Raw genomic sequence first — 57,671 nt, 5'->3', positions numbered from 1 at the left:
CCGTAAGCACGTCTTAAATGACTACGAATTTTCGCCATTACAACTTCGTAATGGAATGGCTTTGAAATAAAATCATCGCCGCCGTTTTCTAGCGCCATAACTTGATCCATCGTGCCTTCACGAGCCGAAATAAATAATATCGGACATGTAGAAACTCCGCGAATTTGACGACACCAATAGTAGCCATCAAAACTTGGTAAATTAATATCTAATAAAACTAACTCTGGTTGTTCTTCTAAAAAAATGTTTAATACATTTTGAAAATCCGATACAATAATTCCTTCATACCCGTATTTCGCGACATGTGTTGATAATAGTTCAGCAATTTTCATATCGTCTTCTACAATCATAATTTTAACCATGTGTTTACTCCTTTTTTGATCCACAATCTTATATTCAATTATATAAAATAAATACTACCTTTTTTTATATAATCCGTAAATCAAAAAAGGATACTTTTATACAACAACATCCTTCTTCTATTATTTCTTATTTAATATGAAATTTACTAAAGTCAAAACCTAACTTCTCCACATAGTCCATACGAAGTTCCATTCGTGCTGTTTTAAGCGGGTCCACAACTTGACAAACTCTTAAATCACCGGCAGCTGATAATAAAAGCGTTGCATCAGCTTTAGATATTTCTAATTCTTTATGTAAAAATGTAACCATATTACGTACAGCGCGATTCGCTGCATCATCTAGCAATTTTTCTGAAGCAATCGTCATTACTTTTTCTTTTTGGATAGCCATTGGTAGTGGCCATTTCTTTCCTTTTATAATCTGAACAGTTACCGTCACCTCACCAGCAACTTCTACTCCACTAACACCAATTTCACCATCACCCATCGCTGCGTGTAAATCGCCTAATGCTAATAGAGCACCAGGAACATTTACAGGTAATAATAACGTTGTCCCTTCTTTTATCTCTTTACAATCCATATTCCCGCCGTGATCATGCGGTGTGCCACATGAAATGCTCTCTTCTTTCGGCGCAGTACCAATTACACCGATCATTGGATGAATCGGAATTTGTAGTTCATTTGAAAATAAAACATGTTCATTATGTATCGGAGCAATTTTCACTGTATTTTCGTTTAGCTCTTCACCCATTACACCAAGATTCGCCCCTGTAGTTAAAACGCCTTGCTCTGCAATTTTAATCTTTTCAATCGTTACGACTAAAATATCACCAGGTTCTGCACCTTTAATATATACTGGTCCAGTCGCCGGATTAATTCGGTTCCAATCTAATTCTTGAAATGCAACATCTTCAGAGTCAATTTGATTTTCAAAGCAATCATATGTTTCAAATACAAGACGACTCCCTATTTCTACTTCGATACAAGGCTTATTATCTGGTGACATTGCGTATATGATATGTTCTTTATGGATGCGATGCATTTTATCTCTCCCCTTTTATATTGGTCTACAATTATTAATTAGCGTTTTTTATAAAAGCTCCTTTTAAAAATTTATGAATTTACATATAGAAAAGCACATGGCTTATTTTCATACATACACTCTTTACTATATCAGATAAAGAAAGGTGGTAGCACTATGCCCCTTATTCCATATAACGAAAGTGATGTTGATTTACTAGCTCGTTTAATTCGTGCTGAAGCTGAAGGAGAAGGTCGACAGGGTGAACAACTTGTTGGTTGCGTAGTAGTAAATCGTGTATTTTGTGATTGCTTAGATTTTAAACAACTTCGAACTGTACGTGATGCAGTATATCAAAGTCCCGGCGGATTTGAAGCAGTGCAATACGGATATTTTTATCAACGCGCACGTGAATCAGAAAAAGACATCGCAAGAAAAGTTTTACAAGGTGAGTGGCGCTGGCCAGCAAGGTGGGCTCTTTGGTATTTCCGTCCAGTTGGTGCTTGTCCACCTGAATGGTATAACCAGCCGTTTGTAGGACAGTTTAAAAGCCATTGTTTTTATGAACCTAGTGGTGATGAATGTCCGAAAATGTATTCACGGTAGTAAAATGTGAAACGCAAGTACTTAGCTGAGTACTTGCGTTCCCTTTATTTTTTAGAAATCTAATAATGTGATAAACTTTTCGATGCCTACTACATGTATTAATAACGGTATTCGAGGGCCACTGGACTGATTCATAATGAGCTTATATATAATAATAAATAATTGTTTTTGATTTTCTTTCATTATTTTTTTATTTTCATCATGACAAATCGAATACAATTGCTCCATTAAGTGAGCGTAATCTTTGTTAAAACGAAGTATATTGCAAACTTCTACTACCCATTCTTTCTGTCTTTCATCTAATGTATTGTAAAACTCTATATTTCTCTCTTGATTTACAGCAATTAATTTTTCAGTTTGAAAGTTTCTAACCCAATACTCTGCACGTTTGCTTATCGCTATCATATTCTCTAATGCATAATTCCTATCTGTTTTTTCTAATATACCTTGTAAAATAGATGAATCAAAATTTAATAGCGGTAACGTTCCTGCTACTTGATTAAATTTCGGATATTCTTTAATTCTGCTATCAACTCTAGAAAGTTTAATTGCCTCAAATAAATCTTCATTTTTGAGCGTTTTATTCTCATAACTATCTTTCAATCGTTCATATTCTGTATAATTGCGAATTACATCTTCATCAAGACCGATATGAAAAGCTGCGTTTGGTCTATATTTAGCAAACATAAAAAGAATCACTTCTGGTAAATACACTTTTAACAAATCACTAGGTATAATGCTATTCCCTGAAGAACTTGACATTTTTTCATGATTCCCTTTAATACCAATGAAATCATAAGCAATATAATGAGGAGCTTCACGATTGAATATTTTCATTGCAATTTCCTTTGATACATTAAAACTACCCGTTTCCGAGGAATGATCTCTTCCGCCCGGTTCAAAAATAACATCCTCTATCATCCATCTCATCGGCCAATCGACTTTCCAATTCAGTTTCATTTTATTTGTATTTAATACCGATAATTCAGTTTGATTTCCGCATTCACATTTATATCGTACTGTTTTTAATACTTCATCAAAATGTGTAATCGTTGTTGCATCTTTCCCACATTTCTCACAATATAATGTAACCGGATAAAAGCCCTCTCGCTCTTCTTCACTACATTCTCCTGTTTTAAAACTCATTAAAATATCATATATTTCTTTTCTTTTACATAAAGCCTCCAATATGTTTTTGTTATATCTTCCACTTCTATATTCAACATGTTGATATATAAATTCCACTTCAATCCCAAATACTCGAAGCGATTCCTCAAACTCTTTTTCAAAATGCTCTGCATAGGAGTTATGACAACCATATGGATCTGGAATATCACAGTATGGCATACCAATATATTTTACAAAAGATGGATCAATATTTTTAGGAACTTTTCTAAACCTATCATAATCATCCCACGAAAATATAAAACGAGTCTTTTTTCCTAAATCTTGAAGGGCTCTTACAACGAAATAAGTCGTTATTATTTCGCGAAAGTTCCCGATATGAACAGAACCAGATGGACTGATTCCAGATGCGCAAACAAAAGTTTCTTTGTTTGGATGTTTCCTTATTAATTCATGTGCTACTTCATACGCCCAATGCATATATTACTCACCTCAATTGATTTTTTGTTTTCACACTTTCAGTTTTATGCAATAAAAAAACTCCCACCCCCAAGATTATTCATCTTGAGGACGAGAGTTGTTAACTTCGCGGTACCACCTCAGTTTGTTAATATGTTGCCATATTAACCTCTTCAGGTACGGCAAAATTTGCGTATACCCTATCTCTATAACGGGAGAACCCGTCGCACCATCCCTAAACAAATTAGTTCCTTGCGCAGCTCCAAGTCTTTTTTCGTCAAGATGTATACCGCTCTTTCTCAGCTACCAGAGCTCTCTGTACGTATCCTTTTCTTAACTACTCTTCTCTTCCATGCTATTTTATATATTAGTTTTTTCATATGATAATTTATAATACCTTTATTGTCAAACTTTTCCGAACGAAATAACTATCTAAAAAAATGTTTTATCGCTTCTAATTGAATTTTGTGACTACACTCATCACAACAATATACCCCTTTTGGTTTCTCTTTAAATCGCTTATATTTTTCACTACCTTCGTAAACACGAAATATATTTTTACAAGAAAAGCAAACAATTTCATAAAACATCATATGCATTTTCCTCTCCATGTTTATACATTTTTTTAATCACTTGAGAAAATCAGTTTTCTATAGTGCAAATCTTAATATCTTCTGATTAAAAGGTTTACCTCTATTCATATCGAATTATAGAAATATCTTATAAAGTGAGGTGAAAATCTTGATAAGTAATATAGAATTAGTTTTAGATGCGAAAGCTAGTTTAGCTGAAGGGCCTTGTTGGACTGAAAAAAAGCAACTTTTATACTGGGTTGATATTGTGGAGAAACAATTATGCATATTTAATCCTACTGCTAATACAAACCGAGTAATTGCTCTCAATCAACAAATTGGCTGTGTTGTTCCATATTTAGATGACGTACTACTCCTAGCTATGGAAAACGGCTTTTATTCTATTAATGTAAAAACAGAAAAACTAACACATATTTTTGATCCTGAACCACATTTATTTGAAAATCGTTTTAATGATGGAAAATGCGATCCAGCAGGACGTTTTTGGGCAGGTACTACAGATATATAAGGTATAAATGCTGCTGGTTCCTTGTATTGTTTAAATAATAATTTAAAGGTAGAGAAAAAAGTTTCACATGTAAATACATCAAATGGCATAGCTTGGTCACCTGACCATACATACCTTTACTATATTGATACACCTACTAAAAAAGTAGTTCGTTTTCATTATGATATATGCTCTGGAGTAATTTGTAATCCAAGTGATGTAATCATTTTTCCTGAAAATGAAGGTCTACCTGATGGTATGACAATTGACGAGGAAGGTTGTTTATGGATTGCTCATTGGGGAGGTTCAAAGATTACTAGATGGAATCCTTCAACTGGAGAACGAATATTAAGCATCCCAATTCCAGCGCTATATGTAACGTCTTGTACATTTGGAGGACCTAATTTAACAGACCTATATGTTACAACAGCCAGAACAAGAATGACGGATGACGAATTGAAAAAATATCCACATGCTGGTGGTATTTTTCGAATTCAAACAAATACAAAAGGTTGTCCTACCCATTCATTTCGCAATAATAATATTGGAGCTGAAACTATATGAACCGTATCGATTACATAAGAACCGAAGAAATGAAATATCACGATCTTTGTTATGAACAATATAAACTATTTGAAACCGGCTCTTGGCTATACAAACCGGTTAAAACAGTTATGGACTTACTGGATTACTTTGAAGGAAGAAACAACTTGCAAGTACTTGACCTCGGCTCTGGTGTTGGAAGAAATAGCATTCCAATCGCACAAAAGATACAAAATGGTAGCGGCACTGTTACTTGTGTGGACTTACTGGATTCCGCTTTAACAAAATTACAAACTTATAGCAAAGAACAGGATGTATTTGAAGTTATAAAAACAGAACAAGCAGCTATTGAAAACTACTATTTTGCCCCTAACACTTATGATTATATCGTTGCAGTATCAAGTTTAGAGCATATTGAATCAGAAGAAGATTTAAAAAACGTGCTCCATTCTATGAAAAAAGGTACAAAGATTGGTGGTATCAATTGTTTAATTATTAACTCAAACATACAAGAAATTGACTTACATACGAATGAAGAATTAGATGCTTTAATTGAAATTAACCTTCCTACTGATAAAATGATACATCTATTAAAAAATATTTATAAAGACTGGCAAGAAATGAAAGTTGAAACAAAAGAATTAGCTTATGATATAGTCCGAAACGAAAGACACATCCTATTAAAAACAAATGCTATTACTTTTGTTGTTCAGAAATAACAACATAAAATATTAATTAAACAGAAGTATAAAAACCATGCTTCGACATCATTAGAAGCATGGTTTTTATTAGAAATCACATACAAAACGACTTAACTATTTAGCAAATTCATTAGGTGGAAGAAATGTTCCGGTTCATATGTCTTATTTAATTCATACCATGAATGGAGTGTATCCGGCGCAAAGACATCTAATTTTTTTAGAACTTCCATCGCAAATTCCAAAGGAGCTACTCCAGATGCAGTAATAAGATTTTCACCAGACGCTACATAGAAATAAGCTTTTCTTGTTTGCATTCAATAACACTCCATTCACAACTTAATCTCATCCTATCTTTTTTAAAAGATAACCTATCTACTATTTTTAATTGCTTGTCGAGCAATTTCTTTATCATCAAAATGAATAGTTGAATCTTTTAATATTTGATACGTTTCATGCCCTTTTCCCGCAATCAAAACAATATCATTAGAAGATGCCATTTGTATCGCATGATTTATAGCTAGTTCACGATCAACTTCTACTTTATAATTCAAATAATTATTCTGTAAAAATCCTTTTTCAATATCTTTCATTATTGCCTGCGGGTCCTCCGAACGTGGATTATCAGAAGTTATATAAACAAAATCGCTATAACCTCCAGCAATTTCACCCATTATAGGTCGTTTTTTTGCGTCTCTATCTCCACCGCAGCCGAACATAGTGATAATTTTACCTTTTGAAAACTCGCTAATTGTTGAAAGAACATTTTCTAACGCGTCAGGTGTGTGTGCATAGTCCACTATTACAAGGAAGTCTTGGTTTTCATCTATGATTTCCATCCTACCTTCAATGTTCTTTAAGTTAGATAGGCTGTCACTAATGTTAGTAAGTGGAATACCTTCAACCATTGCAGCTGCTATTGCTGCTAATGCATTATATATATTAAAACGGCCTACTAGATTTAGATTAATTTCTATTTCTCCATTAAAGGAAGAAACTAAAAACTGTATTCCTTTTGAACTTAAAGTTATGCTCTTGGCTTGAACATCTGCACCATTATTTATCCCATATGTAATCACTTCAGCAGAAGTAATTTTTTTAAAGTATTCTACCGATGGATCGTCTGCATTCAAAATAGCAGTTTTTTGATCTATAGCAGAAAAATCATTTCCTAATCTTGAAAAAAGAAGACCTTTTACGTGCTTATATTCCTCAAATGTTCCGTGATAATCCAAATGATCTTGCGTTAAATTTGTGAAAACAGCAGTTTTAAAGTCACATCCTTTAACTCTCTCCATATGTAACCCTTGTGAGGTAACTTCCATAACACAATAATCTACATTTTGATTTTTCATCATTTGCAAATTCCGTTGAAGTATCGGAGGTTCTTGCGTATTAATATCAGTAGGATACCATTTCGAACCCACTTTCACTCCGTTATTCCCCATTAGCCCTGTTTGAAATCCATAATCATTTAAAATTTTTTCAATCAAATAGGAAGTCGTTGTTTTACCATTTGTTCCTGTAATTCCAATTAGCTTCATTTTATTGGATGGGTAACCATAGAAATGTGATGCAATAACTGCCATAGCATACCTAGCATCTTTAACAATTATTTTAGGTATTTCAATGTTTACATCTCTTTCTACTATTAGCGCCACCGCGCCATTTTTTACTGCATCTTCAACAAATTGATGTCTATCTTCAAGAAAACCATCAATACCTGATACACATATAAAAAGATTTCCGCTAGTGATCTTTCTAGAATCCATTTCTAATCCCGTAATTTCTACATTCATATCCCCAATGGTTTCTTTAATTAATAACAAATTCGCCAGCTCTTTTAATTTCAAATCCACCGCCCCCTTACACATTTCCCTATTTATCTTACCACTTTATATAAAATAATGGTTTAAAATTCCATGTTAGTCGAACAAAATTAATCACATTTAATAAACAAAAAATAAAAGAGCACTTGTTTCCGCAAGTGCTCTTTTTAGGGATTTTGAGATACCCTATTAACGAAAGTTAAGGTTACTTAAAGTTAATAGGTAATTCTATTATATGCTTGTCCTTTTTATTTGTGCATAATCAATATATAAACATCTTTAATAATTGTTAATAACTTTTAGTTATAGTTCTTTCTTGCATTTTATCATTAAAAAATTGATTGAAGGTTTATTTGTCATGTTCTTGTTTGGTTCATCAATTTCCGAAACTTGTACTAATCCATATTTATTAAAATCTTGTTTTACAGATTCAGAATCATAGAAGAACATTTTTACACCTTCCATTATCTCATAATAATCTTTATCCAACTGTTTTCCTTTTCCGTACATGGGAGCTTTTTTAGAAACAGTTGTAAAAACCATATATCCTCCTGGTTTTAACTGATTATAACAATCTTTAATACATTTCTCTCTTTCCTGTTCATTCAACAAATGAAGAAGTGCATAACTAAATATCCCATCATACAGTTTATTATCAAAAGGCATTTCGTTTACCGAACCGTGATACATACTAACATCTTCTAATCCGTTTTCTCTTGCTAAATCGATCGCTGTTTTCGAAATTTCAATACCTGTTACATTTATACCATTTTCGATAAATACCTTTGCATTTCTCCCATATCCAATACCCGGAACTAACATGTCTTTAACATTGTTTTCCACAAAAAAATCTTTTGTCAAAAGTGCAGATTCTGTAGGTTCAAACCCCCACATCGTCTGTTTCTCAATAAAGCTTGATTCCCAAAATTCCATTATATTTCTATCTCCTTATTTTCATCTCATATTTAATATCACATGAAAGACCTATTCATTTTAACGCTGCTTTTTTCACCACAGTCACTATAGCTCTATTGAATATAGCATATTAATAAGCCTATATCTATTTTAAAGATTGGTGTAAAACTCACTCTTTTTATCACCCCATATGTTTTTGTAGAAAAATAAAAAAAGCCAATACTTTCGTTGTGGTATTAGCTTTTCTCAAGAGAAATTATCTTTTTGTATTGTACTGATCTAATATTTTTTCTAACATTTCTAAAGTTATCGGTTGAGCTTTCTCTATTAATTGATAACCAATACGCCCATTCGGCTCAGCTGTAACTTGCTGCAAAATCTTTAAATCATGTATTCCTTTTTCTCTTAATTGCATATAAAGTTGTTGTTCAGACATTTTTGCCTTCATCAAGTTCGCTTTTATAATCTCTCCATTTTCAACAATTACAAAGCTACTGCCATTTAGGAATTGTTCCGCCTTCCTTGATTTCAGTTCAAAGAAATGAATGATAAGAAGTACGCTTGCAAATATTACAGCTGCAAATATAGATGGGACTACTTTCCTACTTAATACAGGCTCTACAATAATACGCGCAATTGATACTACTATAATGATTTCAGCTCTTGTCATTTGGCTAACAGATTTACTACCTGTCATTTTTAATGCAAGAATCCCAGTGAGAATTAAAATAATGCTTTCAACAATAATATGCATAATAGCCCAATCCTTTAATGGTAAATGTTATTAGCATTCTAGATGCACTTTAAACTTTTTGGTGAAAATTAAAACTTACATGTATAGAAAATGGATCTATTTAGAGATCCATCTTTTTTCAATAAGGATTTGATGATCTATTTTCTATTGTCAAAAAAACAAAAGCATCCAAATGGATGCGTATAGATTAAACTTATTCATTATTACTTTCTCCACTTTTATCATCAACTGATTTCAAGTCTAACATGCTGCCTATATCAGGCGGTAAAGCTAACTCTATACCAGCTACTGGTTGATTATCTTCATTAAACCATTGTTTCTTAAATTTAATCAATTCTTCATCTTTCTTATTTTCATCCATATTACCCCGCCTTTTATGTACATGATATTAAACACTTTACTTAATATGTACATTGAGAAAGATAATATACTATTTGTACATAATAAAAGCGCAAAACACCAGCCCGGTTTACATACCCAATGTACCTATAAAAAATTCTCGTACATGTTACTCCGCGCCCTGTTATTATATTAGTGTCGAAACATATGTAGGCTATGTGACAAGTATCTGTTCGTTTTGCTCATTATTCATATAAGACAAATACTTTTAAAGGAGTAATTATTCTTTGACTTAATTCCTCTATATAAATGTTGAAAATGAAGAGTTATCTAACGAAAATCTTCTAAGCTTATTTTGTGTACGGTATCACTTTGAAAAATTCTCAAAATTACTACAAGAAGAAGTCCTAAGCGATGCTGTCATTGATTTAGATACAGACTATATTTATATCCCTAATAGATAACAATACACTAGATTAAATGAATAGAAATTACGATTCAGCTAAGTGTTTAATAAAATAAGTGAATGCCCAAATTAATGTCGCAAATTAAGTGACATAATACATTGTCCATTCAAAACCAGTCAATTTCCTCTCTCATCTTACCTTTTTTAAATATTTGTAAAATATACATGTACTTAAAAACATTAGTAATAACGATAATTGCTGTAAATCATCGACTATACGTACCCCCATAGACTCCATCACCCTCCCATTCAAAATAAATGCTATACTTTAAAGATATCATCTATTGGTAGGTTTTTCCATTTAAAACAATTATGTCCTAAACAAAAAGAGCACTCAACAATTGGGTGCTCTAAAAAGTATTAATGTAACACTTTTCTTCTACTTTTTATAACTCAGTTCCATCACTTCCGGTATATGATTGTTATCATATTTCCTTTTATAGAGGTAACGTCAGGAAAATACGAATATACAACGTTAAGGAATTTTCATTACTTTATAACCATTATTAAGTTATATTCAATAACCATGCTTTGACATTGTTTAGAGCATGGTTATTTTTTAAACAAATATAAAACTGCTTAGTTGATTTTTTAGTTCAGCAATTTATTGAATTCATTAACTGGAAGAAGTATTCAGGTTTGTGAGTTTTATTTAGGTTATACCATGAATGTAATGTATCTGGTGCAAATACATCTAATTTTTTCAGTACTTCCATCGCAAATTCCAGAGGAGCTATTCCTGTTGCAGTAACTAAATTCGCATCAGATACCGCAGATCCCAACTCATAGAACTTTTCTCCTTTATAGTTAGGACATACCATTTTAGTGTATTCTAAATTATTAGTTGTATGCTTTCTAGTATCTAAGTATCCCCTATTTGCAAGGGCCTCAGTTGCACCACAAATTGCAGCAACAATAGTACCAAAATTTAAAGCTTGGCCAACTCTTTCCAAGATAGGTTGATGAATCTCTTCACTCCAAGTAGTCCCTCCTGGTAAAATTAAAAGATCTTTACTCTCAAAAGTACATTCATCAAGGGAAATATCTGGTTTTATGCTCAGTCCCCCCATAGTAGTAATCATTTCTTTATTAGCTCCTACTGTAATTACTTTTAAAGGTACTAAATCTTTTTTAAAATATCTTCCTGAATTTAGTTCGGTAATTAAATATCCATATTCCCAGTCCGACATTGTATTAAATACATATAGAAAAACTTTTTTTGTTTGCATCCCATATCACTCCAATCACAATTGATATGGATATTATAATATAACTTCCCTGACAGTTAACGTCAGGGAAGTTATCATACTTCATGAAATTTTATTAATTCCGACAGAACTTCAATAAGTCTTTTCTTAAGACTTATTGGCTCAATAACTTTAATAGATTTATTGTACGGTAAAAGTAAATAAGGTACATATGTATGTATCATATCTTTTTCAAGAAGAAAAACTGCTTGATTTGAAGTCCGCACTTGTAAATAATGTCCTAAAAACCAATGTTGGCAAATATCCGCCAATACACTTTTATCCCCACTAATAACCAAAGAAATAATCCCTTCCTTATCTTCTATAGTTGGAAGAAGGTTTTTTATAAAAAAGTCACGTGCTGAAAAATTTTCTGGCCGGTTAAACTTATTTTCGGTTAGCATTAAATTTTCAATTCGATCTACCCTAAAACTACGGATATCATTCCTAAGATGACAAAATCCAATCACATACCACTTATTATTCCAATAGATAATTCTGTACGGATCGACCAATCTATAATTTAATTGCTTTTTCCCACTTTTATAATAAAGAATTTTTACTGAATACCCATCAGTTACGGCCTGCTCCAACTCCTTCAAAAAATGTTCCATAGAGGATGAACTAAATCGACTTATTACTTCTAAACTACTTAAATGTCGGTTTATCTTTGCTTCCTGCTCTTGATTTGAGTATTTACTTAGTTTTGAAATGGCCCTATTTAATGCTTCACCTCCATAATATCCGGCTTCTTCTGCAAAAACAGCAGCGTGAAATAGTGAAGTTTGCTCTTCAAAATCAAAAAAAAGAGGAGCCTCAATAAAATTGTTTAATAACGTGTATCCACCGTTATGTCCTGGTTCTGAAATTATAGGTACACCACTTGTTGAAATTGTATCAATATAACGATACACAGTCCTTATATTCATCTCTAACTTTTCTGAAATTTGTTTTGCAGTAATTTTTTTACCTGAGCGAAGCATCCATAGAATCGCTAACATATTATCAATTTTAGGCATGTAATTCCACCTCTCTATGGAATTTATCCCTTATTATATATTTCTGATTTTTAGTATAACTCATCAACTGTTCCTTTCCGATAGCTTTCTAAATAATGAGGCCCTAGACATATTTGTAATTTCACAAATTTGATTTACATTCATATCTACCTCTTCATAAAGCTTTACTGCATAATTCATTCCTGCATGATTTTTATGATATTTCTTTAACCACCCTTTTTATTTTCCTTCTTTCTTATTCAGTTCAATCTCTTTATGTTTCCACCTACGGATCAGATCACGTTCTAATTGTTTTACACCCGCCATAACCTTTATTAAGCATTGGCTTTAGAAATTATCTTCTAATAAATCGAGCCATGTATCTTTGAAGGATTATAATTATCATCCTTATTATAATATTTAGTTACAACAATATCTTCAATTATTATAGCGATACATACAAACAAAAAAATTATTTTGCGTCTCACAACAAAGCTACTTATTCATTTTTTTCTTTTTTAAATTGGAAGGTTATATGTTCCAATTGTTTGATTTCCTCCATTATTTTACGAATTCCTTCTTCCATCCTATCTTCCTTTACATTCGATACGTTTAACTTTAATAGTCTTTCTTTCGGAAAACCTCTCACATAATTTTTATCAATTGTATCAATACTTATTTGTTTTTCACTTAGTCTTTGGAAAAACATTTCTGAAATACTCGTTTTATGTAATTTTAAACAGGTATGAATTCCAATTGTATTATGCTTTTTATATGTGAATAAAAGTGGGTTTTCACTATGAGTTCTTTCTAGTGTTTCTGCTAATTTTTTAGATCTATCGTGATAGGAAGATTTAATTTTATTTTTATGACGTTCAAACATGCCACTCTTTATATAAATTTCTAAAGCAGCTTGAGATATCATTGGGCTATCAATATCTAAAATCTTTTTATATGTATAAAAAGCATTCGCAATAATCGGTGGAATAACTGCTACACCAACTCGTAAACCTGGAAAAATAATCTTCGAATAACTTTTCAAATATATGACATGATTATCATGATTCAAGCTATATAACGGATCAGCTTTTGAATCCGTTTCTAAATCTGCTAAGTAATCATCTTCCACTATAAATACATTATATTTCTTAGCCAATAATACGATTTTTTCTTTCTCATCTTTAGAATAAGAAGTTCCAAGCGGATGATGATATCTTGGTATTGTATAAAAGAATTTTATTTTACCTATTCGAAAAATACGTTCCAACTCATTTAAGTCAATCCCTTCATTCGTACGTTTAATACCGATTACAGGGATTTGGTTTATTTCTAGATATTCAATATATAGATGATATGTTGGTTGTTCAATTAATATCGTTTCATTTTCATTTGGAAATGGTATAGAAGTTAATACTGCTAGCGCCTGCTGTACACCTGACGTTATAAAAATATTTTCTTCTTTAGTGAAGACTTGATAGTTTGCTAATTGTTTTTGAATGACCGGAATTAAAGACGGTAAACCTTTTGGCGTCCCATATACGAACAAGTCATTTTTATATGTATCAATGGCTTTATTAATACAATGTTGAAAATCTAAATATGGAAAAACATCTGGATCTGGTGCTGAGGAGGCAAAATTAATTATCTCATCATTCTCTACAAAACTCGCTGACTTTCGAACAACGTAGTATCCACTTTGAGGGACGGAATAAATAATATGACGCTTTTCTAATTCATGTAGTGCCCGTATAACTGTCGCCTTATTGCATTCATATTGCGTAACAAGCGATCGTATAGACGGTAATTTCTTTCCTTCTTTTATTTCTCCATGTTGAATCATGTTTTCTATATCATTAAAAATATGTAAATACTTATACATTATTTCACCCCTTATGCAAGGACTTAAAAATATTCCTCATTCTTAAGCAAACAGAAATACATCCCTTCTACCACTTTAAAGTTTAACATTATTTCACATTTTCTTCTCTTAACAAGGAAATTACAATTAATAAATAGAATATCTCCATGAATAAATAAAAAGTGAGGGATATATAATGCAACGTGTAAATACAATTGATATTAGTAATGTACTTCATTTAGAAAAAACTCTTTCGACTTTATTAAATAAAATGATTTCTTCAAAACTAGACCTTGAAAACTGGTTAAAAGAGCAGTCAAAAGTAATTTGGGAAATCGAAGAACAATTAAGATCACACTATATCGCCTTTCAATGTAATACGGATAATAAAGAAATAAAAGATACTTTTGAATATGATCAACAATTTGTAAGGCCTCTTTTGAAACGTTATCAAAATTCATTTGATAATAAATATTTAGAGTCTCCTTTTCGAATGGAATTAGATTCTAATGTATATGGTTTGTTAGATGTAAAAATAAAAAATGCTCAAAAGTTATTTTGTGAGGAAAATATCGAATTAGAAATAAAGGAAGACAAATTAGTCACAGAGTACTTTGAAATTACTGGAGGATTAAGTGGAGTTTGGGACGGAGAAGAAAAAACGATAACAGAATTACAATCCTATTTACAAGATTCGAATCGTGATATCCGTAAAAAAGCAAAAACCATTATTTCTGAACAATTTTTATCTGTTGAAAAAGAACTCCAAAACATATTAAATCATTTAATTGAAATCCGCCAACAAAAAGCAAAAAATATTCAACTAGAGAATTATCGTGATTATATGTTCAAGAAATACGAGCGTTTTGATTATTCAGCGAAAGATTGCTATGAACTAGCTGAATCTATACGTAAATATGTTGTGCCGCTTAAAGATAAAATATTGCTAGAGAAAAAAGAGAAACTACAAGTGAATACTTTTCGCCCATGGGATGTATCAGCTGTAACTCCAGGTCAAAAAGTGCTTAAACCTATTGCAAATGAAAATGATTTAATTGAAAAGAGCACTCATATCTTTAATAAACTAGATGTTGAATTTTCAGCCCTTTTAAACCGAATGTATAAACACGATTGTCTTGATTTAACAAGCCGCAAAGGAAAAGCAGCTGGTGGTTTTTGTGAATACTTACCAGCTTCACAATTATCTTTTATTTTTATGAACTTAAATTATACACAAGATGATATTATCACTTTTATACACGAAATGGGTCATAGTATTCATAACGAACTCATAAAGCCATTAGAATTACAACAGTATATAGAAATTCCAGCTGAAACAGCTGAACTAGCCAGTATGACAATGGAGTTATTCTCGCTTAATTATTGGGATACCTTCTATACAGACAAAAAAGATTTAAAACAAGCAAAAATTAACTTCTTTAAAGATGTTATTTCATATTTACCTATTATGCTTATTGTAGATCAATTTCAACACTGGTTGTATGAAAATCCAATCCATACTTCTAAAGAAAGAAATGAAAAATACTTACAACTGCAAAAACATTATCAATCTAGCGTCATACATATTGATGGCTACGAAAACTGGATAGCAACGAGTTGGTTACCTGTACTCCATATTTTTGAAGTACCATTTTATTATATTGAATACGCGATTGCCCAACTTGGGGCATTACAAATGTATAAACAATATAAAGAGGATCCTAAGCAAGCACTAGAAAATTATAAAAAGGCATTATCACTAGGAAGCTCGCAATCTATAAAAGAAGTATATGATGCAGCCGGTATTCGCTTTGATTTCTCTGGTGAAACCATTAAAGAACTAATGCTATTTGTAGAAAAAGAATTAGAATTACTTGAACAAATATAGGAAGAAAACTACATCTATATTTTAGGTGTAGTTTTCTTCTTTATTTTATTAATCAGTTCTATGTACTGAGAATCACCATATCCGATTGTTGGAAAAAGATGAAACAACTTTGTTAATAATTCTTGAGTTGATAAATCTTTATTTTTAGAGATGAATTTCATTACGATATTATCTTCTTTTAACATTTCTAAATATAAGTCTATAGCCTGATACATTACAGGTGGTACCTTATGAGAAGTCTTTTTATGGTTTACTAATACTTCATTGTATATAGTAGAATACTTCCCCAATTTAAGTTCAATTTGATTTACTTTAAATTCATCCTCCCTGAAACTATTTAAGTATACTTTCCCTTCATAACAAGATTGTTCTAAGTATGAAAGTATAGTAAGTAAGTTCATTTGGCAGAACATATCTTCACCAAACCATAAAACAATGCATTTATACTTTTTCGCAAAAAGATTTTCTAACGGATCTATAACCTTTTTTGTATAACTTTCTACTGAACTGTTATGTCCTTCTGCTCTTGTTTTAATAAACTCATCATTAAAAACTTGTGTAGTAGCCAGGTTCACACACATTGCCTCATTAAATGGTGCATAATCAGACTCACCCATTAGCTTTTCAGTTTTAAATTCTTCATACATCATTTGACCGTTCAATATGTTAAGTACATCTTTATCAAATAGCTCACTATTCTTATTACGTAACTGTTCAACCTCTATTTTTCTAGAAATATTCATCTTAAACTCCCCTTCTTTATTTATATTGAGTTTAACAAATGATTGAATAGGCATGTTGTTACGTTGGTATTCTCTTGGATTCATTCCAAAAACAGTCTTGAAAGCTCTACTATAAGCCTCTTGCGAAGAATAATCATAATCCAATGCAATATCTATTATCTTTCTATCATTTTTCAAATCCTCCGTAGATAAATACAGTCTTCTTAAAAGAATATAGCGCCTAATACTAATGCCTGTTACTTGGTGAAATCTAAAAGAACAGTAATACGGAGAATAACCCGTATAACGCGATAATTCATTTAATGAAAATTCTTCTTTTAAATTGCTCTCTATCCAATCAATCATCTGCTGTATACGTTCATTCATTTTCTTCACTCCTTATTTATAAGTATAAAAGAGGTTCGTTTCTTTCTTTTGATATTTCTTGTGTTTTATAACATGAGCCATTCATGACATCATGCTTCATTTTAAAGGATATCAAAAATAAAACACGAATGTTGTAACTTAAGATTCTTTTCGTTCTCTAGTAAAAAATAAAAGTTTGAAAAGGACGTTACGATGAACGAGCTAGAAAAAGAGATAATTCAATTCATAAATGAACGGTATCCATTAAATTTTATTAACATTAAACCTATAACAAACGAAATGTATCAATGTCTTACAGAACTAGGTACTTACTTCATTAGAATTACAAACTACAAAACATATGAAGAACAGTTAGAAGAAGTTACATATACGAACTTCTTATATGAAAATGGTTTAGCAGTTCCTCCAATCATACATTCTCTTAATGGGAATTTAGTAGAAAAGTTAACATTAGACAAAGAGATTTTTGCCGTATTATATAAAGCTGCGCCTGGTATACATTTACCAAGGTGCGAATGGAATTCTAAAATATTTAAAAAGCTTGGTAAACAAATCGGAAAATTACATCGTATTTCTAAAAGCTTTGAACAGACTAATCCAGTTAAACATATAAACGATTGGTATGAAAATGCAGAGTATAATTTTCTTAAGTATATCCCTAAAGAAGAAACTACTATAAGAGAAATTGCATCTGACGCTTTAACTTCTATAAAAAAGCTACAAAAATCCACTTCGAATTACGGCTTAATTCACGGTGATTTATGGTTAGAAAACATTTTAGTTGAAAACAATTCAAATTTAACGATGATTGATTTTCAAGACTGTGAAAAACATTTTTACATATTTGATTTAGCAGTTCCTATTTATAGTGCGATAGAATATTCATTTGTTGGAAATGGGAATATCGTTGACTATGAGCATTCTATTACAAAAGCAATATTTGACGGATATCAAGAGGAAAATGAACTACCTAAAGAGATGATAGACAAGTTGCCTATGTTTATTAAATTAAAGGAGATTTTTGAATATAGCTTAATGCATATGTATTGGGATAAAGAAGAATTAACTGCGGAACAAGTACGGATAATGAACCTTTATAGGATGAAAATCGAAAATAAATATAACCATATCAATATTTAAAAATACTGTTGTTTAACTACAAGGAAACTTTAGTTAAACAACAGTATTTATTAATTAGCTACTAGACAACTTTTGTTGTATTACTTATAAATACTGATTCAATAATTTGTTTAAATCCACTTCATTTTGCGGAGATACCTTCTCAGAAAATCTAGCTGCAGTTATAATAGGAACCCATTGAAAGATCTCCTCTCTTGTTAGGTCGGTATTACGGCAATATATTTGTAAATACATTTCTGCTAATTCTATATGAGACTGCGCATACAACAAATATGTACGAAACACATCTGCACGAATATCACCTGAACAAGCATCTACCCAGTCTATAATACTTACATTCTTTTCACTCAAAATTAGATTAAATGGGTGGAAATCGCCATGGCATAATCTAGGATCAAATTTGATTGAATGTAACTTATTCAATATATTTTCCTTTTGTTTTTCATCCAATTTATGTACAGATTTAATTTGACGCTCTAACCTTTCCTCCATTACTTCCATTTCACCCGTATTCACACGTATAGCGTGAATCTTTTTTTGTTCATTCACACAAATATTTATATAATACTCTGCCTCATTTAGATTATTAAGCAGGAGATCACCTATACTGTTCCCTTTTACGTATTCCATAATAATTGCCTGTCTATTTTTTATCTTAGTCACTTCAAATACGTTTGGAACTGATAGTCCGCATGAATACGCATATTTTTGTTTTTTTGCTTCATTCATAGACTCTGTATTTGGGAGGTATTCTTTAAATAATTTTACAACCTTAGTATCATAGAGATAGATTTCCGCTGTATTCCCTTTAGCTATCAGATTCCCTAAATTCAATTCATTTCTCTCCTTATTGTAAATTAAGCTAACACCTTATACTCCTATATAAATTCAGTGTAATTATGCGGAAACCCTTCTCTACGAAAATATAAAAAACTTACCACTTTCTATCCTTAAATAGAAAGTGGTAAGTTTAATTTACTAGGAATATCGGAAGGAAAATGTGGTGTATGCGCAATTGAAAATGCATATCCTTGCTCAATAAATGATACTTCATTATGTTTACATTGAAATGGGACACTATTTTTCTTAAAGTTAATTTGGATTCGCTGTAAAAATGCTTGATCTGGTGTTCCGAAAGATACGTGTACTTTCGGTGGTAAAGCTTTCATCGCAATTGGGATCCAAGGTCGTTGCCACCAAGTCGCAATAATGTATGCGGTACCACCTATAACAAAGTTAAAAATATCCCCATCTTCCATCGTTTTCATATTTAGATTTGATTTCAACCATTCTGTAAATACAGGTACACTTTTAACGGGAAGTCCGATTTCTCTTACATATAAAATGTTTAAAGGCGAATGCGGTACTAATACACCTTCTTTAACATAACTATGTGCAATAATTTCGAGTAGGTTTCCATCACCGTCTTTAAAGTATAAATTGAATAAATCCTTCTCCACACCGATTGTATTTCCATCTTTCCATTTCACAATGAGTAATCCAGAATCCTTTAGCCATCTTGCTGTTTCATGAAATTTTGAATATGGAATCTCAAAAGCGAAATGTGCAGGTGCAATTGGTTCATACACTTCTTGAAAACTAATAGTTGTGTATGGCGTTACTTCAAATTGAATGAACGATGCTGTTTCTTTTTTTATAGGAAAAGATAATATGTCCTTATAAACTTGTTTTACCCCTTCTATCGAAACCGTTTGTAGTTTTATATCTGATATATGTGTAATCACGTTGCATACCTCCTTGTTTCTTATTATCTATTCGTATTGTATTACATTTATAAATAGATAGAATCAAACGGAAGGATGGATTTTTCAAATGAAAACTACAACTTTAGTATGAATATTTAAGTTTATCCTGCATTGTTTCCATACAAAAAAGTTGCCTTTCCTTAAACGAAAAGCAGCTTTTACAATAAAACAAATCATGATTTTACAGCAATAATCATAAACCTTTTTGAATTTGTACGAATCCCTTTTTCAAAACTATTTGCATCAATGAACTTTTGTAAAATAGCAAAATCCTCTTCCTCTTCTCCAAATCTAGGAATAATTGGTGTATGTTTTAACAGGAAAATAAGATCTTCAGGCGAATTGTAATAATCAGTAATATTATATTCACGTACTTGTACGAGTTCAAATCCTGCACTACTAAGTTCACCCATATACTTTTCTTTTAAAGTTCCATCTCTTTCACGAAAGCATTGTCCTCTTCCAAATGCCTCTTTCAAGTTCAATTTATCATGTTCACTAACTTGTTGTGTTAAAAACAAAGCACCTTTTTTCATTACTTTTGTTAATTCGGATGCTATAAATGGCGCGTGACAACTAGAAGCAATATCAAAATGCGCAGGTGAAAACGTTAAAGCTTCAGAATCCATTTGCAGAAACTCAACATTTTGTACATCTGATTTTTTTAAGTTAGAATGTGCTTTTTCAATCATTCCATTAGAATTATCTATTCCAATTAAAGATTTAGCTGAAGATGCTATATTAAGTACATTTTCTCCTCCGCCTGTACCAACATCTAGTAAAATATGTGATGGTTTGCATCTTTCTTTTACCTCTCTATAAAAGTCCCATGAATCTCCTACAGTTTCACATTTTATTTTACTAAAATCCCATCCATTTAATCTTCCTACTTTATCATAAAAGTTTTTGTACTCTAATTCGTTCATTTTATGCTTTCCCCTTTGTTGATACTTATATATTCCACAGATTCTTAAGAAAAATGAGCCATCAATTATTTATTCTATATATGCAAGCCAAGCTTCATAAAATGCTTGAACAGTACGGTACCTTTTACTTTTTTCTTTATGTAGCGCTTTTTTACAAATATTATATAATTCTTGTGTACTTTCCCATTTTTCATAACTTTTATCATTTTTCCCGCCGATAAAGGCAAAAGCAATTCCGGCTAACACATACACATTCGTTTCGCTTGTAATTTGTGCATGCAGCTCATATTCTTCCGGTGCTTTAAAGCGAGCTGTCCCCCAAAAATCCTCACCAATTTCATTGAATACAGGTGTTTTTTGAAAGAAATCAATATCACAAATCGTCAGTTTTGATTGTTCAAAGTTATATAAAATACTACCGTCATAAAAATCAACCATGACATAGCCTAGTGACTCCACGTATGCTGCAAACTCAAAAATCTGAGTCAATACGTTAAGCCTCTCCGTCACGGATAATTGTCTTAATTTAACAAAAGGTGAATTTGGTGCATGGTGCTTTTCAAACGGTGTAAAGTCCCAATGATTGTGCATGCACTCCCCATCAATCCAATGAAACCTTAAACAAAATCCATTTTGCATTGGAATGGAATTAATATATGGAACTAGTAAAGGATGTTGAATTTGCTCATATACTTCTTTTGCTTTCATTAATCATGCGATTGCATCCTCTACATTATCTTTGTACTCTAAATTGCGTGCACCAGCATACTTTAAAAAGTAGCGTTGTCCATTTTCAATAATACCAAAACTAATATTCCCTGAATCTTGCTGATCAAAAACAGTAAACACTTCTACATCCTTTAACCAATCAAAATTATGATCTTCAGCTAATGTTATTGGGTATTGACTTTTTCCAATTTTAATATTTATCATGCGCTGCTCCTAGCATTGAGCGAACCTAGTTTATAGAGGCATGATACGCATACTCAAATTATTTTTACCTCATACCTTGTTTTCTTCTGTTTGTTCATAAAACATCACTCCTTTCAAATCAAGTCCCTTTATCCAACAACTACCAAAATCTTCTTAATTTCTATTATATATTATAAAATACAAATTATAAGGAAAATATATTTCATACACATAAACAGTTTACATAATATTTTTATAGTTTATTTATGTGTATAATCTACATCTCCTCCCCCAACCACACATACTATCTAAAACAGTACAGACTATTTTTTTATTTTCTCCTTAAAATACATCTGAAAAGTAGGATTCATCGAAAAATTACAGAATTCTATATATAACAAGTATTGGACGGATGATTTTCAAATTCCTCTATAATAAAGGTGGTATAAATAGTGTGAAACTTAAACAAGAACAAAGACTTACCGTAAAGACAACTTTCTCTAAAGAATACAAGATTTTTATTTTTGGTTTACTCATTTCACGAATTGGGGATTCACTATACACTTTTGCGTTGCCTTGGATTGCCTATCAATTAACCGGTTCAGCTGTAATTATGAGTTCTTTATTTGCTATTAATGTATTACCAATTGTTTTATTTGGCCCTTTAGTTGGTGTAATAATTGATCGATACGATCGAAAAAAGTTACTTTGGATAGCTGATATTACCAATATTATTTTAGTAAGTCTTGTACCAATTCTATACGCATTACATCTATTAGAAATCTGGCATTTATACATAATTACCTTTACCTTAGCAGTTATGTCCATGCTTTTTGATGTAACAACTGTTACAGTCATTCCACATATTGCAGGTGCATCATTAACGAAAGCTAATTCTTTCTATCAAATGGTCAATCAATTGGCTAGTTTGTTTGGTCCAATGATTGCTGGGATTTTCATTTCTTTTATTGGTGGCTTTCAGGTGCTTTGGATTAATGTTCTTTCATTTATTGCAACATTAATTGCTGTGATATTATTACCGTCTATGAAAACCGTAAACAAGAAATGCGAAGATAAAAATACACTTCAAAATGTACTAGCTGATTTGGTTAATGGATTTAAATGGCTCAAAAATGACCGCTTAAATTTAGCTTTATCTTTTCAAGCTATGATTGGAAACTTTGGAGCAAGTGCTGTTTTAGGTGTGTTCATGTATTATTTACTATCCACATTGCAACTTACGCCGGAACAAAGTGGCTTTAATTATTCACTAATTGGAATAGGCGGGCTCTTGGGAAGCTTGATTGCAGTTCCTTTAGAAAAGAGATTGCAACGCGGTCTTCTAATTCCTTTACTCCTATTTGTTGGAGCAATTGGCTTAACTTTTGCGCTTTGGAGTACATATTGGCTTGCTCCCGGTATTGCTTTCGGTATTGCAATGACTTGCAATATTGCATGGAATACAATTGTAACCACAATTCGCCAGGAAACCGTTCCATCAAATATGCAAGGAAGAGTTTTAGGATTTTCGCGCGTACTTACACGATTAGCTATGCCACTCGGGGCATTAGTAGGAGGTATTATTTCAGCCTATAATCCAGTGTTTATATTTGCTTTAGCTGCTTTCACTAAGCTACTTGAAGTTGTTATTGCACTATATAGTCCGATACGAAAACTATGATGGAAGGAAAGTTAATTATGTATAATTGGTTAATTGAAATCGAAGAGCAAAAATATCCAGCACCTACTATAAATGAAAATTTTCATATAGAAAAGGCACCTCCTGTATCTTCAAATACTTCTCTCAGTCCGATTTGTCAACTTTTCAGTGGCATGGATGTCATACTTGAAGAGGACGTTTATACGTCCTTTCCCATTACAAATGACATTACTTTAAATATAGTTAAAAATGAATTAATCCCTCATTATAAAGATGTGAAACAAGTTTTTATTAATAATAAATTGCATGAAATTTTCATGATAGGTTTAAAGGAAGAATCAAAACAAACTTTAAAAGCACTTCTAACTAACGGTATATATCCCGTAGTGCCTGATGTATACCGAAGTTGTTCTTTTAATAGAATTGTCGGTAGAAGAACATTAAAATATTATTCTGTACTATTCGATTGCATTGATCCGATGTTCTTAAAAGAAACGCAAGAAATAGCATATTTCCTCAAACATTCATTCTTTCAAAAAGAGGAGTTTATTTCTTTAGTACCAACAGGTTGGATTTTAGAAGATTCATTAAAGGAATCCATTACAATCCGCTCATTTAGGACATTTGCAAATAAAATTGTGCTAGTAGTTGATGAATCGAATCAAGAAGTAATTTCTATTGATATTTACGGATAAGTTGATAAAGAAAAAAGGCATATAGTTAATGCCTTTTTTCTTTATCATCATCTAACTGGATAACAAACTTCTGTAACCCACTTATTAGGATCCGATTCCATCTCTGGGGTCACATGATAAATATTAAACATTGGGCCTGCTAATTCGTAACCTTCTGTCTCAATCCATTTTGCCGCAGCTTCATTTACAGCTGTCATTTGTTCATAACTTCCATTAACCGTTATGGAAGCTACATTAGTTGATTCCATATTTTTAAATGTAACGTCTTTTGTATTTTCGTGATTCCCTAAAATACTTAGCTGTATTTCTACATCTACATCATTTTCTTTGTATTCATGATCATGGAAAACTGCAATACTATAACTCGGATGGGCAATACTAAGATCTTTCATTTGTATTTCTTGCATTAATATACCCCATAAATCCCCTTCGCGATTATAAGATGGAATAATCTTTCTAACACTAGCTACATTTCTTTCTGGAATTTCTTTTATTGAAACATGATAGTTCATCTCAACTACATCCTCTCTCATCGAGTTCATTGAGGCTTCAAGAAGACGTAATTGTTTTTGGAGGCCATCCATTTCATCCTTTATTTGAGCAATACGATTTTCAAATTGTGATTTTATTACTTCCATATTTTCACTTGCAACTATTTCTTTAATAGTTGCAATATTAAATCCCATATCTTTTAATGTTTGAATTTGATTTACTTTCTTTAGCTGTGCTGCTGCATAGTATCGATAACCACTTTGTTCATCGACTTTTACTGGTTGTAATAATTCCACTTTATCGTAGTGTCTCAACATACGTATACTAATGGAAGATAACTTTGAAAAATCTCCTATTTTAAACATGATTTCCTCCTAAAATTCAAATCTACTTCGAAGCTCAACCTAATCTTAAACAATGACATCGTGTGAGAGTCAACTGTTTATAACGCTTAAATTATATTTCTTTAATTATATACCTTTATACCTTTTTCCTTCTTAAGGCTATAAAGATTGAAATTAGCCCGTTTACAGCTAATAAAGTTACAATAATACTTGCAAATAAAGCTACGTCTGACGCAAAAATTTTAATCGTATGCCATGGTGAACTTGTACTATAAGTAAGAATTGGGATGAACGTAATAGATAATAGTAGGGATAGACTCCCTATGGATAACCAAATTACCTTTTTTGCAGTTTTCATATGTTTATACTTTTTAATTAACATAAATGATATTATAAAAAGTATAAGTGTAACTATCAACAAAATAATTTGTGTTAATGGTATGTTTTTAGGAATATCAACCGGTTCTTCCTCATTCAAAATACTAATAATCCCATTTTTCAATACCGATAGTGCTTGTTCTTCTAAAACATGATTTTTATTTGTTAAAATCACACCACCCCAGCCACTTTTATTTAAAATAAATATTTCTGCACGAGCATCGGGCGTTGATCCTGAATGCCAAATCATCGTTTCGCTTTCATTTATATTTGTTGTTCTTAATCCAAAACCATAACTTTTTTCTGAATTTATTTTATAAAGTGGTGAAAGATAAAGATCCATGTTTTCTTGCTTTAAGAATTGAGCATCCTCTGACCGATTCAAGAACATAATATATTGAATCATATCTTCTAAATTTGCAGTAATATAGCCATACGGTGCCCCGGCATTATCATAGGCGACTATACTTTTTTTCGGTATGCCAAACCAAGACTGATAACCTGTTAAATAACCTTTTTCATATGCAGTTTCTTTACTTGCTGCCGCGCCATTCATATTTAATGGCTGAAAAATATACTTTTCCATGTATGATGAATATGTTTCATTTGTAACGGCCTCAATAAGCGCACCAAGTATTATATAATTCGCATTACTATATTGATATTTTTCACCTGGTGGAGCAGTTAATTTTACATTTGAAAGTTTCATTACATTTTCTTTTAATGCTGTAGAATTTTCGGATTGCTTATCTGATAATGCTAAGCCTTCATATGTACTGATTCCGCTTGTATGAGTTAGTAGATGTTGGATTGTTATAGTTGAGGATATTTGAGAATCTTTTAGTTGAAACCAAGGAAGATACCGTTGAACTGGATCCTCTAATTTTATTTTTTCATCTTCTATTAAATTCACTATAGCTAAAGCTGTTAAAGATTTACTTATTGAGCCGATTGCAAATGGGGTTTTACTAGTTACCTTTTTTTCAGATTCTCCAGTAATTCCTATCGTTTTTTTGAAAAACACATCTTTTTTATGTACAATTGCAACAGAAGCTCCTGGAATCTTCTGCTCCTTTATAAACTTTTCAATATATTTATCTAATGCAATTTTAATATTTTGCTGAGCATAAACTTTTGAATCTATAATACATAACATTAATACATTACAAAGAATATAAATTAGAGACATTTTATAGATCGTATTCTTCATTATGCTTTAGACAACTTTCTTTTTTTATAACTTACTAAACTAATAAATACTACTAAAGAGAGCATAAAACTAATCATTATTAATAATGAATTCCACCATTGATTTTCTGAAATACGATATAAAAGATTATACTGAAATGTATTTTTACTATTAGTTGGATTAAATGATCTAGTTAAAAATACTGTAAATGTAGTTTGCGAGATGAGGTAAGTAATAACTGCGATGAATATGCCGTTTAAAATAGATTTGTTTAATTTCCCCTTTTCATTTTTCAATTGCTTCCTTTTAACTTGTAAATCAATCTCATTTATTTCTAAATAATCTTGAACAAATAATTGAGGTGTACCTAAATCATCTATACTATCTTCACCATGTTCACGACATTCTTGAATATGTTCTAATATTTGTCGCTTAATATTTTCCCTTTCTTCTAAACTAATTTCGTATTGCTTTAATTCCTTAAGTACGTCTATTAAAAATTGCTTTTCTTTACCTATCAATCTATTCCTCATTTCAGAAGGTCTCCTTTCAAACCGCTTTTTAATAATGTTTGAATATCCGATTGCAATTCTAACCACTCATTAATTTTATTCTCAAGACGTATTTTCCCGTTTTCATTAATTTCATAATAAATCCTAACTTTACCACTGTCTGTTACTACTTGATAAGTATTAACCCAATCTTGATTTTTCAACTTAGTTAAAATGGGGTAAATACTTCCTACTCCTTTCAATTTTAAATTGTTTACTTCAAGTTCTTTCATAATCTCATAACCATAACTTTTCTTTTTCGACAAAATAGATAATACACACATTTCTAAATGACCTTTAATTAAACTTGTTCTATCCATAGGATAAATTTAACAGAAACATATACTTCATTCAAGTATATGTTTCTGTTAAATCTAAAAAATCAGACAAAATAATAAAGATATTAAATAAGAACATTACTTATGAACTGTTTTTACCCTTGATAATCACTTTTATACTATAATAATTACATAATATATCAACTGTTCATCCCTTTTATTTTCCATCTCTCCATATATATCTTAGTTGAAAATATAGTATACGGGACATAAAAATACTAAAAGATCCAATTTCTTAATTTTCACATTAAGAAATTGGATCTTTTTTCATTACCTTATAATAATCATACTTCATTATTATAAACATTATAAAAAATGTACGTTTTTTATAAGTTATGTTAATAACACATAAGCTAATAAAATTTTACTAATTACTCTCAAGGCATTCATAAACCGTCATCATACCTCGTTTATCCAATTCGCAAATAAGATTAAAAATTGGTATTTGTGCAACAGCTATTGTTAATAAGCTTTCATCCACAACATCATTAAGTTTTCCACTTAACCATGTTTGTACATCCACGCCCTCAACAACCTCTTTTAGTCCTTCGTCATTAATATCAGTTGTATTACAAGTTTCACATGGAATGGAATTACTGTATCTAATTTGTTAATGTTATTAGCAATATCCAATTGATTTACTTTCTTTTATTTTTCATAAAAATTATATTTATAATGTAATAATTACACAATAAATATAATTCCTTACTTGATTATCCTCTCAATTCAAGAACCTTATCCTTATATTTTTCAAACCACTGTTGCCATTCATCTTTAGAAAATTCTTTTTCTTGCCCTTCTAGTACGGAGGAAAAAAGATCTAAACAAATATGCCAACCCGCTATATCTTTCGGAGTATGATCTGTTAACTCATGAATGAATTCTTTAAGAAGTAAAATAGAACCATTTTCTTCTTTATGTATTTCAAATCGGACACGATCTTTATCCCAAGTAAATTCAAGCACTGCGTTTACTTGACACTCCAAAATATCAATATTTATAAAAGAACCGTCCATCATATCAAACTTGATTATTCCACCTGTTTTAAGGCATTCAATCTGTAAATTAGACATCCATCTTTTAAGCTTACTGTTTTCCGTTAAAACAGACCAAACTTCCTCAATTGTATATGGAAATTGGCGTTCAAATTTTACAATATATCCATCAGTTACTTTTTCAATTTCAGCTATTATATTAATTACCCCCTACACAGAATGTATGTTCTCACCTTATTTTAACCGATTTTATATATAAAATAAATCTTTAATGACGTATTAATTATTATAAATACCCTCTTCCATATTACATACCAATAAAAAAAGCCGCAATTGCGACTCATGAAATTATAGTATTAACTCTTGCTTTTATTGAATGACTTATCATTTAATCGCATCGACAATTAACGACGGAAAACCAAGTTTATCGCCTTTATTTCTAGAATCATACCTTTTCGAACGGAAAATAACACCGTCGTTTGCATCCCATTCATTATAATAAAACTGACCATTTTCATCACAATATTCAAGTAAAACTACCTCAAACCCAGCAGTTTCAAACATTTTTGTTAAGGTTTTATAATTATGAACGATTTTATGACTTGCTGCTGGATGATCTTTCGGACCAGGTCCACCTATTTGAACTATATTTTGGTACGCCTCATCTCGGAAAAATGCATCAGGAACGCCGCACCGAATGTGCCCTGTTGGCTTTAAAAATTCATAGCAAATTTCTGCTGCTCTTACACCTTCTTCAAATGTAAGGTGTTCCCATACATGCTCAGCTAAAATAGCTGAAATAGAGTTGTATTCAAATCTTTCTTCCCACGTAGCTTTATCTAGTAAGTTAAGTTCATCTTCTTGCGTTTGAATCCAACCTGGATTATTATTAAACACTCCAGCTCCGACTACTACTTTAATTTCAGACACTACTTTCACCCCGTAAACATAGAATATATTAATTATTAATATATTCTATGTTTACTATTAATCTACCTTCTACAATAAATTAAGAAAAAATGAGTGAAGGACACTATCAAACTCAAGCTCTAATAATCCCCTTAGGCAATGATCTAACTAACTTTATGAAATCAGTTCATGATACACAACTATTTTTGTACTCTATTCTTCAAACAAATAATCCGTATTATTATTTTTGTATCTTTCTAAATTTGCGAACTAAAGTGAGCACTATACCTGCAATAACCATCCATATGCCCATTGTTGCACTGTTAGTTGTATTGGCACCCGTGTTTGGAAGCTCTTTATATGTAGATTCTTTTTTATCGGAATTACTGTTGTTTTGGATATTACCGTTATTATTGTTATTAGTAATACCTTTAGCTTTGCTAGTGTCTGTATCCTTCACTATTACTTTTTGTATTGTATGTACCTCATTACCTACAGAATCTGTGACACTATATATTATTTCAAAAGTACCGGCTTTAGAAGTATCTACTCCACCATCAACTTTTACTTTAGAAGTAAAATCACCGTCTTTTTTATCAATAGCTGATACTCCTGCCATTGGATTGAATTGATCTCCCACAGTAATTGTAGTTGTAGCAGGTACTTTTAGTGTTGGTATTTCATTTTTAACTTCTTCTCTAACTTTGACCGTTACAGTTTGTTTCGCAGTTACTTCATGCCCTTTAGAATCTGTTACTTTGTATGTTAATACGTAAGTACCGGCTTTAGAAGTATCTACTCCACCATCAACTTTTACTTTAGAAGTAAGATCGCCGTCTTCTTTATCAATAGCTAATACTTTTGCCATTGGATCAAATGAATCTCCTACATGAATTGTCGCTCCAACAGGCGCTGTTAATGTAGGGTTTAAATCTGATACTTCTCCATTTCCCTCTACAACTACCGTCTGCGTAGCCGTTACATTGCTCCCTTGAGAATCAACGACAGAGTATTCCACAATGTATTTTCCAGGTTTAGAAGTATCTACATCACCTTTATGTTCTACTCGATTTGTTAAATCACCATCTTCTTTATCAATAGCTTTTATATTGCTCATTGGGTCAAATTTATCACCGACACGTAGTGTAATTGTTGGCGGTACTGTTAACTCTGGGACTTGATTTGCCTCAGTTTTTTCGTTTTCTTTCACGGTTCCTTTAATTTTCACTGCATCAAATGCTTTTTGAACCGCTTCAACCTCAATTGAATTCGCACCATATTTGTTCGTTGCAACTTTAAGACACGCTAATCTTAATTCAGTGAAATTAGATGTCATGTTCAATTCATCAGTATTTGCATAATAGAAAATATCAAACATTTTATCTTCACCAATGCCATTTACAGTTACACCGTTATGAGTTCCACCTTGTGCAATTAAATACGCGACTTTATTAATAATACTTGAGTTGAAATGGACCCCCTCATTATCTTCTCCTTTTAAATCACTGTATTTGCTATAATCATCTGGATACGGTACTCCATCAAAAAATTTGACTGAAGGTGGATTTTTCATATTACGGAGAACCGATCCGCTTTGTTCTCCTATTGTCCAATTAAATTCCCCATTATTTATATATTTCTCAATAGCCGTTCCCATAATATCAGATAATGCCTCATTAATTGCTCCTGATTCTCCAAAAAATTCAAGATTAGATTCACTAGATGTAACCGCATGTGTAAATTCATGCCCCGCTATGTCAAACGCTCTAACCATTGGATCACCATATATAAGCATACTAACATTGTTAATATTAGCACTAAATGCATTTGCCCAATTCTTAGGATCATTTGTTTCTCCAGAATCCCATGCATGTACAACTGAAACTACTTTTTTCCCCTTATTATCAAAACTATTACGCTTATATTTGTCTTTATAAAAATCATATACGTTTGTTGCTAAGAAATGAGCACTTACCGCTTTTGGATCATTAAATGTTGTTGATGTGCTAGTTGCTAATATACCAGGATAAAATTTATCTTCAAAAGTAATATCTCTATAATTTACATCGTACGTCTCAATTCCTTGCCCCCTTGTGTAATCAGCAAGCGCATATTTCCCGTTACTTTGTTCAGAAATACCGAATGTACGAGTTATTCCTAAATCATCTTTTCCAGTCCCGGTTAATGATTTAAAATTACTTTTTTTACTCTCCTTAATAGCTTCAACATGCTCTTTACTTACTTTTAAATCTGACTCTTGCACCATATTTTTCAACATATCACCATTATGAGCATCCACTAAATAAGTTCCAGATACATAATTTGGTGTTGCAGCAGCAAATGTAACTTGATATGCATTGCTAGCCTGCCCATTATTTTCATTAACAAAAATAACTTCCTTAACTTCTGGTTCAGAAATAAATTTAACATCGTTTCCGTACTTCGTATAAATATATTGCTTTGCTTCTTCTTTTGATAAATTTTTTACATTCTTTACATTTTCTTGAGTTAAATTTTGTGCACTTTCTCCTGAAACACTTTTAATAATACCCTTTTTATCTACATGAGCAGTCAATTGGTGTCCGTATACTTCTTTACCTTCATATACTTGTTGCATACGCACAAGTGTAGTCCCATCATAAGAACCACGTTTTTGAATAACTTCGTAGTCTACCCCTTCGTCTCCACTCACTTGTTTTGAAGACAAAGCATGCTCCGTTTTTTCCTTAAGTGCATCTTTCACTACGTTCTCAGGCGTCTTTTGTGATGGTTGTGTAAGTTCACCTGTACGGAACGAATCCTCTTGAATTTCAACTTGCATTTGATCTTTTTCCTCTGCATAACCCACTTCATATGGTGTTACAGTTGTTAAAGCTAATCCTGTTGTTAATGCAACTATAGCTATTTCTTTTTTATTATTCATGTTATTTTCCTCGTATAATTTCTTAAAATATGAAACTGCTTAAATGTATTCCTATCAAAAATAGAAAAATAAAAAGTACAACACATTACGCAATACTGTATTATAAAAAGATGACTTCTGTAACCAACAAAAGTCATCCCTTCAATATGTAATATCCCTAATATATTTTTAATGCATAATTTCTATATAAAAAGAAAAAACATTCTTTAACGAGCATTTTGCATTACTTTTATTAGGTCATTTATATTTTCAACTTTCTGCTGAAACTGATCAAAACTACTATGTAATAATAAAGGATTTTTATCTTCAGTTGAAATAACTAGTTTTAATTCCTGTTCTAATTTATCATATGTATGAAAGAAATTATCAAATTCTACACTTATGAGTTCTTCATTTTCACGATAAAATCTTTTTGCTTCTAAATAAGTCATATATGATTTATTTAGAAATCCTAATGAAATTAAATATTTAGAAGTGTTTTCTTGATAAATAGCTATATCACATGCTATTTTAATATCAGAATAAGTCTTTTGAACGAAACAATGCAATTCAAAAATCTTAACTTTTAATCCATTATTCATTTCATCCCCTCCTATCCTATCTATTCTACAAAAAAATAGAATATTATACAAAGTAAAATATCAATATAGTACAAAAATAAAAAGCGAAAGAATAACTCCTTCCACTTTTTTACAGCAATACATACATTTCATATTGTGCTAATGAATTCTTTTCAAATCCAGTTTTCTTTAAAAATCCTTCTAATAAATTGTTGTTTGGAAACCCAATTGATAAACTTGATACATTTAAGTTTTCTCTTGCCACTTGTAATAATCTTGATCCAATACCTTGATTTCTATAGTCTTTGTCTACAAAAAGAAAACTAATTTTACCTTGCTCATTCACACATATAGAACCCTTTAAATCATTATCGACATATGCCCCGTAAAATGTATTATTTGTTTTTTCGATATAATCCATATCATTTTGCCAATTTATATGGAAGTGTAACCATTTCTGAATTGCAACTTTGAAAGCTGGAAATTCTAATTGTTTTACTTCAATTCCGTTACAGTCTTTAGTTATTATTTTAGTCAAATCTTTTAAATGATAATAAGATAGATCATACACTTTTTCATAGCCTATTTTCGTATAAAAATGAATTGCTCGGTCATTGCCTACAATGACTTCAAGAAAAAGCTGCTTACACTCATTTTGAAGCGCCTCTTCTTTATGCAGTTCAAATAACTTTTGACTCACACCCATACCACGGTAATTAGGATGAACAGCTAATGTTCCACAGCGCATTGTTTTTATGTTTTCGTAATCCTTTATCCCGCCAAGTATTACACCAACAGATTTGTTACCGTCTAAAACAACAAAGGAATGTTTTAGTGAATTTCCTTCAGCTCCAAAAAATCTTTTTATAAAATCTTCTTTTGAAACTTCCATTTTAATAATGTAATCTGAAAAGCCATCTCTAAAAGCTTCATATACTAAATCTATACTTAGTTCACTGCATCTTTTGTATTGAATCATATAAAATTATCCCCCACTTACTCGTGTTAAACTTAACATTCAAATACATAAAATGTACTACTTCTACTCTACCCATCATTCTTTAATTTTTAATTCTACCATTTAATTTGAAATAAACGGGCACTTCCCTACATATCTGTCACTATTAATTTGTTTTATAACAAATGGTGCAATATCGCCATTTTGTATTTTGATTCCTGGCATATCAACTAAACTCTCATTTATATTTCCAATGCCCTTCCCTTCTATAACAAATGGTAATCTAACAATTGTCCAATCTACTTCACTACTTTGGATAATTTGTAATTCTTTATATTTATCTTGCATCATTTTTGATAAAAAAACTTTAAATAAGGTAGCCCCTATTTTATTTACAATTCCCTTTTGATCTTCTGTAACATTTAAAGAACCTCCGGAAATTACAATATATCTTTTTATTTCAAACTCCTTCATTGCTTCTAAAATATGCTTCGTTACTGTGCTAAAAATATAAGATTCATTTTTTGGTTGACCTACTGCATTAATTACAGCTCGACACCCTTTAAGTAATTCCCGTATTGAAGCAAAATCACGTGCATCTCCATTAATAATCTCTAAATTTTCATTTGTTATTTTGATATTATTAGAATTTCTTGTTAATATTTTTACTTGATACCCCTTATCTAGCGCTTCTTTTACAAGGAATTTCCCGGCTTTTCCGTTTGCACCCAGAATAGCTATTTTATTTGTACTTTCCAATATTAACCCCTCTTACTATCTATTATTTACTACAGTAATCTCATATACACGTAAAAAAGCAATTAAATGCTCACACGCTCGTTCACACGCTAACATTTTAAAGATTTTTTGTTCCTCTTTCGTTTTATCATTCGCTTGATCTGATGCAGCTTTTAAACTGAGAAAAGGTTTGTTATTGATTTGACACACATAAGCAAAAGCTGCCACTTCTTGATCAACCGCTAATGCTCCATATACAGTATGGAGTAAATATCTCATTTCAGAACTACGGATACGTTGATCTCCAGATAAAAATGTACCAAAATGAATCGGATCATAAGATCGTACCTTTTTTATTCTTCTTACAAGTGACTTTGTTGTTTCAATAGGTGCTGTTCTACCATTATATAAATTAAAAGCATCTTCCCCTGAACCAGCGGCAGTAACGTCGTGTTGTATTGCATTAAGGGCTACTACAATATGTCCATTTTTCACCTTATTTGATAAGCTTCCGCATATCCCTGTCATAAACAACTCATCAGGCTGAAACTCGCTAATTAATAATTGTACACAACTAGCACAGCTTACCTTACCAACACCAGTTATAACTGAAATAATTTCCAGATCATTTATAGTATGAAAATGAAATTCCCAAGCTGCTCTTTTTTCAATGCGTTCACTTGGATAATATTGATGTAAATACGTGAGTTCTGGTTCCCATGCAGATACGATTGCAATACGTTTCATAACACGCTTCACTTCCCCTATTGTTATCATGTAAATACTTTATCTATACTTTCTCGTTCATAATCTGGAATCCACTCTTTATATTTCTCATATAAATTTCGTATTGTTTCTTTATTCTTCGCAATTACTTCACATCCTCTATCATCATAAATAAACATGATAATATCTTTTGTTGCATTAATAAGAAATACATCTGGGTCAACTACCCCCACTGAAATGAATCGTTTCAGTGGGGGCTTGAGTTCGAACGCTAGGTCTTTTCGTCTATCGCTAGACAGTTTGACGCTCTAGCATTCATGCCACCTTACGGTAACACCCCAAGTATGTTTTTGGTTGGTACTGGCAACGAAAGATTGTTTTCCCACTTGCACCACCCTTTCGAAAAAGAGCAGTTCTTCCTTATGAAAGAAGCCACCACTCAGATGACTCCGGCGTGTACTACAAGCCCCGACAAGTCGAGTACACATGGATGGTTGACGCACCCACTAAGCTATGCGTGAAGCAACAGCCTTACGTTTTTGCACTTCTAATAGAATCGGCGTTTTCACTTTCAGACTTTCCTCCAATTCTACAACTTTTGATTTTTTCAAGGTATTCAGCGCACCATTAATATCAGCATGGATACATGTTCCTGCTTTACTTTGGTACAGACCACGAGTTATTCGTTTGCCACTAAAGCGATAATACGTCTTATCATCCTTCGTCCAAACTGGAACCAAATCTTTATCAAGAAAACTAGCTTTAGAGGTATAGCTTTCTTCTTGTTTCAAAAATCGGATGCCTTCTTTTTTGCATTTATTCTCAATTGCTGCAATCAGTTTATGAAATGGGATTTGAACAAATTTTTGATTATTCTTTTTCCCCATATCAGATTTTTGTTTCCAACCAGCGTTATATCCTACTACAACCGTGTCTATGCCAAATGCTTTCACTTTTTTGAACACCAGACCTACCGTTTGTGAAATGTAACCATTTATTTGTCGTTCTCGGTTATGCCAAAGTGCAGCCATTCTATTCGTTACAACTCGTTTTGAAATTTCGTTTTCAATATTTTTCTGCTGGAGATTACGTATCATTTTGTTGAAGTACTGATTAATAGATTTTAGTTTTTTTCCATCAATTAAGAAAGTATCACCTGTATTCGTTACGCAACTTACTAATCTATCTACACCTAAATCGCAACTCAAAGCGTTACTCGTAGTCGTGGGTGATTTCTTCATTTGAGAAACGTGCATCTCATATGTGTAATGCACCTCAAAGAACCGACCTTTTTGCTTCGGTACAATCTCAATGTAGGAGATTTTTTTATGTCGTAAGTTTTTCGGCATACGTATTTTAATGGAACCGAATTTTTGCCTGAATGCAACACTCATCGGAATCATCCAAAACCCGTTCTCATCCACTTTTGGAACTTGATAGATTTCAATGATTCGTTTGTCAGTGGAACGAGAATAATTCGGAAACTTAGGGCGACCTGTAAACTTCTCAGGATGTTTCTTCCACTGTTCCAAGGCTTTAAAAAAGCTCTTTACTTCTGCATACAAGGCTCTACGAATGGCTTGAACAGAGTTTGATTGCATGCCCCAGTAGTTCATATCGGCTTGCATGGCAGTGTCCACTTCTTTTACAGTAGCCATCCTGTTATTATTCAGGTAACTTTGTTTCATCGTATACAATCCAACATTTCGCAACGCTTTTGAACTATGTGACATGCGTTGCAGTAAGCGAAATTCTTTTGCGGTAAGACAAGCTCGTCCGATATTTTGTTTCTGCGTGAATCGTTGCATGTTTTCTCTTTTCTTTTGTTTCCGTAATACTTTCACTGCTTTCTTTTTAACCATTGTTTTCACCACCTTTCTCAGAGAGTTCATTAAAATTATTTCTTTCCTAAGATAATATTTGAAACGAAACGGAACAAAATGTGAATATAGTCTTCATCGTAATTCCTTTTGGCTCAAGTAACCGAATGATTATGATTATCATTATTCAATTTCGTTTTCTTACGATCTATTCCCTCCTTATTTAAGGGTAGATTGTATCGTAAGACAAAAAGAAACAAAAAAGTTCAGCCTTATTGACTGACGGCAATTCATCTCCATCTGATTTGTTGGGTTTCACCCGTAACACAAATCAGATGGAGTCTTCTTGCCGAAAAGGATAAAAAATTTCTTTTATTCCGTCCAAAACGAGGATAAAGGCCCGGAAAATCTTCATGATTTGCAGCTTGAATAAGCTGTTTATACTTTATATCGCTAGCAAAACATTTTAACAAAAATTGGTATGTACAATATAAATCAGCTTCTTCATCTTCAAATAAAAAAGGTAATGCTTCTTGTCTTAACTTGAAATTTAAATCCCTCTTTTTAATAAAACTATTGTATACATTTATTTTCTGCGGTTTTTTCACATTTTCCTTTTTAAATCGATAAACATTTGTTACTAAAAACACTCCATCTTCTTTTGAAAATATATCTTCAAATAAGTATTTATTATATGTATAAAGTTGAGTGAAGTATTCCATATTTACATCATCGGTTCTTTCGACATTTGGACATTTCTCTTTCCTAAAATGAAAATGCAAATGATTTTCCCATTGAAAGTATATAGGTGGTACTAATGTAACCCCAGGAAATGTTTGATTCATATATTCTTTTAATTGCACTCTTATACCCTTTCTACTCTACAATTTCTTTTAACTGCCAATATGATTCTTCTAGCCAAGGATGTAAAACTTTCAACTTATCTTTTCTATCCCACAAATATGAAATATATGCAAAAGCAGCATGTTCTAAAGATTTTTCTAATCCTTTTTTAACTTCTGCTAAATATGGTGGCGCTCCATTTTGATCCCATTCTATTTTATCAGCAACAAATAACACTAAATCCATTTTCGTTGCATGTTTACGTAGTGTAGTATGGCAGCAAATTGCATTCAAAACTTCTTCATCATCCACTTTAAATATCTCTTTTGCAATTACTTTCGATAACTTTTGATGAATAATCATTGGAAATTCTCGTTCTTCTTGTAATATCGCTATTCCAAATTGCTCAGCAACTGCAATCCGATCTTCATTCGGAAAGATTGCACTAATATCATGTAAATATCCTGCAATCGCTGCCTTTTCCCCATTTACATGATACATAACCGCGATTTTACGAGACTCCTTTGCCACTCGAATTGAATGTTTATATGTAACTTCTTTATTGTATTTTAATAGAAAAGCTTTTATATCATTTTCAATTTTTCCAGTTGGAGTAAATGAATATATATCCTTATATAACATCGTATGTCCCCTTCTTCCTAATTTTCAGTATAATGTTGTATTTAAATATCCTTTTTATTTGTATTCGTTAAGAATGTTTTAATCCCTTTTTTATACGTTACATGAAATTTTATGTGGAATCATTGCTACAAAATACATAAATGTTTGATATTATAGTAATGTTAATGATTTGTAAGGAAAGGAACTACATAATGAATAAAAACATATTAATTATTGATGATGATAAAGAAATTGTTGAATTACTTGCTGTTTATTTGCGAAATGAAGGCTATAACATTTATAAAGCATACGATGGTGATGAAGCATTGCAAATGATTTCTACATATGAAGTTGACCTTATGATTTTGGATATTATGATGCCAAAACGAAACGGATTAGAAGTTTGCCAAGAGGTTCGTGAGAATAATACTGTACCTATTCTTATGTTGAGTGCAAAGGCAGAAGATATGGATAAAATATTAGGTCTTATGACAGGTGCAGATGATTATATGATTAAGCCCTTCAATCCATTAGAATTAGTAGCTAGAGTAAAAGCTTTGTTACGAAGATCATCTTTCCAAAATGCCACTTCCTCCAAAAATGAAGATGGTATTATCCGTATTCGTTCTGCTGAAATACACAAACATAATCATACTGTTAAAGTCAATGGAGAATACATTAAACTTACATCTATTGAATTTGATATTTTATATTTACTTGCGAGTAATACCGGAAGAGTATTTAGTTCCGAAGAAATTTTTGAACGCGTTTGGAATGAAGATGGTTATGGTTCAAATAAAACTGTAATGGTTCACATTAGTAATTTACGGGATAAACTTGAAACAGGAATGAATGGAGAGAAGTTTATTCATACTGTTTGGGGAGTAGGCTATAAAATTGAGAAATGAAGCATTTGATATATTAAAAGATATCCCAAAATGGAAGTTAATTTTTTGGTTCATGTTAGCTATCACACTTACCCCTATTACTGAATTAATTATATATCGCCTCGTTACAAGTGTAATTGAAAGTTCACTTACATTAAGTGAACTTGGCAAAGAATTCATTAGAATTTTTGGTTATGAAAAATATAAAGGAATAAAGGAATCTCTTTGGATGATGATCATCTCTTATTTATTTTTATTTTCGATTTTCTCATCTTACCTATACATTTTTTACCGTCATGAAAGAAAGCTTTACTATGAAGCTTGTATTAAAAAAATGATAGAGGAAATTCGTTATATTGCAAATGGAAACTTCAATCATAAAGTTTCTATCGTAAACCATAATCATTTAGAAGAGTTAGCAAGCGGAGTTAATCACATTGTTGAACAATTGAAAGTCTCGATTGATGAAGAAAGACAGGCAGAACAAGCAAAAAGTGAGCTAATTACAAATGTATCGCATGATTTACGTACTCCTCTTACCTCAATAGTTGGATACGTGAATTTAATCCACCATGATAATTATAGAGATGAAGTGGAATTACGCCATTATATACAAGTCATTTACGATAAAGTAACCCGTCTTAATGCATTAATGAATGACTTGTTTGAATATACACGTGTTCAAAATAAAGAGTTAAGTTTATATTCTGTCCCCATTGATATTGTAGAACTTCTTGGACAATTAACTGTTCAATTTCGAATACAATTTCAAGAAGCGAATATAGAATGTCGCCCTTCTTTCCCATCTCAAAAACTGATGGTATTAGCTGATGGAGACAAATTAGTACGTGTGTTTGAAAATCTTATTATAAATGCTATCGCTTATGGAAACGACGGTGAATATATCGATTTTGCAGCCTATGAAAGCAATAATATGATTACTATAGATATAACAAATTACGGCCAACCTATTCCTAGTACGGATTTACCTCATATTTTTGAACGTTTTTATCGCGTTGAAAAATCTCGTTCTACGAACACTGGTGGATCTGGTCTCGGATTAGCAATTGCAAAAAGTATTGTCGAATTGCATAAAGGAACAATTGAAGTATATAGTGATGATACAAAAACCACTTTCACTGTAAAACTACAACAATATAAATGTTAATACAACTTAATTTCAAGTCCAATTTCTTATCATATAAGAAATTGGACTTTTTTCCATTAAAAACCAAGTTTTAATAATCCTTTATAATTCTTTAGAAATTCTTTACCTTTTCTTTCTTCCTAATTAAGCATTCCTTTTTACAATATTATTATCGATGTCATAATAGGAGGATCGCTTATGCAATTCTTGAAAAAATTCGCAATTTTATTGTTATCTTTTGTTATTACAGCACTTATCGTTTTATATTTTTATCTTTATGTAAATGGTCCAATTATTCAAGCTAAATCAGCTATTTTAATAGATGCTAATTCAGGTGAAGTTGTTTATAAAAAAAATGAAGAAATTCCTATACAGTCTGCTACTTTATCTAAATTAATGACAGAGTATATCGCAATGGAACAACTGAATGAAGGAAACATACAGTTAGATGAATTAGTAAAAATAAGTAACGAAGTCTTCAGAGTAGAAACGAGTCCTATACAAGTGACTTCGAAAGATAAAACGACAGTTCGTGATTTACTTCATGCATTGTTTTTGACAGGGAATAATCGTTCCACACTTGCTCTTGCAGAACACATTGCTGGAAACGAAGATAACTTTACACTTTTAATGAATGAGAAAGCAAAACAACTAAAGTTATCACAACCATCCCCGTTTCTAAATGCTACTGGAATACATAACGATACAAATAAACAATCAACTACAACAGCGATAGATGTAGCTAAATTAGCTACACAATTAGTAACAGATTTTCCAGATGTATTGAATATTACAAAACTAACCTCTTACCAATTTACCTTCAAAGACTCAAAAGTTTTCAACACAAATAAAATGATTTATTCCCTTGATAAAAACATTAAACTCCAAGGTGTTGACGGCTTACAAACTATTTTTTTAACTAATGGTAATTATAGTTTTGTTAGTACAGCAAAACGAGGAGATACTAGACTTATTTCCGTAATATTAGACTCCAATGAAGAAAACAGTACTTTTATTGAAACAAAAAAGTTACTACAGTACGGTTTTGATCCTTCCTCATACTCTGCACTCCAAGCTTTTAAAGATGCGGTTACTTCTTGGACAGTTTTGCTTCAGTTTAAAAATTTAATTATACAAACATTGTTGATTTTCTTTATTATTACATTTTTAATGTTTTTACATATACGCCAGAAAAAATCCGAGGATTTCAACTAGGAAATCTTCTTATATATAAAAGCGGCTTGCATTTACAGTGCAAGCCGTTTTTTAAATCTATAGTCTTCCAATTAAATTTGCTGAAACAGGCTGAAGGTTTAATTCTCTCGCCCATATAGAGAGCTGACCAATGTGATGAATTTCATGTACAATTACATGTCTTAACACTTCACCGTACGTATATGTTTTATCTGTCCACGAAGCTTTTAATATCTTACATTCTAGGCTAGATGACCACAACTGCAAAAAATCTTCTAATTCTCGTTATTTACAATCACTTCTCTCAGACCAAGTTCCTCTACAGCATGATTAATTATTTCACTTACAGATAAAGAGCCATCCAATACAATATCCGAATTCGGCTTAACAGTATGAATTGCCTCTAAATATGCTTTTCTCGCAAATGTCATGTAATGTTTCAAATCATTATGTATTTCATCTATTGTACCTTCTTTAAAATCTCGCAAAATTCTTCTAGCCATCGCAATATCTAAAGGCGTATCAATAAATATAGTTGTATCAATGTATTCTTGCATTTCACTATTTAAGTATGCAAAAGGATAATCTACAATAATATAATCTACATTAGCCTCTCCTATAAGATGCTGAATATCATGAATTAATGGTGTAAGTACCCATTCATCATAATTTGCTCCCTCATCAATCCATTTACAAATATCAGTAGGGCAGTTTTCAAAATGATAGCTATCAAAATAAAGAGCTTTTGAATTTGTTAGCTTTTCAGTTAATTTTTCTGTAACTGTCGTTTTACCTCCTCCTGAAACAGCTGCAATTGTAATGATTTTCGTTTTATTATTCATAATTCCCCACCATACCCCTTTTAATTAACATAACATAGTTATAGATAACTATTATTCTTTATCGCTCCATTCATATTCTAACATACTCATTTCCCATAAATTCCAATATGTTTCACCTACTTTTTTTGATTCTCGTAATAAACCTTCTTTTATAAATCCTATTTTTTCATAACATGAGATGGCCGACGTATTAAAATCATAAACACCAAGTGTTACTCTATGTAGTTTTAATTCTTCAAATGCAACTTGTAGTACTGCCTTCATCATATGTTTCCCTATAGAACGTCCTCTCATTTTTGTATCACCAACTAGCACTTTTCCAACCCTTGCAGACTTATTAATATTATCTATTTGCCCAAGTGAAATATGACCAACTACTTTCTTAGACTCCTCATCTATTACTTTAAATGCAAGTGTATTTGAGCTTTCTATATAATTTTCTAATTGTTGTTCATTTAGAGGATATGCAAATGCATTTCCCGACCATTGTATTAAAAACTCTTCAGAGTCAATCCAACCCATCAATTGTTTGAAATCAGACTTGTTAAAGGTTTCTAGTTTAATCACTTTTATGCTCCTTTCATACATCATACTTTATAACCCCAAACCTATTTCTATATAAAGAATATATTCTCCTTTATATGAAATTAAAATAAAGCCATTCTTAAGAATGGCTTTACCCAAAAGCAAGATTACGCTTTTTCCCTATGTCAACAATGGCTCAATCGCTTCAATTTTACAAACTGAAATAATTATTGTAACTACACCAGCACTATTAGCAAGCTTTACAACATCACAAGTGACTGAAGAAACAGTTCCAGCATAATTATTACTTCCTGTTGTAATGCGCACTGATCTGTTTACTAACTTTCTCAGTTCATCTCTAATTCCTTGTACACAGCAACAATCGCATGCTTTATTTTGTTCTTCTTGTTCTTTTTTACACTCTTCAAAAACGTCCCAACAATCATCCTGTTTACATGAACATTTCTTTTTATTATTACTATATCTATATCCCATATTTTCACCCCCTAATCATTTCTATTCATATAGTATGTCCACTAGCTTTAAAGTGTACGAGGCAAAAACATAGAAAGGAAAAAACAAACACATGTACTAAATTGAATGATATACAACAAAACAAATGTATAGCTGTATGAACTCCCAGTGTATATACTGGGAATCCTCACATTAATAATTACTCTTTTCTATTCAGCGCAATGTAAAAAAATAAAAACTGACCTCTATCAATTAGAGATCAGCTTTTATTATACATACTTTATATCTTATAATTTACTAGACTGCAACCCCTGAATAAACGGAACTACCTCAGGATTCACAAGTGATGATAAATCACCTAATTCTTTTCCTAAGTAAGCAGCTTTAATGACGCGTCGCATGACTTTAGAATTACGTGTCTTCGGTAAATCTTCTACAACGTGAATATCTTTTGGACATAATGCTTTTCCGATATGAGAGTTTACTAAACTCATTAATTCTTTCTTTAACTCTCCTGTGAATGTTATATTGTCCCTTAATACTACAAAACAATGACAAACTTCACCTTTTACTTCATCAGGTACACCAATCGCGGCAGCTTCTATGACATCATTATGTTTTACAAGAATTGATTCATATTCAGCAGGTCCAATGCGTTTTCCAGCAATGTTTAACGTATCATCTGAGCGTCCTGTAATAATATATTGCTCACCATCATAAATCACCCAATCACCATGAACCCATTTATTTTCAAAACGTGACCAATATGTGTTCACATAACGCTCATCGTCTTCCCAGAAGCTCTTTGTCATACCAACCCACGGTTTCTCTAAACATAATTCTCCAACTTCATCACGAATTGGATTACCTTGATCATCGAGAACAACTGCTGCCATTCCTGGTAAAGATGCATTAAAACTAATCGGTGCAATTGGTTTAATAAGGACGTTTCCGAAAATGCCACCAGAAATTTCAGTTCCGCCTGAATAGTTACAAATTGGTACATTACTTTTTCCAACTGTTTCAAATAGCCACATCCAAGGGTCTGGATTCCATGGTTCACCTGTTGAAGCGAAAACTTCTAAACTCTTAAGCGAATGTTTATTTACATATTCATCACCTTTTGCCATTAACGCACGAATTAATGTTGGTGATATACCCAGATGTGTAATTTCATATTTATCAACTGTCTCCCATAAACGATCTGCCTCTGGGAAGTCAGGTACACCTTCATACATAACCATCGTTGCTCCATTTATGAGGGAGCCGAATAGTAGAAATGGTCCCATCATCCAGCCCATATCAGTTACCCATAATACGCGGTCACCTTGTTTGATATTCATTCCAAATCCTGCATCAAATGCAGCTTTCAAAGGGAAACCAGCATGTGTATGTACTGTTCCTTTCGGTTTCCCAGTTGTACCTGATGTATAAATGAGCATTAATGGATCATCACTATGCATTTCTTCAGCATGTACAAATGGCTTTTCTTTTTCTAACGTACTCCACGAGAAATCATAATTATGTGGTGTAAAATCATTTCCTGCATGACGCACGATAACAACTTTTTCAACAGTTGGACAATGTTCACAAGCTTTATCTACTTCATCTTTTAATGAAACTATTTTACCCCGGCGTGAAAAGCCATCTGCAGTAATGATCATTTTAGATCCTGCCGCTTGCACACGTGTCATGACTGCATCAGACGCAAAACCTGAGAATATTGGTGAAATAATTGCTCCGATTTTCATAACAGCTAGCATTGCAACAACTGTTTCTGGAATCATCGGCATATAAATTGTTACACGGTCACCTTTTTCAATACCCGCATGTTTCAAACCGTTTGCAACACGACTTACCCAGCTGTCAAGTTCTTCATATGTAAATGATTTTGAAGTTCCATTTTCCCCCTCATACTGAAGTGCTGGTTGTGTTCTTGTTTCATCATCTGCAAGCCAGCGTGATAAAACTGATTCTACAACGTTACATGTTCCGCCATTATACCACTGTGCAAACGGCGTTCCATTTTCTAAATCTAGCACTTCTGTATAAGGTTTCATCCATTGATAGCCAACCGCTTTTTCAGCTTCTCCCCAAAACCAAGCTGTTTCTTCAATAGATTTATTATAAAACGTTTCATAATCTTCATAGCCCAATGATTTCATCCAACCATACAAACGCGTTTTTTCTTTATACTCTTCTGTTGGAAACCAAACTGCTTGTTTCAATGTTTTCCCCTCCTTGACTTTTTGAGCAAGAAAGCCCTAATTAGGGCTTTTAAACTGGATAAACAGGATGTTTACGATCCGTAAATACTTGATATTTACTCATATACATTTCGAATCGTCCTTTTAACTCTTCTCTTAAATTGTTTGGATGAACAATACCATCAATGACCATCTCTGATGCTAAATGGTAAATATCAATATCTTGCTTATACTCTTCGCGTTTTTCAGCAATGAAGCTATCACGCTCTTCTTCTGGTAAAGCTGCAATCTTATTTGCATATACAGCATTGACCGCGGCTTCTGGACCCATTACCGCAATAGAAGCTGTTGGTAATGCTAGACAGCAATCCGGTTCAAAGGCTGGACCCGCCATCGCATATAAACCAGCACCATATGCTTTACGAACAACGATAGAGATTTTTGGTACAGTTGCTTCACTCATTGCAGAAATCATTTTTGCACCATGGCGAATAATACCAGCACGCTCTACTTTTGTACCAATCATAAATCCAGGTACATCTGCAAGGAATAATAATGGAATATGATATGCATCGCATAAATTAATAAACTTCGCTGCTTTATCAGCTGAATCGTGGAATAATACGCCGCCTTTCATACGCGGTTGATTTGCAATAATACCAACTGGCTTACCATCAATACGTGCTAAACCTGTAATAAGTTCTTGAGCAAATAATTTTTTCACTTCATAGAAAGAACCTTCGTCAATAACTCTATTAATGAGATCTTTCATATTGAAAGGAGCATTTTGATTTTCTGGAATGATTTGTTCTAACGTTTTATCGAATTGTTTCGGTTCTTGAGGTGTAACCAATGGAGTCTTTTCTAAGTAGTTATTTGGAAAATATGAAATGTATTGTCTTGCTTGTGTAATTGCATCTTCTTCTGTTTTACATAAAACATCTCCGCATCCTGATACAGAGCAATGCATACGAGCTCCGCCCATCTCTTCTAACGTTACCTTCTCACCAATAACCATCTCAGCCATACGAGGAGATCCTAAATACATAGATGCATTTCCTTCTACCATCATTACAACGTCACAAAAGGCTGGAATATATGCGCCACCAGCAGCCGAAGGTCCAAATAATAAACATACTTGAGGAACTTTACCTGATAATTTCACTTGATTATAGAAGATTCTTCCTGCACCGCGGCGCCCTGGGAACATTTCAACTTGATCAGTAATACGCGCTCCAGCAGAGTCAACTAAATAAAATAATGGAACACGTAATTTTTCTGCTGTTTCTTGAATACGTAAAATCTTTTCAACTGTACGTGCGCCCCATGATCCAGCCTTTACTGTTGAATCATTTGCCATTACGCATGCCGTACGACCATGTATTTTACCTGTTGCTGTTACAACACCATCAGCAGGTAATCCTGTTTGTTCACAATTTGCAAATAATGCATCTTCTACATATTCACCATTATCAAATAAAAGAGCTAAGCGATCTCGAACGAATAGTTTTCCTTTTGCTTTGTTTTGTTCATGATATTTTGGTGCGCCGCCTTGTTTAATCGTTTCAACTCGTTCTTCAAATGTATTCGATTGTTGTTTTTGGTCTAACATATTTACTCCCCCTTATACATTGGTGTGCGTTTTTCCTTGAATGCTTGTAATCCTTCTAATCTATCTTTCGTATGGATTACACCTTCATACGCTTGTTTTTCCATTTGTAATCCGGTATGTAAATCAACTTGAATACCGTTTGAAATTGCTTCTTTTGCTAATCGAACAGCAATTGGACCATTACTAGCAATTCCCTCTGCCATTTCAATTGCTTTCTCTTCAAGCAAATGAGCCGGTACAACGAATTCTACTAGGCCATATTCTTTCGCTTCTTGCGCCGAAATACGTCTGCCTGTATAAATTAATTCTTTCGCTCTACCAACACCGATTAATCTTGGTAAACGCTGCGTACCGCCTGCTCCTGGTATAATTGCAAGAGTCGTTTCAGTAAGACCAAGGCTTGCAGTGTCTGAAGCAATTCTAAAATCACAAGCTAAACTTAATTCCGTACCACCACCAAGTGCGATTCCATTTATAGCAGCAATAACTGGCTGTGGTAATTGTTCAACCATTTCCATAGTAGAACGAATCATACTAACAGCATGACGAACTTGTTCTTCATTCATGCCAGCACGTTCTTTTAAATCAGCTCCGGCACAAAATGCTTTTTCACCAGCACCTGTTAGAATAACTACACGGGTATTAGACTCTTCATTTATTTGAGTTAATATGTTTTGTAACTCTTCTAATAACGCTAAAGATAATGAGTTTGCTTGTCTTTCACGATATAATGAAATCTTTACAACGTGAGGTGTTACATAATCAACTGAAATGTTTTGTAATTGTAGCATCTTCTCACCTACTTATCGTTTTATGTTGAAGCGCTCTATACACATGACTCGGTAATTGGATATTTAATTTACTTTGAATAAATTGACTCGCTCTTAATAACTTCTCTTCATCAATATTCGTTTGAACCCCTAACTTATGGAGCATATGAACTAAGTCATCAGTTGCAACATTGCCTGATGCTCCTGGTGCATATGGACATCCCCCAAGACCACCACAAGAACTATCAAATGTTGTAATACCATATTCCAATGACTTAACTACATTCGCCAGAGCCATTCCATACGTATTATGGAAGTGCATTGCAAACTGCGAAGCATCATATTTCTTTAATAAATGTTCTAATACTTGCTCTACTTGTAATGGATTCGCTACACCGATCGTGTCACCAAGAGAGACTTCATAAATTCCATATGAAAATAGTTGATTACATAATTCGTCAACTGCTACGACGCTTATATCTCCTTCATAAGGACATCCAAATACTGTAGAAACATAGCCCCTTACCTTTTTCCCTTCGAATAATGCCTGTTTTGTTATATCTTCAATTACAGCTAATGCTTCTTTAATTGATTTATTAATATTACTTTTATTATGAGATTCACTTGCTGATAAAAAAACATTCACCTCATCTACATTTTGCAAAAAAGCTCGTTCCAAACCATTTTGATTTGGAACAAGCGCTGCATATGTAACATTTGGATCCCTTTTCAGCTCAGAAAACACATCATTTGCATCTGCTAATGCAGGGACCCATTTAGGGTGAACGAATGAGGAAACTTCAACGTACGATAATCCTGCCTCTGTAAGTAGTTGAATCCATCTTACTTTATCTTTTGTGCCAACAATCTTTTTTTCATTTTGTAAGCCATCACGTGGCCCGACTTCTTTAATGACAGCAAAATTAGGTAGTTTCAATTCGCTTCCCCCTATATCTCCCTATTCAATTTCTAGTAATACATCTCCTTCATTTACAAAATCGCCTTCTTGCACATTAATTTTCATAACTGTGCCAGCTTCTTCTGAAACGATTGGAATTTCCATTTTCATAGATTCCAAAATGACGACATCCTGCTCTTCCTCTACTGTGTCTCCTACTCCCACAACAATCTTCCATACATTTCCTGCCATCGATGCATATACTTTCGTCATCATTTTTTCCCCCTTAATATTGTTAAATCTTATTTTTTAACAAGTTGTTTTGTTACAAAACCTGTTGTATAAATACCGCTTTTGAACACATCATCTTCTAAAACTTGAATTAACATTGGCGTGTTCGTTTTAATGCCTTCTACCTTTAATTCTTCTAAAGCATCATGTAATTTCAAAATTGCTTCTTCACGAGTTTCACCATGAGCAATGACTTTCGCAATCATTGGATCATAGAAAGGTGTAATCGTTACTTGATTCTCTAAAAAGTGATCAATACGTACATTTGTTGGAAGCGCTAAATCTGTAATTTTCCCAGGTGATGGGAAGAAAGTCTTCGGATCTTCTGCATAAATACGTGCCTCAATGGCATGACCACTACGTTTTACATCATCTTGTGTAAACGATAATTTCTCACCATATGCAATTAGAAGTTGTTGTTCTACAAGATCTAAACCAGTAATTTCTTCTGTAACTGGATGCTCTACTTGTAATCTCGTATTCATCTCTAAGAAATAGAAGTTTTTCTGATCATCAACTAGAAACTCAACTGTACCAGCATTTGTATATCCTAGGGCTTTAGCAGCTTGTACAGCAACTTCACCCATCGCTTTTCTTGTACCTTCATCTAAAAATGGTGAAGGTGCTTCTTCAATTACTTTCTGATTTCGGCGTTGTACGGAACATTCACGCTCCCATAAATACACTGTGTTACCATGTGTATCTGCTAAAAGCTGAATTTCAATATGGTGTGCATCTGCTATATAGCGTTCTAAATACATTTCTCCGTTACCGAAGAAGTTTTGCGCTCTTGTTTTGTTACTTTCAAATGCTTTGGTGAGCGTTTGCTCAGTTTCCATCAACTGCATTCCAATGCCTCCGCCGCCTGCGGATGCCTTCAACATTAATGGATAACCAATCTTTTTAGCGATTTCAATTGCTTCTTCAGCAGTTTCAATATTTGTAGTAATACCTGGAACTACTGGGACATCTGCAGCTTGCATTGCAATACGTGATTCAATTTTACTTCCCATCTTCGTAATGATTTCTTCTGACGGTCCGATAAATACGATTCCCTCTTCTTTACAGCGAACCGGAAAAGACGGATTCTCAGATAATAATCCATATCCCGGATGGATTGCTTCAGCATTTGTCTTCTTAGCTATCTCAATAATTTTTTCAAGGTTTAAATAGCTTTCTTGGACACGCGGCCCACCTACTAAGTAAGCTTCATTTGCCATTTTTACATGTAGGGCATTTTCATCTGCCTCAGAATAAATAGCAACAGTGCGAATGCCAAGTTTTTGACAAGTTTTCATAATACGAACTGCGATTTCCCCGCGATTAGCAATTAATATTTTTTGAAACATAGTGATTCCTCCCTTTTATCTACATCCTAAATGTCTAGCAATTACGAGACGTTGAATTTCAGAAGTTCCTTCACCAATTTCTAATAGTTTCGCATCACGAATATGTCGTTCCACTTCATATTCACGCATATAACCGTATCCACCGTGAATTTGTACTGCTTGATTTGCAATACGGCTTGCTGCTTCCGATGCAAAAAGTTTTGCCATAGCCGCTTCTTTACCGAAAGGTTTATCATTATCTTTTAGCCAAGCTGCTTTATGTACTAAATTACGAGCTAACTCTACTTCAGTCGCCATATCAGCTAATTTAAATTGAATTGCTTGAAAGTTAGAGATTGCTTTCCCGAATTGTTGACGTTCTTTCGCATATTGCAGTGCACGTTCAAATGCAGATTGCGCAATACCAACAGCTAATGCTGCGATTGAAATACGTCCTCCATCAAGTGTATATAAGAATTGTTTAAATCCTTTATTTACATCACCAAGAATATTTTCTTTCGGTACACGTACACCATCAAGTACGATTTCACATGTATTAGAAGCACGAACACCCATCTTATCGTAAGGACTTGAGATTGTTAATCCTTCACTTGTAGTGGGTACAATAAATGCCGAAATGCGTTTTCTACCATTGTCTTCAACACCATTGACAGCGGTTACAATAATTGTATTTGCATACTCTGCATTTGTAATCCAACATTTTTCACCACTAATAACATACTCGTCTCCATCTAATACAGCTTTCGTTTGTGTACCACCTGCATCAGATCCTGCGTTCGGCTCAGTTAATCCGAAAGCACCTAACGTTTTACCTGATGCCATTGGAACTAAATATTTCTGCTTTTGTTCTTCTGTACCGAAATAATAAATTGGAGAAGCACCTAATGAAATTGTTGCAGCGTAACTTAATCCTGTTCCACCACAAGCACGACCAATTTCTTCAACTGCTAACGCGTACGATACAGTATCGCCACCTGAACCTCCATACTCTTCAGGGAATGGGATGCCTAATAATCCTAGTTCGCCCATTTTTTGAAATGTTTCATATGGAAATTCCGCAGTTTTGTCATAATACACAGCTTTCGGTGCGATTTCCTTTTCAGCAAAGTCACGTACCATTTCTTTAATCATTTGTTTTTCGCGAGTTAGAGTAAATTCCATTCCGCTACACACCCCTTATCGAATATTGAGTTTCGACAGCGTGCGAGTTTCTACTACAAACATTACAGATTAAAAGACAAGAACATTAGTTAGATAATTGTTATAATTCTGTCATAATCTAATTTTAAAACAGATTCTGTACTAATGCACAAAAAAATTCCTACATTGTTCTACAACAACATAGGAGTTCTCTTGTCGAAATATGTAATTTATTGTTTAATAATCTCTACCTTTACCCGAATCTGAAATCTCTACTAAAGCTTCAGGGTATGGTTCGAAATATGTTTGTCGTAATAAATACTTTTCATCAAATCGAAGGGCCCATGATTTTAAAATTGCAAGTATACTACTAAGCGGGCTTTTCTTTTCTTTATATTTTTGTATCAGATCTAAAAAATGATCTTTTTCTTGTTTTTTCAATTTTGTTTTAAAATATCCAAAAATATGCTCACATACATTTACATTCGATGTATAGCGGGGTGTGCGCATAAATAATTCATATAAAGTTTTCTCATAGTTTTCAAATACCACTTCAATCTTTTCATTTTTGTGATTTGCAATTATTCGTCCCAATTCCTTTTGTTTTACCTGATTATATGCCATAAATAAATATTTATTATCCGACTGAAACGATACAAGATCTTTCATATTTTTATTATGTTTGATCATTTTGTAATATGCGATTGTAAATAACCTTGTAAAGAAATGTTCTCTAATAATAAAATTCGACAATCTACCTTCTTCTTCAATTGGAAGATGTGAAAAATTTTTTATTACTGCTCCGCCAAATAATCCTGATCCCTTTCCTTTTGCTGGCGCTTTTTCAAAATCAGAATAAATTTTCACATCACGGGTACCACAACTTGGCGAACGATTCTTTAAAATAAAACCATCCACATCAGGTATCGTTTGTAAAAAGTCATTTGAAAATTGCTCCATTTTTTTAGTTACATCTTCCCGCGTCGACGGCTGCACAAGCTTATTCACACCATTTTCTTCTACAATTCGTATCGTTTCACGAGGAGTGCCCAATCCGATCTCAACTTCTGGACAAACAGGTATAAATGTAACAAATGGCTGCAAATTTCGTATTGTTACATCTGGAATCATCTCTCCATTATAACGACAAGCATCAAATTCTAAACATTTACTCACAACAATTGTTGGTTTTGCAAATTGTCGCATTTCATTACCTCCTTTGTACTAGTCCGTACTATATAAATTGTACTAAGTTTAGTATCGTAATCAAAGTTTGTTTTATTTAATATTTTAATGCACATATTGAATGCCATTTTAACAGTTATTTAGCTCTAAGACGTAAAGATGTTCGCTTTAAAATCATGGTTTGATACTATCACAAATGAATAATGCACAAAAGAGTTGGAGAATGTAATACGTAAGAAAGGAGGGGAAATTTATGAAGAAAAAATTATCATCTATTTTAAGTGTTTTAGCACTATCTATTATGTTTTTAGGTACATCTGCCCAAGCTGAATACGATGGAAATCATATGAATAGAGTTAATAACACTGATATTTCAACTCGAGTTAATGACAATAACTTAGACAGAGTTAATAATGATGTGAGAACTCGAAATGTAAATACGACAAATGATTTAAATGATAATCGTGATAGAAATAATAATTGGGCTTGGCTCGGTTTATTAGGACTAGCAGGATTATTAGGTCTTAGAAGAAGAGACAAAGAAGTACGTTAATCTAGAATGTTTTTCGTAAACAAGTACTTATTTATCAAAAATATAACAAATATAAATCGCCTTTTTAAAGGCGATTTATTATTTTGCTTAAATGTAACATATGTAATTCATACTTCGACGATTAATTTCGTGGCGTTAATCCGTACAGTATAAATTGAATCGTATTTTCAATTTCCAAATCATCATCCCATTTTTCTTCAGGTAATAATAAAAATCTTGTTAATAATAAACCTAATACAGCTGATAAAGTAAGTCTTAATACTGAAGATGGCGGCATTTCAATAATTTCCCTGTCTTCTTGAAACTTTACAATCAACTTTTTAAAATGTGAAAATAACTCTGTTTCTACTAAATGTTGTATTTCATTTTTTAGTTCTGGCTGAAATGGCACTTCTTGAATTAATATTTTTATCATTGGAAAATGCTTTTTTGCAAATTCAAATCTATTATGAATCACAACTCTTAGAAGCCCTTCGTATGATTCATACTCCGATTTAAATATTTCCTTTGCGAAGGTTTGTACGAAAAATGGTGCAGCAAACTTTGTTAATGTTGGCATGACGACTGCTAACAATAAATCTTTTTTCGTTTTATAGTAGCGGAAGATTGTTCCTTCCGCTACACCAGCACGCTTTGCAATTTCATTTGTTGAAGTTGATGCATATCCTTTTTCTCCAAACATATCAACAGCTGCCTCTAGTATACGCATTTGACGTTCATTTCGTTTATCCGTATTTGTTGCAGCAATTAATTCTTCTAGCCAATCCTTCTTCATCTATAATGCCCCTTTGTATCATCATTATATTTTTCGATGTTTCTTTAATGCAAATACATTTCCTATTGCAAATAATACTGAGAAAAATAGTAAAACAGTTAAATCTAATGCAATCTCTATAAATCCTTGATTTCGAATCATCACTTGTCTCATTGCGTCAGCGCCGTATGTGAGCGGAAATAATTTCCCTAACATTTGAAGCCACTTATTCATCGATTCAATTGGAAACAAACCAGAAAAGAATATTTGTGGCACAATGACAAGCGGTATAAACTGAATCATTTGAAATTCATTATTTGCGTACGCTGATAAAAACGTCCCTAAAGTTAATGCCGTTAAAGAAAGCATACATGTAATAAGTAGGGTTAGCCATATAGAGCCAGCTACATACAAATCTAAAATATAAACTGAAAAACTTACGATTATAATGGATTGTATAAATGCAAAGATCCCAAAACCAATAATATATCCTACAACTATTTCCCATCTTTTAATTGGAGTCGATAATAACCTTTCTAAAGTACCACTTAAACGTTCTCTTACGAAAGACACCCCTGATAAAATAAATACAAAGAAAAATGTAAAGAAACCGATTAATACAGGACCAAGCCCATCAAACATTGTAAAGTCTTTAGAGCCATGTAAATAATTCACTTCAGTTTTCATAGTTGATACATCGTTTTTCTCTGTACTCTTTTGTAATATTTGAAGCACAGCACGATTTTTTGACGAATCACTACCTTCTAATACAATATTCATTTTTCCATTTTCTAATCGAATTACTGCATCTAACTTTTGATTTTCCAGCTCAGACATTGCCTTTTCTTTACTATATTCATAAATTGACGCTTCCTGATTTTTCATCATTTTTACTACCTGAGCGGGCATATCAACAACAGCGATATGTGGTACATAGTCTTTTTGTGTAAACACTAGCGATAATAACCAAAGTAATAACATAGGTGCTCCAAACATCATTGCTAACGAACGCTTATCCCGAAAAAATTGGCGAATAATACGAATGATTACACCGGTAACTCTCATGATAGGGCCACCTCTTCCAACAAAAAGACATCTTCAATCCGTCCTGAAGATACTCGCTTTTTCAATTCTTCAGGTGTTCCAGTCGCTACTAGCTTTCCTTCTCTAATTAACCCTAGGCGTTCACAATATTCAGCTTCGTCCATAATGTGCGTTGTTACAATAATAGTAGTGCCTTTCTTTTTCAAATCATAAAATTTTTCCCAAATCGTTTTTCTAAGAAGCGGATCTATCCCCACTGTTGGCTCATCTAAAATTAATATTTCAGGTTCATGAAGAAGGGCTATTGCTAATGATAAACGCTTCTTCATCCCGCCTGAAAAATGCTGTACTTGCTTTTTCATATGTTGTGATAATTGAACAAGATCAAAAACCTCTTCAATTCTTTCTTTTTTACGCTTTCCTTTTAATCCATACATTGTTGCCATAAAATCTGCATTTTCAAATGCTGATAATTCTTCGTATAATGCATCCGCCTGAGCCATATAACCAATTCTTTTCATTTCATTTAAATTAGGCATGTTCGTGTTGTAAACAAACACTTCACCTTTAGTCGGCTCATTAATACCAGCAATCAATTTAATAAGTGTCGTTTTCCCTGAACCAGAAGGCCCAACTAAACCAAATATCTCAGCTTTTTCAACTTGCAATGAAAGATTGTGTAACACTTCTTTTTTTCCAAAACTTTTTGACACGGTTCGTAAAATAATTGCAGGTTGCAGCACGTTTTCTTCCCCCTTTTTAAAAATGAGTGAGTACTCACTTTTATTTTACTCTTGCGTAATTATATGTCAAACTTCATTGATTAGTATGTATTTTCAATCTTAAACAATGAAACAGAGTCGACATTAGAATATCATTTCTTAAAGTCGACTCTGTTTCATTTACATTATATATTTTACTTTACGTTTTTAAATTCATATACTTTCTAATTCTAGCAACATCTAAAGAATATTCGATAACTAACTGCTGTAACGGTAAAATAACTGTGTCAGGATATAAATGTGCATATTGTAATGTTTCTGCATATTTTTCTAACCTTTTTTCTAAATACTTTATAATTTGATCAGGATGACTTACTAATAAACATTTACAATAATAATGTATTTGTTCCTCAATCGCCGTATACTCTTCAATCTCATATTCTTTATGCATGTGTACACCCCTTTAAGTTTTTTCACATGAGTTACTTATCACATTTTTCACTCGACTAATTTTTAAGTTTTTTGATTATTTACACTATAACAAACTCTTCAGGTCAAATTTTGTTACTTTATGTAACGTAGAAAATTTTTAACAAAATTGTAATGTTAACTTGTATAAAATGCATATTGTCTATTTATTTTTTTATACAAAAAATCGTACAGTTCAATTTAGCTGTACGATTACAAGTTCCGGCCTATTAAAAATCCTTTTCGGAATGATACTATTGCCTAATCCTCTACTCACTATCATATGCGTATTTTGTTTTTCATATAAACCGGCTGTATATGTAGGGAAAACCCCTTGATTTGGAGCAACTAATTTGCTGATAAAACTATATCTATTTGCTCATTAGCATAATTCTGAAAAAATTCAGGTCTATAGAATAAATCATCTATTTCTCTTATTTTAATATACTATCTAAATGTGGTGCTCCTATATATAGATATACTTCTATGTAATCCCAATTTTTCTTATTGGATAAATTAATGGAAGTTTTTTCCTTATACATTACGATTACATATTATATATGGAAGTTCTTCTTTTTTCCACGCAAGAAATCCTCCCTTTAAATTCACTACTTCCTTTATACCAGCTCTTTGTAAAATACTAGCTGCTATAGCGGAACGCAATCCGGTTCGACATTGTAAAACGATTGGGCAATCTTTTGGTATGCAATCTAGCTGCTTAGATAGATTTCCTAAAGGGATGTGTATTGCATCATGAAGATGTCCTTCCTCCCACTCCTTTTCACTTCGTACATCGATAACCTTAACTTTTCTATCTTTTATATGCGG

The 57,671-nt window shown here is 32.4% G+C and carries 55 protein-coding genes, 9 pseudogenes and 1 other annotated feature (2 of these 65 cut by a window edge); of the genes and pseudogenes, 11 read left to right on the top strand and 53 right to left on the bottom strand.

Annotation, left to right across the window (positions count from 1 at the left end):
• Both ACZ76X_RS00590 and ACZ76X_RS00585 read right to left on the bottom strand, forming a co-directional pair.
• A protein-coding gene (locus ACZ76X_RS00590; RefSeq protein ID WP_098669263.1) for a response regulator transcription factor crosses the window boundary here: on the bottom strand, window positions 1-362 show its 5' portion. Its footprint begins 346 nt before the window's first position; only the first 362 of its 708 coding nucleotides appear in the window; it begins with the start codon at window positions 360-362; the stop codon falls past the left edge of the window.
• A gap of 127 nt (window positions 363-489) precedes the next feature.
• Window positions 490-1,404 carry an acetamidase/formamidase family protein gene (locus tag ACZ76X_RS00585; protein WP_479849123.1) on the bottom strand — a complete coding sequence of 305 codons (915 nt, stop codon included), beginning with the start codon at window positions 1,402-1,404 and terminating at the stop codon, window positions 490-492.
• A 156-nt stretch (window positions 1,405-1,560) separates the two neighbouring features.
• Here ACZ76X_RS00585 and ACZ76X_RS00580 point away from each other — a divergent pair, with 156 nt between their 5' ends.
• Window positions 1,561-1,989, top strand: a complete 429-nt coding sequence (locus ACZ76X_RS00580; protein ID WP_098669265.1) for a cell wall hydrolase — start codon at window positions 1,561-1,563, stop codon at window positions 1,987-1,989.
• Window positions 1,990-2,040: 51 nt separating this feature from the next.
• On the opposite strand, the gene lysS is transcribed toward ACZ76X_RS00580, so the two are convergent.
• Window positions 2,041-3,594 carry a lysine--tRNA ligase gene (lysS, locus tag ACZ76X_RS00575; RefSeq protein ID WP_479849122.1) on the bottom strand — a complete coding sequence of 518 codons (1,554 nt, stop codon included), beginning with the start codon at window positions 3,592-3,594 and terminating at the stop codon, window positions 2,041-2,043.
• Between the two features lie 83 nt (window positions 3,595-3,677).
• Window positions 3,678-3,935 (bottom strand) — a binding site (T-box leader).
• Between the two features lie 66 nt (window positions 3,936-4,001).
• The gene (locus tag ACZ76X_RS00570; protein WP_033694550.1) at window positions 4,002-4,172 is read right to left on the bottom strand and encodes a DUF2197 domain-containing protein; all 171 of its coding nucleotides are present in this window, start codon (window positions 4,170-4,172) and stop codon (window positions 4,002-4,004) included.
• A gap of 142 nt (window positions 4,173-4,314) precedes the next feature.
• Here ACZ76X_RS00570 and ACZ76X_RS00565 point away from each other — a divergent pair.
• Both ACZ76X_RS00565 and ACZ76X_RS00560 read left to right on the top strand, forming a co-directional pair.
• Window positions 4,315-5,217 (top strand): annotated as a pseudogene (locus tag ACZ76X_RS00565) (SMP-30/gluconolactonase/LRE family protein).
• Window positions 5,214-5,915, top strand: a complete 702-nt coding sequence (locus ACZ76X_RS00560) for a class I SAM-dependent methyltransferase (protein ID WP_479849121.1) — start codon at window positions 5,214-5,216, stop codon at window positions 5,913-5,915. The pseudogene ACZ76X_RS00565 and the gene ACZ76X_RS00560 overlap by 4 nt, the downstream one beginning before the upstream one ends.
• Window positions 5,916-6,007: 92 nt before the next feature.
• Here the strand turns inward: ACZ76X_RS00560 and ACZ76X_RS00555 are convergent.
• From ACZ76X_RS00555 to ACZ76X_RS00510, 10 genes and pseudogenes are all read right to left on the bottom strand, one after another.
• Window positions 6,008-6,178 (bottom strand): annotated as a pseudogene (locus ACZ76X_RS00555) (hypothetical protein); the annotation flags it as partial.
• 87 nt (window positions 6,179-6,265) lie between these two features.
• On the bottom strand, window positions 6,266-7,747 hold the full coding sequence (locus tag ACZ76X_RS00550; RefSeq protein ID WP_479849120.1) for a UDP-N-acetylmuramoyl-L-alanyl-D-glutamate--2,6-diaminopimelate ligase: 1,482 nt from the start codon (window positions 7,745-7,747) through the stop codon (window positions 6,266-6,268).
• Window positions 7,748-8,026: 279 nt separating this feature from the next.
• Window positions 8,027-8,656: a class I SAM-dependent methyltransferase gene (locus tag ACZ76X_RS00545; RefSeq protein ID WP_479849119.1), complete on the bottom strand. Its 630-nt coding sequence runs from the start codon at window positions 8,654-8,656 to the stop codon at window positions 8,027-8,029.
• Window positions 8,657-8,894: 238 nt separating this feature from the next.
• Window positions 8,895-9,392, bottom strand: a complete 498-nt coding sequence (locus tag ACZ76X_RS00540; RefSeq protein WP_479849118.1) for a DUF421 domain-containing protein — start codon at window positions 9,390-9,392, stop codon at window positions 8,895-8,897.
• Between the two features lie 193 nt (window positions 9,393-9,585).
• Window positions 9,586-9,753 carry a hypothetical protein gene (locus ACZ76X_RS00535; RefSeq protein WP_479849117.1) on the bottom strand — a complete coding sequence of 56 codons (168 nt, stop codon included), beginning with the start codon at window positions 9,751-9,753 and terminating at the stop codon, window positions 9,586-9,588.
• A 1,040-nt stretch (window positions 9,754-10,793) separates the two neighbouring features.
• Window positions 10,794-11,426 (bottom strand): type 1 glutamine amidotransferase family protein, encoded by a 633-nt coding sequence (locus ACZ76X_RS00530; protein WP_479849116.1) that lies wholly within the window; start codon window positions 11,424-11,426, stop codon window positions 10,794-10,796.
• A 74-nt stretch (window positions 11,427-11,500) separates the two neighbouring features.
• Window positions 11,501-12,463, bottom strand: a complete 963-nt coding sequence (locus tag ACZ76X_RS00525) for a helix-turn-helix transcriptional regulator (protein WP_098783698.1) — start codon at window positions 12,461-12,463, stop codon at window positions 11,501-11,503.
• 63 nt (window positions 12,464-12,526) lie between these two features.
• A pseudogene (locus tag ACZ76X_RS00520) lies at window positions 12,527-12,835 on the bottom strand (helix-turn-helix domain-containing protein); the annotation flags it as partial.
• Window positions 12,836-12,843: 8 nt separating this feature from the next.
• Window positions 12,844-12,930, bottom strand: a pseudogene (locus ACZ76X_RS00515) (carboxypeptidase regulatory-like domain-containing protein); the annotation flags it as partial.
• A gap of 11 nt (window positions 12,931-12,941) precedes the next feature.
• Window positions 12,942-14,321: an aminotransferase-like domain-containing protein gene (locus ACZ76X_RS00510; RefSeq protein ID WP_479849115.1), complete on the bottom strand. Its 1,380-nt coding sequence runs from the start codon at window positions 14,319-14,321 to the stop codon at window positions 12,942-12,944.
• Window positions 14,322-14,496: 175 nt separating this feature from the next.
• On the opposite strand from ACZ76X_RS00510, the gene ACZ76X_RS00505 reads away from it, so the two are divergent.
• On the top strand, window positions 14,497-16,188 hold the full coding sequence (locus ACZ76X_RS00505) for a M3 family oligoendopeptidase (protein ID WP_479849114.1): 1,692 nt from the start codon (window positions 14,497-14,499) through the stop codon (window positions 16,186-16,188).
• Window positions 16,189-16,202: 14 nt separating this feature from the next.
• Here the strand turns inward: ACZ76X_RS00505 and ACZ76X_RS00500 are convergent, their stop codons facing one another.
• Window positions 16,203-17,297, bottom strand: coding sequence for a helix-turn-helix domain-containing protein (locus ACZ76X_RS00500; RefSeq protein WP_479849113.1), 1,095 nt, complete (start codon window positions 17,295-17,297; stop codon window positions 16,203-16,205).
• 192 nt (window positions 17,298-17,489) lie between these two features.
• Here ACZ76X_RS00500 and ACZ76X_RS00495 point away from each other — a divergent pair, with 192 nt between their 5' ends.
• On the top strand, window positions 17,490-18,437 hold the full coding sequence (locus ACZ76X_RS00495) for a phosphotransferase enzyme family protein (RefSeq protein ID WP_479849112.1): 948 nt from the start codon (window positions 17,490-17,492) through the stop codon (window positions 18,435-18,437).
• Between the two features lie 84 nt (window positions 18,438-18,521).
• Here the strand turns inward: ACZ76X_RS00495 and ACZ76X_RS00490 are convergent, their stop codons facing one another.
• From ACZ76X_RS00490 to ACZ76X_RS00475, 4 genes and pseudogenes are all read right to left on the bottom strand, one after another.
• Window positions 18,522-19,271 (bottom strand): aminoglycoside phosphotransferase family protein, encoded by a 750-nt coding sequence (locus tag ACZ76X_RS00490; RefSeq protein ID WP_479849111.1) that lies wholly within the window; start codon window positions 19,269-19,271, stop codon window positions 18,522-18,524.
• A gap of 116 nt (window positions 19,272-19,387) precedes the next feature.
• Window positions 19,388-20,182, bottom strand: a complete 795-nt coding sequence (locus ACZ76X_RS00485) for a VOC family protein (RefSeq protein ID WP_479849110.1) — start codon at window positions 20,180-20,182, stop codon at window positions 19,388-19,390.
• A 194-nt stretch (window positions 20,183-20,376) separates the two neighbouring features.
• Window positions 20,377-21,129 carry a class I SAM-dependent methyltransferase gene (locus ACZ76X_RS00480; protein WP_479849109.1) on the bottom strand — a complete coding sequence of 251 codons (753 nt, stop codon included), beginning with the start codon at window positions 21,127-21,129 and terminating at the stop codon, window positions 20,377-20,379.
• A gap of 69 nt (window positions 21,130-21,198) precedes the next feature.
• Window positions 21,199-22,062: pseudogene (locus tag ACZ76X_RS00475) on the bottom strand (serine/threonine protein kinase).
• A 433-nt stretch (window positions 22,063-22,495) separates the two neighbouring features.
• On the opposite strand from ACZ76X_RS00475, the gene ACZ76X_RS00470 reads away from it, so the two are divergent.
• Complete coding sequence (locus tag ACZ76X_RS00470) at window positions 22,496-23,722, top strand: MFS transporter (RefSeq protein ID WP_479849108.1); 1,227 nt, start codon at window positions 22,496-22,498, stop codon at window positions 23,720-23,722.
• 17 nt (window positions 23,723-23,739) lie between these two features.
• Window positions 23,740-24,396, top strand: a complete 657-nt coding sequence (locus ACZ76X_RS00465; protein WP_479849107.1) for a hypothetical protein — start codon at window positions 23,740-23,742, stop codon at window positions 24,394-24,396.
• Window positions 24,397-24,443: 47 nt separating this feature from the next.
• Here the strand turns inward: ACZ76X_RS00465 and ACZ76X_RS00460 are convergent, their stop codons facing one another.
• The 16 genes and pseudogenes from ACZ76X_RS00460 to yqeK all read right to left on the bottom strand — a co-directional run bounded on the left by ACZ76X_RS00460 (window position 24,444) and on the right by yqeK (window position 38,802).
• Window positions 24,444-25,253: a MerR family transcriptional regulator gene (locus ACZ76X_RS00460; protein WP_479849106.1), complete on the bottom strand. Its 810-nt coding sequence runs from the start codon at window positions 25,251-25,253 to the stop codon at window positions 24,444-24,446.
• 115 nt (window positions 25,254-25,368) lie between these two features.
• The gene (locus ACZ76X_RS00455) at window positions 25,369-26,820 is read right to left on the bottom strand and encodes a serine hydrolase domain-containing protein (RefSeq protein WP_479849105.1); all 1,452 of its coding nucleotides are present in this window, start codon (window positions 26,818-26,820) and stop codon (window positions 25,369-25,371) included.
• Window positions 26,820-27,332 (bottom strand): DUF1700 domain-containing protein, encoded by a 513-nt coding sequence (locus ACZ76X_RS00450; protein ID WP_479849104.1) that lies wholly within the window; start codon window positions 27,330-27,332, stop codon window positions 26,820-26,822. Before ACZ76X_RS00450 ends, ACZ76X_RS00455 begins: the two co-directional genes overlap by 1 nt.
• On the bottom strand, window positions 27,329-27,634 hold the full coding sequence (locus ACZ76X_RS00445) for a PadR family transcriptional regulator (protein WP_440032708.1): 306 nt from the start codon (window positions 27,632-27,634) through the stop codon (window positions 27,329-27,331). Before ACZ76X_RS00445 ends, ACZ76X_RS00450 begins: the two co-directional genes overlap by 4 nt.
• A gap of 421 nt (window positions 27,635-28,055) precedes the next feature.
• Window positions 28,056-28,280 (bottom strand): annotated as a pseudogene (locus ACZ76X_RS00440) (ABC transporter); the annotation flags it as partial.
• Window positions 28,281-28,401: 121 nt separating this feature from the next.
• Entirely contained in the window at window positions 28,402-28,881 is a 480-nt protein-coding gene (locus tag ACZ76X_RS00435) for an SRPBCC family protein (RefSeq protein ID WP_479849850.1), read from the bottom strand.
• A gap of 186 nt (window positions 28,882-29,067) precedes the next feature.
• Window positions 29,068-29,613 carry a class I SAM-dependent methyltransferase gene (locus ACZ76X_RS00430; RefSeq protein ID WP_479849103.1) on the bottom strand — a complete coding sequence of 182 codons (546 nt, stop codon included), beginning with the start codon at window positions 29,611-29,613 and terminating at the stop codon, window positions 29,068-29,070.
• Between the two features lie 220 nt (window positions 29,614-29,833).
• The gene (locus tag ACZ76X_RS00425; protein WP_479849102.1) at window positions 29,834-32,515 is read right to left on the bottom strand and encodes an immunoglobulin-like domain-containing protein; all 2,682 of its coding nucleotides are present in this window, start codon (window positions 32,513-32,515) and stop codon (window positions 29,834-29,836) included.
• A gap of 206 nt (window positions 32,516-32,721) precedes the next feature.
• The gene (locus ACZ76X_RS00420) at window positions 32,722-33,096 is read right to left on the bottom strand and encodes a hypothetical protein (RefSeq protein WP_070806080.1); all 375 of its coding nucleotides are present in this window, start codon (window positions 33,094-33,096) and stop codon (window positions 32,722-32,724) included.
• Between the two features lie 109 nt (window positions 33,097-33,205).
• Window positions 33,206-34,054 (bottom strand): GNAT family N-acetyltransferase, encoded by an 849-nt coding sequence (locus ACZ76X_RS00415; RefSeq protein ID WP_479849101.1) that lies wholly within the window; start codon window positions 34,052-34,054, stop codon window positions 33,206-33,208.
• Between the two features lie 102 nt (window positions 34,055-34,156).
• A complete protein-coding gene (locus tag ACZ76X_RS00410) occupies window positions 34,157-34,792 on the bottom strand; it encodes an SDR family oxidoreductase (RefSeq protein WP_479849100.1) in 636 nt (211 codons plus the stop codon).
• A 15-nt stretch (window positions 34,793-34,807) separates the two neighbouring features.
• Window positions 34,808-35,545, bottom strand: coding sequence for a phosphorylase family protein (locus ACZ76X_RS00405; RefSeq protein WP_479849849.1), 738 nt, complete (start codon window positions 35,543-35,545; stop codon window positions 34,808-34,810).
• Window positions 35,545-35,715 (bottom strand): annotated as a pseudogene (locus ACZ76X_RS00400) (DUF3885 domain-containing protein); the annotation flags it as partial. The pseudogene ACZ76X_RS00400 and the gene ACZ76X_RS00405, both read right to left, overlap by 1 nt.
• Window positions 35,716-36,003: 288 nt before the next feature.
• A complete protein-coding gene (locus tag ACZ76X_RS00395) occupies window positions 36,004-37,359 on the bottom strand; it encodes an RNA-guided endonuclease TnpB family protein (protein WP_479849099.1) in 1,356 nt (451 codons plus the stop codon).
• 248 nt (window positions 37,360-37,607) lie between these two features.
• Complete coding sequence (locus ACZ76X_RS00390; RefSeq protein ID WP_479849098.1) at window positions 37,608-38,180, bottom strand: DUF3885 domain-containing protein; 573 nt, start codon at window positions 38,178-38,180, stop codon at window positions 37,608-37,610.
• Between the two features lie 13 nt (window positions 38,181-38,193).
• Entirely contained in the window at window positions 38,194-38,802 is a 609-nt protein-coding gene (yqeK, locus tag ACZ76X_RS00385) for a bis(5'-nucleosyl)-tetraphosphatase (symmetrical) YqeK (protein WP_479849097.1), read from the bottom strand.
• A gap of 191 nt (window positions 38,803-38,993) precedes the next feature.
• On the opposite strand from yqeK, the gene ACZ76X_RS00380 reads away from it, so the two are divergent.
• The 3 genes from ACZ76X_RS00380 (at window position 38,994) to ACZ76X_RS00370 (ending at window position 42,030) form a co-directional block, all read left to right on the top strand.
• Window positions 38,994-39,689: a response regulator transcription factor gene (locus tag ACZ76X_RS00380; RefSeq protein WP_046959467.1), complete on the top strand. Its 696-nt coding sequence runs from the start codon at window positions 38,994-38,996 to the stop codon at window positions 39,687-39,689.
• Window positions 39,679-40,836: a sensor histidine kinase gene (locus tag ACZ76X_RS00375; protein WP_479849096.1), complete on the top strand. Its 1,158-nt coding sequence runs from the start codon at window positions 39,679-39,681 to the stop codon at window positions 40,834-40,836. The genes ACZ76X_RS00380 and ACZ76X_RS00375 overlap by 11 nt, the downstream gene beginning before the upstream one ends.
• Before the next feature lie 177 nt (window positions 40,837-41,013).
• The gene (locus tag ACZ76X_RS00370; RefSeq protein WP_479849095.1) at window positions 41,014-42,030 is read left to right on the top strand and encodes a D-alanyl-D-alanine carboxypeptidase family protein; all 1,017 of its coding nucleotides are present in this window, start codon (window positions 41,014-41,016) and stop codon (window positions 42,028-42,030) included.
• 57 nt (window positions 42,031-42,087) lie between these two features.
• Here ACZ76X_RS00370 and ACZ76X_RS00365 read toward each other — a convergent pair.
• The 12 genes and pseudogenes from ACZ76X_RS00365 to ACZ76X_RS00310 all read right to left on the bottom strand — a co-directional run.
• Window positions 42,088-42,294 (bottom strand): annotated as a pseudogene (locus ACZ76X_RS00365) (DinB family protein); the annotation flags it as partial.
• Window positions 42,285-42,851, bottom strand: coding sequence for a nucleoside/nucleotide kinase family protein (locus ACZ76X_RS00360; protein WP_479849094.1), 567 nt, complete (start codon window positions 42,849-42,851; stop codon window positions 42,285-42,287). The pseudogene ACZ76X_RS00365 and the gene ACZ76X_RS00360, both read right to left, overlap by 10 nt.
• 51 nt (window positions 42,852-42,902) lie before the next feature.
• On the bottom strand, window positions 42,903-43,442 hold the full coding sequence (locus ACZ76X_RS00355; protein ID WP_479849093.1) for a GNAT family N-acetyltransferase: 540 nt from the start codon (window positions 43,440-43,442) through the stop codon (window positions 42,903-42,905).
• Between the two features lie 114 nt (window positions 43,443-43,556).
• A complete protein-coding gene (gene exsK, locus ACZ76X_RS00350; protein WP_479849092.1) occupies window positions 43,557-43,871 on the bottom strand; it encodes an exosporium protein ExsK in 315 nt (104 codons plus the stop codon).
• Between the two features lie 266 nt (window positions 43,872-44,137).
• On the bottom strand, window positions 44,138-46,078 hold the full coding sequence (locus tag ACZ76X_RS00345) for an AMP-binding protein (protein ID WP_479849091.1): 1,941 nt from the start codon (window positions 46,076-46,078) through the stop codon (window positions 44,138-44,140).
• A 49-nt stretch (window positions 46,079-46,127) separates the two neighbouring features.
• On the bottom strand, window positions 46,128-47,669 hold the full coding sequence (locus tag ACZ76X_RS00340) for an acyl-CoA carboxylase subunit beta (protein WP_342719513.1): 1,542 nt from the start codon (window positions 47,667-47,669) through the stop codon (window positions 46,128-46,130).
• A gap of 2 nt (window positions 47,670-47,671) precedes the next feature.
• Window positions 47,672-48,460 (bottom strand): enoyl-CoA hydratase, encoded by a 789-nt coding sequence (locus tag ACZ76X_RS00335; RefSeq protein ID WP_479849090.1) that lies wholly within the window; start codon window positions 48,458-48,460, stop codon window positions 47,672-47,674.
• Window positions 48,461-48,464: 4 nt separating this feature from the next.
• Window positions 48,465-49,376, bottom strand: a complete 912-nt coding sequence (gene mvaB, locus ACZ76X_RS00330; RefSeq protein WP_479849089.1) for a hydroxymethylglutaryl-CoA lyase — start codon at window positions 49,374-49,376, stop codon at window positions 48,465-48,467.
• 21 nt (window positions 49,377-49,397) lie between these two features.
• The gene (locus tag ACZ76X_RS00325; RefSeq protein ID WP_001985297.1) at window positions 49,398-49,613 is read right to left on the bottom strand and encodes an acetyl-CoA carboxylase biotin carboxyl carrier protein subunit; all 216 of its coding nucleotides are present in this window, start codon (window positions 49,611-49,613) and stop codon (window positions 49,398-49,400) included.
• A gap of 26 nt (window positions 49,614-49,639) precedes the next feature.
• Complete coding sequence (locus ACZ76X_RS00320; protein ID WP_479849088.1) at window positions 49,640-50,977, bottom strand: acetyl-CoA carboxylase biotin carboxylase subunit; 1,338 nt, start codon at window positions 50,975-50,977, stop codon at window positions 49,640-49,642.
• Between the two features lie 15 nt (window positions 50,978-50,992).
• Window positions 50,993-52,138 (bottom strand): acyl-CoA dehydrogenase, encoded by a 1,146-nt coding sequence (locus tag ACZ76X_RS00315; protein ID WP_087956529.1) that lies wholly within the window; start codon window positions 52,136-52,138, stop codon window positions 50,993-50,995.
• Between the two features lie 216 nt (window positions 52,139-52,354).
• Window positions 52,355-53,323: a YbgA family protein gene (locus ACZ76X_RS00310; RefSeq protein ID WP_479849087.1), complete on the bottom strand. Its 969-nt coding sequence runs from the start codon at window positions 53,321-53,323 to the stop codon at window positions 52,355-52,357.
• 232 nt (window positions 53,324-53,555) lie between these two features.
• On the opposite strand from ACZ76X_RS00310, the gene ACZ76X_RS00305 reads away from it, so the two are divergent.
• Complete coding sequence (locus ACZ76X_RS00305; protein WP_000728148.1) at window positions 53,556-53,855, top strand: WGxxGxxG family protein; 300 nt, start codon at window positions 53,556-53,558, stop codon at window positions 53,853-53,855.
• A 121-nt stretch (window positions 53,856-53,976) separates the two neighbouring features.
• Here the strand turns inward: ACZ76X_RS00305 and ACZ76X_RS00300 are convergent, their stop codons facing one another.
• From ACZ76X_RS00300 to ACZ76X_RS00275, 6 genes and pseudogenes are all read right to left on the bottom strand, one after another.
• On the bottom strand, window positions 53,977-54,630 hold the full coding sequence (locus ACZ76X_RS00300) for a TetR/AcrR family transcriptional regulator (protein WP_479849086.1): 654 nt from the start codon (window positions 54,628-54,630) through the stop codon (window positions 53,977-53,979).
• A 24-nt stretch (window positions 54,631-54,654) separates the two neighbouring features.
• Window positions 54,655-55,674 carry an ABC transporter permease gene (locus tag ACZ76X_RS00295; protein WP_479849085.1) on the bottom strand — a complete coding sequence of 340 codons (1,020 nt, stop codon included), beginning with the start codon at window positions 55,672-55,674 and terminating at the stop codon, window positions 54,655-54,657.
• The gene (locus ACZ76X_RS00290) at window positions 55,671-56,396 is read right to left on the bottom strand and encodes an ABC transporter ATP-binding protein (protein WP_479849084.1); all 726 of its coding nucleotides are present in this window, start codon (window positions 56,394-56,396) and stop codon (window positions 55,671-55,673) included. The genes ACZ76X_RS00295 and ACZ76X_RS00290 overlap by 4 nt, the downstream gene beginning before the upstream one ends.
• A 178-nt stretch (window positions 56,397-56,574) precedes the next feature.
• Window positions 56,575-56,826 (bottom strand): hypothetical protein, encoded by a 252-nt coding sequence (locus ACZ76X_RS00285; protein ID WP_000548621.1) that lies wholly within the window; start codon window positions 56,824-56,826, stop codon window positions 56,575-56,577.
• Window positions 56,827-57,039: 213 nt separating this feature from the next.
• Window positions 57,040-57,263, bottom strand: a pseudogene (locus tag ACZ76X_RS00280) (metallophosphoesterase); the annotation flags it as partial.
• Window positions 57,264-57,377: 114 nt separating this feature from the next.
• Window positions 57,378-57,671: the end of an MBL fold metallo-hydrolase gene (locus ACZ76X_RS00275; RefSeq protein ID WP_479849083.1), read on the bottom strand. It continues 1,143 nt past the right edge of the window; 294 of the gene's 1,437 nt are visible here — the last part of the coding sequence; its start codon lies beyond the right edge, outside the window; its stop codon occupies window positions 57,378-57,380.

The organism is Bacillus sp. BC05(2025), from assembly GCF_056725905.1.
This window is presented reverse-complemented; position numbering and strand designations above follow the sequence as displayed.

Coding starts and splice junctions, on each gene's coding strand:
- ACZ76X_RS00495 (WP_479849112.1), top strand. CDS start 17,490: ATGAACGAGCTAGAAAAAGAGATAATTCAATTCATAAATGAACGGTAT.
- ACZ76X_RS00340 (WP_342719513.1), bottom strand. CDS start 47,669: ATGTTAGACCAAAAACAACAATCGAATACATTTGAAGAACGAGTTGAA.
- ACZ76X_RS00335 (WP_479849090.1), bottom strand. CDS start 48,460: ATGCTACAATTACAAAACATTTCAGTTGATTATGTAACACCTCACGTT.
- ACZ76X_RS00395 (WP_479849099.1), bottom strand. CDS start 37,359: ATGGTTAAAAAGAAAGCAGTGAAAGTATTACGGAAACAAAAGAAAAGA.
- ACZ76X_RS00545 (WP_479849119.1), bottom strand. CDS start 8,656: ATGGAATTTTGGGAATCAAGCTTTATTGAGAAACAGACGATGTGGGGG.
- ACZ76X_RS00535 (WP_479849117.1), bottom strand. CDS start 9,753: ATGGATGAAAATAAGAAAGATGAAGAATTGATTAAATTTAAGAAACAA.
- ACZ76X_RS00325 (WP_001985297.1), bottom strand. CDS start 49,613: ATGATGACGAAAGTATATGCATCGATGGCAGGAAATGTATGGAAGATT.
- ACZ76X_RS00380 (WP_046959467.1), top strand. CDS start 38,994: ATGAATAAAAACATATTAATTATTGATGATGATAAAGAAATTGTTGAA.
- ACZ76X_RS00425 (WP_479849102.1), bottom strand. CDS start 32,515: ATGAATAATAAAAAAGAAATAGCTATAGTTGCATTAACAACAGGATTA.
- ACZ76X_RS00540 (WP_479849118.1), bottom strand. CDS start 9,392: ATGCATATTATTGTTGAAAGCATTATTTTAATTCTCACTGGGATTCTT.
- ACZ76X_RS00295 (WP_479849085.1), bottom strand. CDS start 55,674: ATGAGAGTTACCGGTGTAATCATTCGTATTATTCGCCAATTTTTTCGG.
- ACZ76X_RS00450 (WP_479849104.1), bottom strand. CDS start 27,332: ATGAGGAATAGATTGATAGGTAAAGAAAAGCAATTTTTAATAGACGTA.
- ACZ76X_RS00315 (WP_087956529.1), bottom strand. CDS start 52,138: ATGGAATTTACTCTAACTCGCGAAAAACAAATGATTAAAGAAATGGTA.
- ACZ76X_RS00460 (WP_479849106.1), bottom strand. CDS start 25,253: ATGTTTAAAATAGGAGATTTTTCAAAGTTATCTTCCATTAGTATACGT.
- ACZ76X_RS00320 (WP_479849088.1), bottom strand. CDS start 50,977: ATGTTTCAAAAAATATTAATTGCTAATCGCGGGGAAATCGCAGTTCGT.
- ACZ76X_RS00480 (WP_479849109.1), bottom strand. CDS start 21,129: ATGAACGAATTAGAGTACAAAAACTTTTATGATAAAGTAGGAAGATTA.
- ACZ76X_RS00505 (WP_479849114.1), top strand. CDS start 14,497: ATGCAACGTGTAAATACAATTGATATTAGTAATGTACTTCATTTAGAA.
- exsK (WP_479849092.1), bottom strand. CDS start 43,871: ATGGGATATAGATATAGTAATAATAAAAAGAAATGTTCATGTAAACAG.
- ACZ76X_RS00305 (WP_000728148.1), top strand. CDS start 53,556: ATGAAGAAAAAATTATCATCTATTTTAAGTGTTTTAGCACTATCTATT.
- ACZ76X_RS00420 (WP_070806080.1), bottom strand. CDS start 33,096: ATGAATAATGGATTAAAAGTTAAGATTTTTGAATTGCATTGTTTCGTT.
- ACZ76X_RS00530 (WP_479849116.1), bottom strand. CDS start 11,426: ATGCAAACAAAAAAAGTTTTTCTATATGTATTTAATACAATGTCGGAC.
- ACZ76X_RS00300 (WP_479849086.1), bottom strand. CDS start 54,630: ATGAAGAAGGATTGGCTAGAAGAATTAATTGCTGCAACAAATACGGAT.
- lysS (WP_479849122.1), bottom strand. CDS start 3,594: ATGCATTGGGCGTATGAAGTAGCACATGAATTAATAAGGAAACATCCA.
- ACZ76X_RS00465 (WP_479849107.1), top strand. CDS start 23,740: ATGTATAATTGGTTAATTGAAATCGAAGAGCAAAAATATCCAGCACCT.
- ACZ76X_RS00560 (WP_479849121.1), top strand. CDS start 5,214: ATGAACCGTATCGATTACATAAGAACCGAAGAAATGAAATATCACGAT.
- ACZ76X_RS00310 (WP_479849087.1), bottom strand. CDS start 53,323: ATGCGACAATTTGCAAAACCAACAATTGTTGTGAGTAAATGTTTAGAA.
- ACZ76X_RS00355 (WP_479849093.1), bottom strand. CDS start 43,442: ATGATGTATGAAAGGAGCATAAAAGTGATTAAACTAGAAACCTTTAAC.
- ACZ76X_RS00370 (WP_479849095.1), top strand. CDS start 41,014: ATGCAATTCTTGAAAAAATTCGCAATTTTATTGTTATCTTTTGTTATT.
- ACZ76X_RS00525 (WP_098783698.1), bottom strand. CDS start 12,463: ATGCCTAAAATTGATAATATGTTAGCGATTCTATGGATGCTTCGCTCA.
- ACZ76X_RS00500 (WP_479849113.1), bottom strand. CDS start 17,297: ATGAATGAACGTATACAGCAGATGATTGATTGGATAGAGAGCAATTTA.
- ACZ76X_RS00455 (WP_479849105.1), bottom strand. CDS start 26,820: ATGAAGAATACGATCTATAAAATGTCTCTAATTTATATTCTTTGTAAT.
- ACZ76X_RS00510 (WP_479849115.1), bottom strand. CDS start 14,321: ATGTATAAGTATTTACATATTTTTAATGATATAGAAAACATGATTCAA.
- ACZ76X_RS00285 (WP_000548621.1), bottom strand. CDS start 56,826: ATGCATAAAGAATATGAGATTGAAGAGTATACGGCGATTGAGGAACAA.
- ACZ76X_RS00445 (WP_440032708.1), bottom strand. CDS start 27,634: ATGTGTGTATTATCTATTTTGTCGAAAAAGAAAAGTTATGGTTATGAG.
- ACZ76X_RS00415 (WP_479849101.1), bottom strand. CDS start 34,054: ATGATTCAATACAAAAGATGCAGTGAACTAAGTATAGATTTAGTATAT.
- ACZ76X_RS00360 (WP_479849094.1), bottom strand. CDS start 42,851: ATGAATAATAAAACGAAAATCATTACAATTGCAGCTGTTTCAGGAGGA.
- ACZ76X_RS00570 (WP_033694550.1), bottom strand. CDS start 4,172: ATGCATATGATGTTTTATGAAATTGTTTGCTTTTCTTGTAAAAATATA.
- yqeK (WP_479849097.1), bottom strand. CDS start 38,802: ATGTTATATAAGGATATATATTCATTTACTCCAACTGGAAAAATTGAA.
- ACZ76X_RS00585 (WP_479849123.1), bottom strand. CDS start 1,404: ATGCATCGCATCCATAAAGAACATATCATATACGCAATGTCACCAGAT.
- ACZ76X_RS00580 (WP_098669265.1), top strand. CDS start 1,561: ATGCCCCTTATTCCATATAACGAAAGTGATGTTGATTTACTAGCTCGT.